The sequence below is a fragment of the Paenibacillus mellifer genome, assembly GCF_023195895.1.
Taxonomy (GTDB): Bacteria; Bacillota; Bacilli; order Paenibacillales; family Paenibacillaceae; genus Fontibacillus; species Fontibacillus mellifer.
Window position 1 is genome coordinate 1 of sequence record NZ_JALPRK010000018.1, and the last position, 57,671, is coordinate 57,671.

Consider the following 57,671-nt stretch of genomic DNA (forward strand, 5'->3'; position numbering starts at 1 on the left):
ACGTCTTATCGGCGACAACTTTTATAGTATATCAGGTTATTCGCTCGAAAGCAAGAACTTTTTTTCAGTATCAAGTTCGATCTTCTTCGCAAATCCCTCATCGCTGCGAGCGACTTTTATAATATACCAAACCTCAAGAGCAAACACAAATGCAATACTTGGAAATCATCATATGGTCCGAGAATCTACTATATATAAAAAGAAGCCCGCAGTCCCCGAAGGGAATACAGGCTAGAGAGGCCTTTGTTGAATACTTATCCTTGGCTGCCAAGGAAGATGTAACGAAGAATAATGAGGACGAACAATACCCACATCAACCAGTGGATGCTGTATTTCTTTTTGCCAAGCAGATTGGCTGCGCAAGCCAGTACCACATAAAACACGATCCCGAACGAAATCCCGTTCGCAATATTATAAGTGAAAGGCATCATCGTTACGGTCAAGAAAGCCGGAATCGCGACGACCATATCGGTAAAGTCGATTTCCTTGATCGATTGAACCATCAGAACCCCAACGATAATCAGTGCGGCCGCCGTAGCGGAGCCTGGAATCAAAGCCGCGATCGGAGCTAGGAACAGTGCAGCCAAGAAGCAAACCCCCGTCGTAACGGCGGTAAGGCCGGTACGCCCGCCTTCAGCTACCCCCGCTGCGCTTTCGACGTAAGCCGTCGTTGTCGAAGTCCCCAGCAAAGCACCGCCGGTAACGGCTGCCGCGTCAACCAGCATGGCTTTACCGACGCGTTTTTTGCCTTCTTCCGGATTCTTCATGATTCCTGCACGGGAAGCCGTGCCTACCAAAGTACCGAAGGTATCAAACAATTCCACGAAAGTAAATGTCGCAATGGCGGAAATAATACCGGTATGCAGAATGCCGTCCCAGTCAAACCGTGCAAAGTTGATTTGCGTGAAGTCCGGAACCCAAGGCGTTTGCGGATCGGACAAGGTACCGAAATCCACCACGCCCATCAGCAAAGCGACGACCGTAGTTCCCAGGATCCCCAGCAAAATCGCGCCGCGGACCTGCAGCACCATCAAAATCCCGATCAGCAATAAGCCGAGCAAAGCGAGCTGTACGTCAGTATTTTCCAAGCTGCCCAAATGGATGACCGTTTCGAAGGAAAGCACGTCGGTGAACGTGTGAGCCGCAATATCGTTGCCGGCTTCTACGCCGATCGTCATCAGACCGCTGTTTTTCAGGCCGATGATCGTGATGAACAAGCCGATCCCGACCGTAATCGCATGTTTCAGCGAATCCGGAACCGCATCCAGCAGCATTTGGCGAACCTTGGTTAAGGTCAACAGAATGAAGATCAAACCGGAAATGAATACGGCGGTCAAGCCCATTTCCCAAGTAAACGGATGATCCGTTGTGGCCGACGAAAGAATAACGGAAGCAAAATATGCATTAAGACCCATGCCCGGCGCAAGCGCTACAGGAAAGTTGATGAACAAGCCCATGGCAATCGTGAAAATCCCGGCGGAAAGAGCCGTCGCCAAGAAAACCGAATACCACCCCATGTCGATCTGACCAAAAGCCGTTAGCGTGTTAGGGTTGACCGTAAGAATGTAGGCCATCGCCATAAACGTGGTCAGACCCGCCATAATTTCCGTACGTACCGTCGAACCGTTCTGTTTCAGTTTAAAAAACCGATCCATGATAAAATTACTCCCCCTTAAGAATATGACAATCAAGGTTCAAAAAGCCGGCGTGTTCAGCACCAGTTTGTTGAATTCCCTTCGGAAAACGACAAAAAGCCCGAGGTGACATCCCTCGGGTTACCGTACGTCCAGAAGAAACGCAATCGTTCTGAAAGCCTACGGGCTTCAGAGACGCAAGCCGGCAATCTAGTTTGGGTGTTCCCAAAACCTTGCCTAACCTGCCCCAATAATACGCTTCTTCTTTTCGTAGCCAGATCATTTACGGTGACCTCGTAGAGACTTCCGGGCCTATCCCCGGAATTATACGAAAAGGACTATGTTGTTTTGTCGATCTCCTGACAAGCCTTATCACGAAGGCTGATCACATCATTTATTCTAGGCTGAGGCCTTCAAATTGTCAACAGAAAAAACGAATATTCGATAAAGATCGAGCTTGTATTGTTCGCCATTTCGATATTCCGTAAAATCTTCCGTGATTTCCTACTAAACATTTACTTTCTCGGGCAGGATCCCCATTTCTCTCATCCAGATTAAAAAAGACTGCTTGTCTCTTAATAGAGCAAGCAGTCTTGATGATCTACCTATTCCCATTCAATCGTCGCCGGCGGCTTCGACGTAATGTCGTATACGACTCGGTTGACGTTATCGACCTCGTTTACGATACGCACAGAGATTTTCTCCAGCACGTCCCAAGGGATACGAGCCCAGTCAGCGGTCATGCCGTCGATCGACGTTACTGCGCGGATACCGACGGTGTAGGAGTAGGTTCGAGCATCACCCATAACCCCTACGCTGCGCATGTTCGGCAGCGCCGTAAAGTACTGCCAAATCTCGCGATCCAGTCCCGCTTTGGCGATTTCATCGCGCAGGATGTAATCGGAATCCCGAACAATCTGCAATTTCTCTTCGGTCACTTCGCCCAGAACGCGAATGGCGAGTCCCGGCCCCGGGAACGGTTGTCTCCACACGATTTCTCGAGGGAGTCCCAACTCTTCGCCAACCTTACGCACTTCGTCCTTGAACAGCGTATTCAACGGCTCGATCAGCTTAAACTTCATGTCTTCCGGTAACCCGCCCACATTGTGGTGGGATTTAATTGTTTGGGCCGTCGCGGTGCCACTCTCAACAATATCCGTATACAACGTCCCTTGAGCCAGGAATTTGAAGTCATCGAATTTAGCCGATTCTTCGTCAAAGACGTAAATGAATTCGTTACCGATGATTTTCCGCTTCCGCTCCGGATCATCAACACCGGCCAGCTTCGAAAGGAATCGCTCACGAGCGTCGATTTTAATAACCTTCATGTCGAACTTGCCGACGAAGGTCTCCATGACACTCTCCGCCTCGCCCTTGCGCAGCAGACCGTGGTCGATGAACATGCAAGTCAGCTGGTCTCCGATCGCTTTATGAATCAGCATGGCTACAACAGAGGAATCAACCCCGCCGCTCAGGGCGCACAGCACTTTACCGTCTCCAACTCGGTCGCGAATATCGCGCACGGCATCCTCGATAAACGTCTCCATGCTCCAATTGCCTTCACATCCGCAGATCTCATAAAGGAAGTTACGGATCATCTCGTTACCGTGCACAGAATGCCGAACCTCCGGGTGGAATTGAACGCCGTACATGCTGCGGTCCGGGTTGGCAAACCCGGCGATTGGTGCATGCTCCGTTGAAGCATCAACCACGAAGCCGTCCGGAAGCTGGGTCACGTGATCCCCGTGGCTCATCCATACCGTCTGCTTCGCATCAAGCCCTCGGGTCAAAGCCGAATGTTCGGCAAAATCAACGTCCGCTTTGCCGTATTCGCGTTTCTCTGCGCGTTCGACCTTGCCGCCAAGCTGGTGGGCCATTAACTGCATGCCATAACAGATGCCAAAGATCGGCACCCCAATGTCGTACACGGCAGGGTCGATGTGTGGCGCATCCTCCGCATAAACACTAGACGGTCCGCCCGAAAACACGATTCCTTTCGGTGCGATTTCCCGCAGGCGTTCCACCGGCGTGTTAAATGGCATCAGTTCGCTATACACACCCAAATCGCGAATCCTTCTTGCAATTAACTGATTGTATTGTCCTCCGAAATCAAGGACCACAATCATTTCATTTGGCTTATTCATGACCGAGCCTCCCTCAAATTATGACACCTATTATACGAAACGACAAAAGAGGTCGTCAAGGAAGCCCGAGCGCCAATTTCAACGGCGACGAAAGGCCAAAATCCGGCATAGTTCCAGGAACTTCACGCTTTCCTTCCGTTCCAGCCGCAAGCCCCCGTAATAGATCATCTCCCAATTCTTCACGAACTGCTCAGCCGACTCTGCTTGCGAAGCATCCTCGAGGAAGGCGGATTGGATGTATTCCCGAGCTGTCATAGAGGCAGGTTTTGGGCCGTAGACGAATGCCAGCTCGCGCCATACCCGATCCGCCGAAGCCAGCAGTTCGCGTCGTCCGGGGAAGGCGCTTCGCAACCGCAACCGCCCAAAGGCTAGCGGGAGCAAGTGTCTGCGTTGCTTCACTTCCCTCACCATCAGCAAGACGAATCCGGCACCCAGCGCCAGGACGGTCCAATCGAACAGGCGCAGCTGTGGATTCATCCCGACAAACGTTTTGGCCACCAGATCGCTAAGCCGCGGCTGCAGGAGCTTGGCCACCTCGGTTACTTTGGCTAACAGCGGAAAGGCGGCTTCAGCATCTGCGCCACCCACACCTTGGTCTGCCAAGGTATTGACGCTTAATGCCATGGATGCGCCAAACCCCGGCGTCGGATCAAAGGCAACCCAACCGGTCTCTGGAAAATACACCTCCACCCACGAATGCGCGTCGGCATAGGTCACGGTGTAACGATGCAGTTCAGCGGAACCGGTACCGCTAGCGTTAGAAACGGACGTAAGGTTGGCTTCCGTTTCAACACCAGTCGTTGCGGCTGAAGGCGCAGGGTCGCCCGGAGAGAAGCCCTTGACCCAACGGGCCGGGACCCCGCCGCTGCGAAGCAGGATGACCATCGCCGTCGAGAAATGATCGCAATAGCCAATCCGGTCGACAAACAGAAAGCGGTCAACGAAATCGGCCCCTTCCGGCGGCTGGTGGGAATCCAGGCTATAAGCGTAACGATGCTTCAAGTAGCTCTCGACGGCGGCAGCCGCATCGTAGCGACTGCTTTCTCCGGCGACAAGCTGCTCGCCAAGCTTCCGCACCCGCTCCGGCAGAGCTTCCGGCAGCTGCAGAAAGCGATTCCGGACCTCTACGGGGTCCGGCCCCTCCTCTTGTCTCAGCTCGACTGCGGTCCCCAACGGCACCGAAGACGTCAGCTCATAGCCGTAAATCTGCTCCGCCGAGGCGGCATAATCGACGATGAAGGCATCCGCCCAGGAGTCAAACCGGGGCTCCAGCTGTACCGGCTGATTCCGGTCTCCGGCGATGATCCGTTCTGCCTGAACCGGAAGCCCGCCCGACAGCAGGGCGACCCGTCCCGTCAACGGCGCTTCGAACGTCACCGTTTGCCGGATCAGCTCTCGGCCGTCGTCGACGCCGGCCGCGGCGGCACCGGCCGTATCGCCCGCGAGGTCGTCGGAGCGCTCCGTTCCGGCGATCGTGGGCGAGCCCTCACCGGCTGGCTGAATCCAGCCCCGGCCGGTATACACGCTTTTGCTTTCGCCGCGCCAGTACGTATTGTACGGCGACAACGCCGTGAAATACGGATCATGGCGAAGGCGCAGCGGTGCGCCCAGCTTGGAGTCGTCGCGACCGTAGCCGGATACGCTGACCGCCGAGGCCCCGCCCGGCTGGCCCGTTAGCTCGGCTCCGCTCCAGTCCGACAAGCTTCGGGCAACCTGCTCCCAAGAGATCGCCCGCACCGGCTGCAGCGGCAGCAACGAGCTCAGCAGCGCCGCTCCGGCCACGCAAACGAGCACGACGCCCCCGCCGGCCACGCCCCCGGTTCCCCGGCTCGCCCCGGACTCGCCGCGATGGAACGCCGCCGCTTGCAGTGCCAGACCCAGCGCCGCCGAACGAATGACGCCCAGATACAATTCCAGGCCGACGGCGGCTTCCAGCACCAGCAAATAAATCACCGTAGCTGATAAGAACAACAATATACTTTGACGCGAAAGCGCCAGCATCTGCACGGATACGACCAGAAGCGTCCAGCCGATCAAGAGCAGCAGTGCCCTAGTCTCCATGCTGATCGCGTAAAGCCTTCCCGAATCCAGGAACTCCTCCAGGTCGGCGGCGATCGTTTGCGCGTAACCGCCAAACCAGTTTACCCCTTCCCCCCGCCCGAAGAGATAGAGCATGGCGCCAGCGATCAGCAGCGGCGGCAGCGGCGCAAACAGGCCGGACGGCAGCCGCAGGCAGCCGAACAGCAGCAAAGCCCCTGTGAGGATGAAAAACAGCGGAATCAACTCCGTTTGCCTGTCCGGCATCATCGCATGCAAAGGATATAACCATTCTCCAAACAATCCGAACAGCAGCAGCGTGATCACGATCCGCAGGCCGGCCGAAGGCGCCGGATGCCCGCCTCGCCGGGACGGTACACTCGCAGCCAATTGGCCACTAGGCATGAACACCACATGGTTATGCGCTGACATGCTCACTCGCCTCCTTCCGCCGAGACTTCTTCCGATACAACGTGAGATCCGCCACCATGACGCCCCGCTCCCGCAGCCGGGCAGCTAGCTGCATCGGTTGCCCCAATCCGCTTAGCCCACCTGCGCACCAAACTTCTGCCGTCACTCCAAGCTCGGCCAAATGTAGGAGATCACCTGCCAATTCGGGAGTGAGCGTCCCGGTGATCACCGTAAGGCTCTGCCCTTGAGAGAGCACTTCAGACCAATCCCGCCGAAGCAATTCTTCCGCGGATAAGCCGTTTCCCAAGCGAAGGCCGGCGAGCTGCTCCAGCCCGTTCATCATACCTTCCCGGCCCGTGACTCGGCAGGCTCCGGCCAACGCTCCGTGGCTAAACCTGAGCTCGCCGGCGTCGGAATCACCGGCCTCACGCCGTAGCCACGTTGCCGCAGCCGAGACTGCGAGCTCAAAACTCGACGAAGCGGCGTATTCCCCTTGCCGTGTGCTCAGCAATAAATACCGTGGCATCACGCCTTGTTCCTCAGGAATGCGGGAGAGCAGCTCCCCTTTTTTCGCGGAGTATTTCCAATGAATTCGCCGCAGCGGATCCCCCGGCGCATAGGGCCTTAAGCGGCCGGAAGTTGGAGAGGACGCGATTAGCTGAGGCCGCCAAGCCCCGCCTCCCTCCTGCTCGCCTCGTTCCTCTGCTTCGGGCGGATTTGCCGCCAGCGGCAAGGGATGAATGACCATCACCTCGGTTGCAACGGCATGGCGGCTGCGTTTAAACCAACCAAACGAATCGCCCCAAAACAACTGTACAGTCATGTCCTTGTATACCCCCCGAGGTAAACCTTGGATCGTATAAGTTGCCCGATAATCCCGGCGGAATCCGGTGAACAGCAAACTACCGCCCCGGACTCCCGGGCGGTTCGTTCCTTGTCCTGCAGCGGCTCCAGCCAACTCATCCTCAACCTGCAGCCAGATGGGGGGCAGCCCTCCTTCGCAGCGGAGCTTCAAATTGACGGTGACCGGCTCACCGGCAACCGGGAACTCCGGCTGCCAAGTACGCTCGACCTTAAAGCGTTTGGGACCCAGCGCTTGTACCAGCACGCCCTGCAAAATGATAAAACCAACCAGCACCAGCAAAAACAAGGCCGAGACCCCGCCTCGCCAAGTGTACCATCCCCCAAAAGCTCCGGCGAACACGATCGCTACCGGCCATGCCCATCCCGCGTTCTTCATGACGAAGCCCCCGAAGCCCGCGCGAAAATCGGCACATCCACCTTGGCCAGAACATCAGCCAGCGCCTGCTCTCCTCCGATTCCGGCGAGCTTCGCTTCGGTACGGAGCACGATCCGATGTGTCAATACAGCAGGCGCGACGGCCTTCACATCGTCCGGCGTGACGAACGTACGCCCCTTGAAGTACGCCATCGCCTGCGCTGCACCCATCCAGGCAAGCGTTGCACGCGGACTTAAACCCAACGCAATTTGTGGATGACGCCGGGAAACGTCCGCAGCTCCAACCATATATCGTTTAATCACATCGTCCACCAAAACGCCGCGCACCATCCGCTGCATCACGGCCATTTCCTCCGGCAGCAGCACCGGCTTCATTTCCGCAGGATTGGGCGGATCCTGCATCCGACCTAGCATATCCACCTCCTGCTCCGGATTCGGATAACCCAAAGTCAGTCGCATCAAAAACCGATCCAACTGCGCTTCCGGCAGTCGGTAAGTTCCCTCATATTCGAGCGGATTTTGCGTAGCCAACAGCAAAAATGACTTCGGCAAAGCCCGCGTCACTCCGTCAATCGTCACTTTCCGTTCTTCCATCGCTTCCAATAACGCCGACTGCGTGCGCGGCGCCGCCCGATTGATCTCATCGGCCAGCACGACATTTGCAAACACCGGGCCGGACCGAAACTCAAACTGACCGCTTTGCGCATGGTACACCGTTACTCCGGTCACATCGGAAGGCAGCAGATCTGACGTAAACTGGATGCGGCCAAACGAACCGCCGATGCAGGCTGCCAGCGTGCGAACCAACATCGTTTTGCCCACTCCGGGCACATCCTCCAGCAGAATATGACCGCCGCTCAGCATCGCCACTACCGCGAGCTCGATCTCTTTCCTTTTCCCTACAATCACCCGATCCACCTTATGAACCAGCCGCTCCAACAGCGCCTGCGCTTGATCGTGATTCATCGTGACTTCCCCTCCATTTCTAACCCATGGCATAATCTATCAACCAGTTTCTCCAGAAACTAGCGAAAATAGACATGGAAGAGAGAAAGACAACGTTCTGCTGTTGCTATTGGGCCGTAACCCGTCGTTCAGTGGCGGTCGAGACCGCTTCGACGATCGGATGGTTCAACGCCTCTAGCAGCGGACGCAGTGGAATCCATAACGCTTGCGCCTTGCGCTCAAATTTCACTTCCCATTCGACGTCTGACCCGTCCTTGCGTTTGGCGGTCAGCACTCCGCGCTGCGTATCGGCAATGACAGAGGAGTCCCCCCATTCGATAAAGGCGCTTTGCGTCGCTTCGCTCCAATAGACATCGGCGCCGAGACGCTCCATTACCGTGCGGACCGGCGCGAGATATTGGCCGTCTTGCATCACGTATTCCCCGGCGGCCAAGCGCATTTGCACATTGCCTGCCTCCACCGTCAACGGTATTTCCGGTTCAAACAGAGCGGCATTCGGAACGACATTAGACGCGACCCATTCGGCTGACGGTATAGGACGGTTTTTCTTGCCGATCCCTGGATCCAGCGTGAATTGAACGGGCTTCTGCTCCGCGGACAATGTAGAAAACGCATAACCTAGCTTTTTATAGTAATGGATAATTTCCGGCAACGCCTTGACGGTTTCTTCATGCCCCCCTCCATCATGCATCAATACGATGACCTGGTCCTGGGGCTTCTCTTTCTTGACGTGGCTAACGATTTCGTTCGCCGGAACGCCTTTGCGTTTAGAATCACCGCTGTCCACATTCCAGTCGAAGACCTTATATCCACCCTGCTCCAGGAGGTTGAAATACGTCTTGTCAAAATGCCCATACGTCCCGCCAGGCGCGCGCACCAGCGGCGTACGAGTTCCCGTGATTTCTCGCAGCACCTCTTCCGTTGCCTTGACCTGCTTCCAGAAATGTCCGAAGCTGTCGTACAACGCGTCATAATCGTGATTGTACGTATGATTCCCAAGCGCATGGCCGCCGTCCACGATGCGCCGGATGACCTCCGGGTAACGTTTGGCCTGCTGACCAAGCACGAAGAAGGTGGCGGTGACCTCTTCTTGTTGCAAAATCTCGAGTACCTGATCCGTATGCGGGCTTGGTCCATCATCAAAGGTTAGGTACACGGTCTTGCCCGGCGCTTTCTTTTTCGTTACCTGAGACGCCTCAAGCTTCTTCTTCGGTTTAGCCGACGCCAAAGCCCCCGCCGTAGCGGCCGCGCCGTTGGTTGAATTATTTACGGTTTGCACCTTCTGGGGTGCAGCTAGATTCACTTTATGGGTCGCGGATCCCACCGCGGCTTGTTCCTTCATGGGATGGGCTTTCACCTCGGGCATCCCTTGCGGCTGGAAACCCAGCGGAGCGCCGACCGCAGCGATCAACACCAATGTAAGCAGCATCATACGAACGAGCATAAGTCCGAACTTTCTTTTTTGTTTCATCGACCTTCTACCTCCGCAGCTAGGATCAAATTCTTTTCTATGAATCCATTGGCTATCTGGTAGATTGTATGAAGGTAGAAACGTAAATAGACTTCGGGATTCGCTTGCATTGGCATAAAAAAATCACCCCCTCGTCATTTAGACAAGAAGGCGATTCCAGCGCGCACCTTCGAAACTATCGATTACTTAACTGTATCGGCCTCCCGAAGCGCCTCCAGCACTTGCTCGGCGTGCCCTTTCACTTTGACGCCGCGCCATTCTCGGAGCAGCTTGCCCTCCTCGTCGATGAGGAACGTGGAACGGACGATGCCTTCGAATTCGCGGCCGTACATTTTTTTCAGCTGCCATACGCCAAACTTCCGGCACACCTCGTGGGACTCGTCCGAGAGAAGCGGAAAATTCAGCCCCTGCTTCATGGCGAACCTCTCGTGGGATTTCACCGAATCCCCGCTGATGCCAAGCACCTCGGCCCCGTATTCGCCGTACGCCTGGGCGAGGTCGCGGAAATCGCAAGCCTCCTGAGTGCAGGCCGGGGTCGAATCTTTGGGATAGAAATAAAGAACGACCTTGCGGCCGCGAAATTGCGATAGCGAAATTTCCTCCCCGCTGTCCGCGGGTAACCGAAAGTCCGGAACGGGCTTGCCGATTTGCACTTGCTGCGGTTGTTCCGACATGTGAACTCCTCCTCGGGCCTCTCCAACCCTGAAATTGATTGTATTTACAAAAAAAATTATAATGTAAAGATATGTAGTATATCTATAATAGAAACCGAATTTATCGTACGATCTGAAAGGAACGAACCCAATGACGAAACGCACAAAACGGGCGATTCTCTGGTCGGTGATCGGAGTGGTGGTCGTCCTAGCCGCCTTAGCGGCATACTATTTTACCGCCATCTATAACCAAGTGGACAATTTTCAAAAAGAAGGAGAGCAGTCTCCTTTCTATAACGTGCAGCCAACCGAGACGAAAGTACCGGAGCCGCCCAAATGGGAAGGCACGGAACGCGTGAACATCCTGTTGATGGGCGTGGATGCGCGCGGTTTGAAGAAAGGGGAAATCCCCCGCTCGGATACCATGCTGGTCGCTTCCCTGGACCCCGTGAGCAAGAAGGGTTACCTCTTCTCGATCCTCCGCGACACGTACACGGAAATTCCGGAGCACGGCTCCGACCGGATCAACACGGCGATCACCCATGGTCCGAATACGGCGATGCAGGCGGTCTCCGACCTGCTGGGCATCCCGATCCAATATTATGTGTATACCGACTTCCAAGGATTCATCGAGCTGGTGGATGCGGTCGGCGGGGTTGATTTTTACGTGGAAAAAGATATGCACTACACCAGCAATGCGGATAACCATGAATACGACATCGATTTGAAAAAAGGACAGCAGCACCTCGACGGCAAAACCGCGCTGCAATACGTCCGCTTCCGGCACGACGCCTTGTCCGACTATACCCGGACCGAGCGGCAGCGCAACTTCCTGAAGGCCGTGGCGGATAAGCTGAAATCGACGACCTCGATCATGAAGCTGCCTTCGATTCTGGAGAAGATCAATCCTTACATCGACACGAACCTGTCGGTTCAGGATATGTGGAAGCTGGCCACCGTCGGGTATGACGCGCAAATGTCCGCCAGCGAGCAAATTCCGCCGATGGACCTGCTGGTCGAGAAAAGCGTTGGCGGTTCGTCCGTGCTGGGCGTTCGCAGCGAAGAAGAATTGAAGCAATACGTGCAGGACGTATTTACTAAAGTCACAGAAACCGAGACCGGCGACGGGGCTGAAAGCGGCAGTGAGCCCGGCGGAACGGGGAGCAACGATAGCAGCAATGCCGGTAACGGTGACGGCAGCAGCGGCTCTAGCCGGACGGGAGCGAACGCCGGCAGCGACGCGAATCTGGAGGCGGCCAGCCCTTGAGGCTGGTGCCTCTAAAGGCGCGCTAATCGCACCACCAATTGCAAGTCAACCAGAAAGGAAGTATAGAAATATGAACCGATCGCAATCGGAACGATTGTACGAAGAAGCGTTGCAACATATCGTAGGTGGCGTCAACAGCCCCTCCCGCTCGTTCAAGGCGGTTGGCGGCGGGGCGCCTGTTTTTATGAAAAAAGCCGAGGGCGCGTATTTTTGGGACGTAGACGGAAACAAATACGTCGATTATTTGGCGGCTTACGGGCCGATCATTACCGGACATGCCCATCCGCACGTCACGAAAGCGATCCAGGAAGCCGCGGCGAACGGCACGTTGTACGGGACGCCAACGGAGCTAGAAATCCGTTTGGCCGTCATGCTGAAGGAAGCGATCCCTTCGATGGACAAGGTGCGCTTTGTCAACTCCGGCACAGAAGCGGTCATGACCACGATCCGCGTTGCGCGCGCCTATACGAAGCGGAACAAGATCATCAAATTTGCCGGGTGCTACCACGGCCATTCCGATCTTGTGCTCGTGGCCGCCGGCTCCGGCCCGTCCACGCTGGGCATTCCCGACAGCGCCGGCATTCCGACCAGCATCGCGCACGAGGTGATCACCGTGCCGTTTAACGATGCGACGGCGCTGAAAGAAGCGCTCGACAAGTGGGGCGACGACGTCGCCGCGGTCATGGTCGAGCCAATCGTTGGGAACTTCGGCATGGTGATGCCGAAGCCCGGGTTCTTGGAAGAGCTCTGCCGGCTCGCGCGGCAGTACGGCGCCCTCGTCATCTACGACGAGGTCATTACGGCCTTCCGCTTCCACTATGGCTCGGCGCAAACGTACGCCGGCCTCTCGAATCACGAAGCGATCCAGCCGGACCTGACCGCTCTCGGCAAAATCATCGGCGGCGGTCTGCCGATCGGCGCGTACGGCGGCAGCAAGGAGATCATGGAGCAGGTGGCGCCGCTCGGTCCGGCCTATCAGGCCGGGACGATGGCGGGCAACCCTGCTTCCATCTCCGCCGGCATCGCCTGCCTCGAGGTGCTGCAGGGCGCCGGCGTCTACGACGAGATGGACCGCCTCGCCGTGAAATTGACCGACGGCCTGGCCGAGTCGGCCCGCCGCCATGGAGTGCCACTGACGATCAACCGGATCCGCGGCTCGTTCTCCACGCACTTCTGCGACCACCCGGTCACGAATTACGACGAGGCGCAAGACACGGACGGCGAAGCGTTCGCCGCCTTCTTCCGCGCAATGCTTAGTCGCGGCGTCAACCTCGCTCCGTCGAAATACGAAGCCTGGTTCTTGACGACAGCGCACACGGAAGCCGACATCGACTTCACCTTGGAAGCCGCCGAGGCTTCGTTCAAGGAAATTGCCCGATAAAATAATAGAGTCTGCCTGGTTCGTTCGGTTACGATCAGGCAGACTTTTTTTCGGTTAAGCGCTACCCCGGCTCCGTCCCATTTACGATTTTCCGCGAACGTTCTATACTACAAGAAGCTTATAAACCAAAGGATGTCGTGACCATGCTGCAAACGTTGAACCGACAACTGAACAAATTGATGCCTTTGATCACGCCTGCCAGCATCTTGATCGGCGTCCTTAGCGGGAGCCATTTGGCCGCATATACCTCCTGGTCTCCGTGGCTGTTTGCCTTCATGACCTTTGCCGGGAGCATCAGCCTCAGCTTCAAGGATTTCCTGAACGTGCTGAAAAAACCTCTTCCCCTGGTGCTCTGCCTGTTCATCCTCCACCTCGCCATGCCGCTGGTTGCGATGGGGATGGGGCATCTGGCATTCCCGGGGGAGTTCTATACGATTACCGGCTTCATTCTCGCCGCGGCGATTCCAACCGGGGTCAGCAGCTTTGTCTGGGTTGGCATTTACAAGGGCAACATCGCCTTAACCCTATCGATCATCCTGATCGATACGTTGCTGGCGCCGTTCGTCGTTCCCGGCATTCTGGCGCTGCTGGTCGGTGCAAGCGTGCAGCTCGACGCCGCTGCGATGATGACCAGCCTGTTCTGGATGATCGTCGTCCCGTCGCTGGTTGGCATGCTGCTAAACCAGTGGAGCAAAGGCAAGGTCATCGCCTCCTGGGGCCCTTGGCTGAACCCGTTCTCGAAGCTAGCGATGGCTTCTGTCGTGGCGATCAACGGTGCCGTTGTGGCTAATTACCTGACCGACTTCAGCCCGCGGCTGCTGGGTCTGGCCGCGATCATCGTTACGCTTGCGGCGATCGGCTACGCGCTTGGCTTCGGCCTGTCCCGGTTGATCGGCCTGAACGAAGCCGACAAAGTGGCGCTCGTCTTCAACGGCGGCATGCGCAACATCAGCGCTGGCGCGGTGTTGGCCGTCACCTACTTCCCTGCTCCGGTGGCTGTGCCGGTCGTGCTGGGCATGGTGTTCCAGCAGATGATGGCCTCCCTTGTGGGCCTGGTGCTGGGACGGCAAGCCCGCGCGCGCCAGCAGAAGGACAAAACGGCGGCAGCCGCGTGAACCATCGGGATCGGCGCACGATCTATCTGAACTCGTCATTCATCACTCGTCATTCATCACTCGTCATTCATTACTCGGCAACGTCCCCTCACCTTGGCCCCGTCCTCGGCACCGTCCCCCGCACTCGACACTCATCTCCCGCCGCCCAAGAGCCGCACTTTTCGCCTTCACCCTTTCTAACGGAACCAGATGACCTTATTCGTTCATTTCCCGGCCATTTCCCCGTCTAACGGAACCAGATGACGCTATTGGACCTAAACGAGTGTTGAATCAGGCCAAAAAGGGGAAATAACGTCTCTCCGTTCCGTTAGAATTCAAACTGGGCCGATTCTCCCAAAATAAGGTCTCTGAGTTCCGTTAGCGGCACTGGCGCTGGCATTAGCACGGCATCGGCGACGGCGACGGCATTGGCACGGCATTGGCCACGGCATCATCACGGCATCATCACGGCATCATCACGGCATCTGCGACGGCATCGGCGGCTGGCATTGGCACGGTATCGGTGACGGCACCCGAGTAACAGATCTACACTCCACATCCTCCCCGCCCCCTTCACCTTCATTGTTACTCCGACCTGCGCCCCCGTCACACTAGCACCAAACCGGCCCAACACATTGGCACCATACTAGCACACAGTTCCCACACTGCCGTCGCTACCCGACCTTCACCGCTCGCCACCTGACGCATCCAACGCAAAAAGAGCCTCCCCCGTCCAAATCGGACCGCAGGGGAGGCTCATTAGCTATTTATGCTTATTGCGGTTGAATTTTATCAAAGAAATTCTCCTGCACGTATTTGGCTGCGACATCCAGCTGTTTCTTGGAGTCGGTGCCCTTCTTCGAGAACGATTCCTGCACGACGTTCGACATCGTGGCGTAGTAGTCTTGCGTGCCGAACTGCGCCTCCGGCTTGCCTTCCAGCAGGCTGAAGAGCTGCGGATCGTATTTGTACACGTTGTCGTATTTATCGTAAATCGTTTTCACTTTGCCGGCGTATTCAGAATCATCGCTGAAATATTCCAGCGGCGTCGGCACGTAGTATTTGCCTTCAGCCTTGCGGGCATTAATCGTGTCCTCAACCGATTTCAAGGCATCATCGGTGAAGTAGTCAAACGTGATATAGCGGAACGCCATTTCCTGTTCGTCTTTCGTGGCATTCGGGTTGATGACGAGGTAATTGCCGCCCAGAACGCCATAATGTTTGCCGCCCTTCTCTGCAGCAGGCATCGGGTAAGCAATGACGTCCTCCGGCTTCATGCCGCCTTCGTTCAGCGCCGCCTGAATGACGTCAAACGCCCCGGCGATCACCATGGCCGTCCGGCCTTGTTGGAAGGAACTGACGGCATCGCCCCAGCCCAGCGCCCAGTCTTGCGGGATCGCATTGGCTTCCCATCTCAGCTTCTTGTAGAAATCCAGCGCCTTCACCCCGGCCTCGGAGTTAAAGACGGCGGTCACTTTGCCGTTTTCGTTCGTTTCGATGTCGCCGCCGGCTTCAAACAGGAAGTTGGTCCAGTTCCAGCCTGCTTCATTGCCTTTGCCCATCGGCGCGATCCCCGAAATGCCTTTCTTCGGATCCGCGACGCCTTTGGCGACATTGTACATGTCGTCCCAAGTCCAGTCGAACGCTGGAGCAGCGATGCCCTTATCGTCCAGCAGCTTCTTGTTGACTACGGTCGAAGTGACGTAACCGTTTTGGGTGATCCCGTACACCTTGCCGTCAACGATAAATTGGTTCTGCAGCACCGGGTTGATTTCGTCCTTGTACTCCCAGTTGTTCCACAGCTCCGTGATGTCGGCGACCCAGCCGCGCTCCACCAGGAATTGGGCTTCCGTGGCCCACGTATTGTAGAAGGTCGGCGCTTCGTTCGAAGCCATCTTCACGCCGATTTCGTTAACGCTGTACTGCCAGTCGTCTTTAACGATCGTCACGTTCGGGTACTTGGCCTGGAAGCGAGCGATTTTATCGTCCTCCTGCTGGCGGAGCGTCGTTTCATCCGGCAGCGGATAGTGGATTTTGATCGTAACCTTGCGCTGCGTGATGTCATCGGCTTCTCCCGCAGCCGGTTCGGCATTGCCTCCCCCATTGTTGCCCGTGGCCGCCGCATTCCCGCCGCCGTTACCGCCGTTATTTTGGGCTTCCTTGTTGTTCCCTCCGCCACAGGCCGCGAGCAGCGAGCCGAGCAGCATCAGGCACATCAACACCGCTGAAAACTTGCGCATTGAAACTCCCCTTTTCTAAAAGTTAGGTTATCTTGCATGTTCATCATAAAAGAGAACGATTTCGCAATCGATGTGTGATCTTATGACTTTCATGTGCAGGCCTACGATCGTTACAATGGAGGTTCAAAAAGTCAGGTTTTCAGGACCGAGAAGGTTGGATGAAGCTAGGGCCTGAGTAGCGGAGCGTAGGCAGACCTACGTGAGCAACGGAAGGCCCGGTTGAATTCAAGATTCGACGTCGAATCTGCTTCATGATCGGCTTCGTCATGGAAAGATTACTTTTTGAACTACCTATCCTTTGACCGCGGACAAGTTGACGCTGCGCATGATAAACTTCTGAAACCCGAGGAATACGAAAATCGGCGGAATCATGACCATGAACAAAATGCTGAACTTGAGGCTGCTGTCCATATTCCGCGCGTTGATCACATATTTATAGATCGCCGTCGCCAGCGTGTACTTGTCTTCCGTGTGCATGACCAGGGATGGCCAAAACCAGTCGTTCCACGCCGTGGAGAAAATAAAGATCGCCAGCGTAGCGAAGATCGGCACCGACAACGGAACCGCGATCCGCAAGTAACTGGTCCACTCCGAAGCCCCGTCGATCCGGGCCGCCTCGAAAATTTCCGGATGAATGCCGTCGAAGAAATTTTTCATCAGCAGAAAATAATACGCATTCGCCCCGGCGGGCAGCCAGAAGGCCCAATAGGAGTTCAACAGCCCCAACTCCTTCAGGTTTACGAAGTTCGGGATCATGTAGCTCGAGGCCGGAATAAACAACGTCAGCAGAATGAAGAAGTAAATCGCCCGGCTGTACGGCACGCGGATGCGCGAAATGCTGAACGAGGCGAGGCCCAGGACCAGGATGGTCATCAGCAGGTTGCCGCCGAAGATCAGCAGGGTATTTTTCAAAAACATCGGTAAATTGATATAATCCCAGGCTTTCGGGAAATTGTCCCAATGCCACTCCTGCGGGAAGAACCGCGGCGGGAATGAGTTTACCTCTTGATTGCTCTTGAGCCCGTTGAACATCGTCATCGCGATCGGATACAACATCGTAATAGCCATGACCGCGATGCACAGAACCATGAATCCGTAAACGACCTTATTAAGCGGCTTCTGCAGATCGGAGGGCGACAGGATGCCTCTTTCTTTCATATCAGTACTCCTCCTTGTTCAGCTTGTATTGCAGCACGCCAAGCACGCTCAGCACGAGGAACATCAGGACGCCAAGCGCGGTCCCCGCCCCATAGTCGAGCTGGGTAAACGCATATTTGACGGTCAAGAGCGCGTAGGTCAATGTCGCCTTGTTCGGCCCTCCGTCCAGCAAAGCCAATTGGGATTGGTACGCCTGGGAAGTGCCGATCAGTTGCAAAATCAACATCAGCACGATCAGGTTCCGCATCGACGGCAGCGTGATGTACTTGATCCGGGCCCAGACGCCGGCTCCATCGATTTCCGCCGCTTCATACCAGTCCCGCGGAATGCTCAGCACCCCGGCCAAATAAATCAACATCGCCGAACCGAACTGCTGCCATGTCTCCATAAAGACGATCGAGACCATCGACCACCTCCCGTCGGAGACGAACGATACCGGATCGGCGCCAAACCATCCGAGCAGTGCGTTGATCGGCCCAACCGGGTCGTACATCCAGCGCCACATCCCGTACAGGACGACGCCCGGCACGACGAACGGCAGGTAGGCCGCGATGCGCGCAAAACCCTGGAACCAGCGCAGCTCGGAAATGGCGATCGATGCGGCAATCGGCACCCAAAAGCCGATCACCAAGCAAAGGAGCATATAATACAAGGTGTTGCGAACCGACAGAAGCACGTCGGGGTTGTTGAACACCTTCACGTAATTGTCCAGTCCAACAAACGTGTTGCCTTTGACGAAATCGATATTATAGAAGCTGTAAACCATCCCTTTGATAATCGGGACCCATAAGAACACGATAAATATGGCGATCGCCGGAACCAGAAACAAATAACCCCACATGTACTTTTTCCAGTTTGATCCCCGCCGCGGCGACCGCATAGCGTTCGCCCTAGCCGTGTCCTGCTGCATGTTCCCCGGTGAAATCACGGGTTCCCCCATCTTTCTCCCTCTTTTCTACGTAGTGTCTCTATCCATTGTAAAAAAGAGGATCCCAGGCGAACATGTCTAAAACTATGTGAACTATAGTCGTTCTTACTTCATCGTTATTTCTTCAGCTCCGTGGGGCTGACGCCAAAGTACTTCTTGAATATCTTGCTAAAATGCTCGGGCGACTCGTAACCCACCCGTTCGGCGATCTCGTAGCGACGGAGGTCCGTATTCAGGATCAGCGCTTTGCTCTCCTCCATCCGCAGCTTGATCACGTATTCCCAGAGGTTATAGCCGGTATTTTTTTTGAATAGGTAACTCAAGTAATTGGGGCTGACATGGTTGCTGCGGGCCACCTCATGGATCGTTAAACCTTTTTGCCGGTAATTCTCCTCGATATATTTCTTGGCGCTTTCCACGATCCGATTGCTCTGTGTCGTTAACTCCTCGGTGGAAGGGTCCTGGGCATAGTTATGCCAGTTGAAGTCGCCGTAATAGAACACATGGTAGTCCCCGTGTCCCCCACCCCACAGCATCGCTTTGTCCGCCTGCCGGCTCAGTACATCCAAGAACCCCGCGCCCTTGAGAATTTGGCTGATCCCCACCGTGCACAGCAAGCCGAGATACTTGTGAATATGATGGTGCAGGCTGCGGCCGAGCATTTCGAGCTGGTTGATTTTGTTGAGATTCGGTTCGGCATACTCCGCTTCGTTCCACTGCAGGATGAGGGCCATCTCCAGGCTTTCCGTATAGAAAGACGCCGCCCGCCACTCCTGATGCAGCAGCTCGTTCACGATATTCAGCGCCGCATAGCGGAACAAGCGGGTATCCTCTTCCTGGTCTGGAGACGGCTCCTTCTCGGCCGGGATGGCCAGCTTGATCTTGATCACGGAAAAATACGGCCCGGCAAGCCCCAACTGCTCGGCTTCAATAAACCGCTGCTCTTCATCCCCTTCGGCGGGATTGTGCAGAAGACGGCTTAGACGTTCGCCGGAATCGGGGAGCGGCTCCACCATCCGGAACTGTTCTGCTCCTCTCGACAGCCACTCCTCGGCCTGCGGCACTGGCTTATCCATTTTCAGCAAGGCGTTGCGAACGGAGTCGAGGAACTGCTCGCTGTTTAGCGGCTTGATCAAATAATCCTTGGCCCCGAGTCGGATCGCCATTTGTGCGTATTGGAACGTCTCGTGCGCGGAGATGATGATTGTCTGCACCCAGGGCTTAATCAGCTTCGCCTGCTGCATCAGCTCGATCCCGTTCATTTCCCCCATTTGGATGTCGGTGACCAGCAAATCGATATCCTCCATCCGCACGTAATCCAGCGCCTCATGCCCGTTATACGCGGTATAGATCTGGCCGATATCCAGTCCCGAGGCGGTTAAAAGACCGGATAACCCTTTGCAAATCAACGGTTCATCGTCGACGACTAATATGTTATACATGTGCTTGTTCCCCCTGTTCGTCATTCGTTACGGTCGACCGCGATGGGCAAAGTAATCGTAACGGCAGTGCCGCCTTCAGGTCGGCCCGCATATTTCAAGCCGTACTCCTGCCCGAAATGCAGCCGGAGCCGCTGATGGATGTTGCGAATCCCATACCCGAAGGACGGGCTTGGCGTTTCATCGTTGAGCAACCTGTCAATGGCCTCAAAATCCACCGGCTTATACCCGTTGTCGGTGATCGTAATGCGAACCATCCCCTGCGCCTTGTCCGCTTCGGCGCGAATCGCAATTTCACCGTCTTCCCCCATATGCTTAACGCCATGAAAGATCGCATTCTCGATGAGCGGTTGCAGCGTGATTTTCGGAATGATGATCGTGTTCAGTTCGGCCGGAACGTCCCAGGTTACCCGGAAGCCGTACTCATAACGGTGTTCCTGCAGTTTGATGTAGGCGGAGGCATGCTCCATCTCTTCCTCCAGCGTGATCAGCTCCCGCCCGCGGCTAAGGCTGATCTTCATTAGCTTGGACAGCTCCTTGATCATTTCCGCGGAGGCATTGTTTCCCTCCATGGCGCTTTTCCAATAGATGCTCTCCAGCGTGTTGTACAGCAGATGCGGGTTGATTTGCTGATACAGGATTTGCAGTTGGGCTTCTTTCTGCTTGATGTCCATCTGGTATTTATAATGAATGAGCCCGTTAAGCCGGCGCGCCATCTCGTAAATCGTGGAGATCAACACGCTGACCTCGTCATTGCGATCACGGTGCGGCGTCTCCGGCACCACATTCCCCGGTTCGTAGCGGCGGACAAAATAAACGAGCTTCTGGATCGGGGTCATGAGCGACCGCCAGAAATACAAAATCAGCACCAGACCCACCGCAAAATAAGCGATAGAGATGAGCTGGATTATCCGCTTGATTTCATTTTGTTGCTGCAGCAGCGCCTTGACGGGCACTTTATAAACAAGCTTCTGCTGTAGGACGTAATTATAGTTAATGACATAAATAAAATCATCGGTGATGACGTCCTTCACTCCAATCAGGGAATCCCCTAGATCGGCCTCCGGCGGCAGATTCAGGATCGCCCCGGCCGGCGTCTCCGCTGGCGTCGAAGTCAGGATGCGGTTGCTCCAATCGGTAAAATATAGCTCCCCTTCCGGGATCGAGACCGTTTGCAACGATTCGCCGATGCGGCCATCGACGTTGGAGACGACAAGCACGCCAATCGTGCCATTCTTATAAATGCTGTTGATCGCCCGGACATACGCAAGCGTTTTTTGGTTTTGCTGCCCTTGCGTAGGCGGTGACAAATGATCGATCAAGCGTAAGTAACCGTTCCCCTTTTTCGCGACGGCTTCCTCAAACCACTCCGGCTTCTCCTGTTCAAGAAAGAAATAGACCCCCGCCTTCCGCGCGTCCGGATAATACGGGGCAAAAAAATACGCGTTGGACGGATCATACACGTAAAGGGAATAATACAGCGGCTCGCGCTGGTCGGTTTCCTGGGAGTAGTTGAACAGCAGGGTCTCCAGCTTTTCATAAGTTTTGACCCGTTCCAGGACCGTCTCCGTGCCTTCCCCGCTAGGGTTTAGCTGCTGGAGCAGCGGATGCTGGAATACCGTGGAAGACACCTTGTTGATCGCTTCGATATCCCGGGTGATCAGCCGGAAGTTCTGTTTGTTGAGCTCGATATAGGCGTTGGTGACATTCCGCTTCAAGATCTGATCGGCTTTGTAGTTGCCGTAGGCATTCAATATAAACAAGGGAATCACCATCACGACGAACAGAAGAATCATCTGCTGTTTGACGTTCATGTTGGCGAATGGGTTTCTAAGTCGGTTGCCTGGTTTCAATGGCTTTGCACCTCCGGCAATTCAAATATAGCAATAATCAAAACCGGCAAGGATGCGCGATCCTACGAAGATCGTGGCGGTTTCACCGATTCTCGCTCGCGTAGGGCTAGGTCAATGCCTTACCTCTTAGTGTAGGGGATTTTTGGAATCTTGCCAGTTAAAAAAATGAAGGTCCCCCGGTCAACGTCCGGGGGACCTTCTTCAGTTTGACGCAAGCCATCATTTTGCCGATTGCACCAGCTCATGCAGCCCGCTGACAACAAGATCAGCCGCTGCCAAAATGTGCGGACTGCCGATGCCGACGACGCGGCAACCGGCAGCTTTGCCCGCCTCAACGCCCGCCTCCGCGTCCTCAAACACGACGCAATCGGACGGCGATAACGCCAGCGCCGCGCTGGCGGCGAGGAACACCTCGGGGTCCGGCTTCGCCTTGGACACCTTGGTGCCGTCGATCACCGCGTCGAACAACTCCGCGATGCCGAGCTGGGCCAAGATGAACGCGGCGTTCTTGCTCGCCGAACCGAGGGCAATCCTCACGCCGCGCTCGCGCAGCTGCAGCAAGTACTCCTTCACCCCCGGTAAAATTTGCGCTGGCTCCAGCTTGGAAATAAACTCGACGTATTCCCGATTCTTATCTGCGGCCATCTGCTCGCGTTCTTCTTCCGTGGCATCCACGCCGCCTACCTCCAGCAAAATACGCAGCGACTCCATGCGGCTGACCCCTTTGAGCTGCTCGTTATGAGCTTCGGTAAATTCGAAGCCCAGCCGGTGCGCCAGCGACCTCCAAGCGAGATAGTGGTATTTGGCCGTATCGACGATCACGCCGTCGAGGTCGAAGATCGCGCCTTTCATCGTTTCCAGCATGTTTGAATTCTCCTTTGATGAATGTATTCGATTTATCGAATACAATTCGCTACTAACGACAATATTGGCGAATTCTATTCGATATTTCATACAGATTCTCGGCTTCCATCACCCTAAGGCCCAATTAAGTATGAAATTTCATATACATTCTACCGAAATCATCGGAAACAGCGATTTCTATTCGATTTTTCGTATATAACTCGCCTGAGCTAGCGTACATAGGGGACGCAAACGTCATGCCCTGGCGCGACCGACAGCTCCAGATCCCCCACGACAAGCCGCATCGGTTCCGGATTTCCGGCCTGAGCGAAAATTGCGACCTCTTCCCGGCTGACGCGAATCCGGTAGGAACCGCCGCGAAGGCGGACCGGGAACTCCATCGCTTGCCAGGCGGAAGGCAAAGCGGGCCGGAGCACTGCTTTATTGCCATCGTATCGCAAGCCGGCAAATCCCAGTATTGCCGCCATCCATGCCCCTCCATTCGCCGCAGGATGCGTGCCGCCGATATAGAGGTCTCCGACGTATTGCTTGGATTCCCCGGTGAGGTCGATCGTCGCCGTTCGCATGAAGTAAGGGTAACCCCAATCCGGCGATCCTGTATCCGCCGCCACCATCGCATAAATGCAGGCACTGAGGCTGGATCCATGCTCGGTACGCGGCTCGTAATAAGCCCAGTTCGCCTGTTTGACGGACCGGTCATAATCGCCTTTAAACAGGTGCAGCATCAGAACTACGTCGGCCTGCTTTAGAATTTGCGTCGTTGTCGCCGGGCCGTTCCCTCCTCCGAGATACTCGTGCGGATGAAGCATCCGAGCTTTCAGGTCAGGGAGCGAAACATCCTCTAGCGCGTAATAGCGATCGAACTGCTCGATCAAGCCAGACTCCGCGTCCGGCTGCGGAACATACAGCCGATCATGCATGTCGCGGATCTGATCCGGGCTGACGGTGCTCTCCGCCAACAGTGCCTCGTACCGACGGAGATCGCGGTCTCGCAGAATTTCCATGGCATCCATGGCAACGCGCAGGCACGCCTTGACCATCCGGTTGGTAAACGCGTTGTTGTTCACCCGCTCGTGATATTCGTCCGGCCCGGTGACATCCAGAATTTCGTACCGCCGCTTCCTAGGATTGAAGTACCCATACGAATAAAAGAACTTGGCACACTCCCACGCCACCTCGGCCCCGCCGTCCAGCAGCAGACTCACATCACCGGTGAACGCGTAATACTGCCAGATCCCGTAAGCCACATCCGCGCTGATATGCACCTGCTTATCGCGAAAGTAAGTACGCATCGGACGACCGGTAAACACGTCGTTAACATTAAACAACGTGCAAGCATCGTCGCCCGTCTCCTGGCTTTCCCAGGCATAGAACGCCCCGTCATAGCCATATTCCGCAGCTTTGCGTTTCGCGCCGTCTAGTGTATGAACCCGGTACATCATCAGATTCCGGGCCACCTCAGGCTCCGTGTGCAGAAAAAAAGACAACATAAACATCTCCGTATCCCAGAACACCGCGCCTTTATAGACCTGACCGGATAGGCCCCGGGCAGGAATGGACACGCGTTCCGAACGGTCCGGCGCGATGATGTGCAGCTGGTACATGCTGTAACGCAGCGCCAGCTGGGCTTCTTCGTCGCCTTCAATCGTCATGTCGGAGGCGTCCCACTTGCGCTCCCAGCGATCAGCGTGTTCACGCAGCAGCCGGTCGTAACCAAGCTGACGCGCTACTGCAGCGGACTTCACCGCCGCCGTCCGAACATCGCCAACAGGCGCCCCGTCCTGCCCCGAGAATATGGCAACGTATTTGACAAGCTCGACCGGTTCGCCGGCCCGGGAGTTGATGTGGAACCTGCGACAGATCGAGGTTTCCTCGCGTACAAGCTCCCCCCTCCCCTCACCAACAATGTCCGCCGCTTCTGCCACTGTTAATGGCAAGCCAAGCTCCTGCGTCCACGCGGTCAGCGATACGGCCTCACCGGTCGCGTCCGACTCGCTCTCCATCCGTTCCAGATGCGGGCCATTGATATCCCAGACGTCCCCGTCAATCCCGGTGACGATCGTCAGTTCGCCATCTCGGCTGCTCTCTATGGAGAGGCGGCATACGATCAGCTCCGAGCGGGCCGCGCTGCAGAAGCGCTCCGACGTCATCGTAACCTCCGCGCCGTCCGCCATGCGGAATACCGACCGCCGTTGGTGTAAGGCGCGACGCAGATCCAGCGACTGCTCGTGAGCCACCAGCTCCGGGCCTCCGCCGCCTCCACCAGCCCCGACGCGGGGTCCGGCTTCCAGCACGCTAAGCGGCGTCCCTTCCCAGTAAACTGTCGTCGCCAGTCCGTTCGGGGCGTTCACAGGCTCACGCCATTGTTCCCCAACCTTGTCGTACAGACCGGCGACGATGGTGGCGGTTAGCTCGCTTTTGCCAAACTCCTCCAACGTCCCCCGATAACCCAGAACTCCATTCCCGACCATAAACTTGTTGCCGTGGTGTGCGATTTGTTCCGGGTCGAACCCGCTTTCCCTGACGATCCAGCTCATTGGACGACCGCCTTTCGCAGCGGCACCCGAATACCCGCTTCGCCGATGGTGACCAGGTTCCCGTACACCGAGATTTCCACCTCGCCGCCGGACATCCCGCGAATGGTAGCCTCGCTCTGATCCACTTCCACGAGCAGCTTCACACCTTGGTACGTGACCATGAACCGGTAGCTCTTCCAACGTTCAGGGATACTCGGATTCAATATAAGTCGTTCTCCATCCGATCGCATTCCCCCAAATCCGTATACGATGTTCATCCAGGCCGCGGCGATCGAAGTTGTATGCAAGCCTTCCCGCGTATTCCGGTTATAGTTGTCGAGATCCAGACGGGTTGCAAACTCGAAGAACTTATAAGCCTCCTCCGCGCGCCCAATTTCCGCGGCTAAAATCGAGTGGATCGACGGCGACAGTGAAGATTCGTGGATGCAGCGCGGTTCGTAGTAATCATAGTTGGCGCGTTTCTCCTCCAGCGAATATTCACTGCTGTACAGGAACATGAACATCAACACGTCCGGCTGCTTGATCATGTCATACCGATATAGCCGGTCATACGACCAATGCGAATAAAGCGGGAATTCCGTCACCGGAATGGCGTGAATATCCAGGTGCGGAAGATCGAAAAATCCGTCATGCTCTTCGAAAATCCCCGACCGCTCATCCTTTGGAATTTTCATATGCTGCGCTTTATTTCGCCAATCCTTCTGCTCCTCCTCTGTTAAGCCAAGCCGCTCCACCATCTCGCCATAAGCTTCGGACGCTTCATCGCGCATCGTTCCCAGCACCTCAAGCGTGTATTCGAACAGCTTTTTGGCCATCAGGTTGAGGTAACAGTTGTTGTTAACCATCAGTTGAAACTCATCGGGCCCCATTACGCCGAAATAACCGTATTTCCCTGACTGCTGCCCCCATTGCCCCCGAGTCGCGTAAAAACGGCTGATCTGGACCAGCATTTCCGCGCCTTTTTCATAGAGAAACACCTTATCGCCCGTAATATTCACATAATGACGCAGCCCGTAGGCTACGGCCGTACCGACATGCAGTTGTAGATTAGAGTGTTGCCACAGGTCGCAGCTCTCTGTCCCATCAATCGTGGCAATCGGGTAAAACGCCCCTTCGCAATCCAACTCCTTGGCCCGCTTTAATGCTTCTGGGAGCGATTGATAACGGAATTCGAGCAGGCTGCGCGCTGCCTTCGGATTGTTAAAAATATAGAACGGCAAGCAATACGATTCCGTATCCCAGAAAGCCAGCCCCCGATACGCTTCGCCGGTCAGCCCCTTTGCGCCGATGTTAAAGCCTGGGTTATCCCCATGGTAAGTCTGGTACAGCTGAAAAATGCAAAAGCGGATCCCCTGCTGATTCTCCGGATCGCCGTCGATAGCTATGTCCGATTCCGCCCACACTTGGGCCCAGTACGCGCGCTGGTCTGCCGCTGCCGCATCGTATCCCGCCTTCGTATGTTGCTCCGCCAATTCAATCCCCCGCTGCCAGAGGTCTTCGTTTCGGGTCGCGGGGTCTTTCTCCGCCACATTGATGACCAGTTTGTCTAGCCTGCTGCGCTTCTCCTGTTGCAACTCCAAGGTCAGATCCCGGCCGATGAAGTTATCCTCCTGTACCAGCCCAATGTTCACGGCGTTCTGTGCTTCCACACGGAACCCGGAGAACAGCCGATTGCCCGTGTTCACCGTTTCCCCCAGAATCCCCGCGATACCGGTCCCATCAGCCGTAGTTGCCTCACCCTGCTTCCGCTGTTTCCAGTAACAACGCTGCTGATCCTCATGCATCACCGCCAGATTCAATCCGGTCCGCACCTGGACCGTACCAGAGAAGTTCAACGGCATAAATGTGATCCGTTGTGCTCCGAGATACGACACCTTCATGCTAATGAGACGCTCAAATGTGAGCTGCACGTCTTTCCCGCTGGCCGTATGCCATACGAACTCCCGGGTGTAAATCCCGGTACGGAAATCCAACTCCCGCCGAAATCCACTGAATTGGCTCTTAGCCAAATCCAGCGTCTCGCCGTCCAGCGTGATCCGCGTATGCAACCAATCCACCGCATTTACCATGAACCGCAGCGATTGGATGATGCCTTTGTAATGAGCCGTCACCGGACTTTCTTCGTACAGTCCATTGAAGTAACTGCCCAGCAGCGTATCCCCGCCATACCCCTCTTCAACGTAACCTCTGACCCCCATATATTCATTCCCCAGCGAAAAAATCGACTCGCTTACCCGGTTGCGCCCTGCATCAAAACCTTCCTCCACGACCTTCCAGGGGTCGACCTGCAAATATTTATCCGCGATTTTCGGCATGCTCCGCCCTCTCCTTCTATGTTTATCCATGGCGATAAGTCCGCTCATCATTCAGATTAGCGGAACGTCTGCCGCTTCCAAAGGTCCAGGACTAAGGAGCTTATGTGCGATATTACGGAGTTCGATCAGACGGGATAATCAAGCAAAAGAAAAGAGCGGTAAAGCACCTAGTGCTCTACCGCCCTCCCTAACGACAATATTAGATTTCGTTGATAAAGACCGTCTTCATTTTTCCGCTGTATTGTACATCGAGCCCAAGCCCCTGTACGAGCAAAGCCAGCGGCACATAAGTTTTGTTCTCCTTGCCAACCTTTTGAAGGAAGGCCGGAGTTGCAGTGGCGGCCGGCGCGCCGTCCACCTCGATTTGCTTGGAACCCACCGGAATGACAACCGTCCGGCTACCATAGGTGATTGTGGCGGTGGAACTACGGGTATCCCATTTGCTTATCGCTCCAACCGCATCGGTGATGTCCTTGATCGCCACGAACGTTTGCCCATTCTTCAGGATCGGCGGATATGGCGTGTTCAGCTCATTCCCTTTGACCACAACGGATATCGGCGCACCCCCGGTTTTAGCGGTTGTAGTGCGGAAGCTTCCCCAAACCGTTTCGGCGAAGATCTTGGCGATCACTTCATATCCGGCTTGATTCGGATGGATATCGGTATCGGAAAAAATATGCGTCAGCGATATTTCGCGTCCCGTAAAAGCTGCTGCCACATGAGCTGCCTTCACCAGCTTTGCTTGGTTCGCATGATCGGCAACAATGCCATCCACGATCGCAGTAAACTTGCCAGCCAGTTGCTGTAGTTCATCGTAAATAGATTCGCCAGCCAGCTTTGGCACCGGCTGATATTGGTCGGCAATCAAAATTTGCGCCGAAGGATTAAGCTCCGTCAGGATCCGGACAACCTCGCGGAGGTTGTTGCCATATGCCTTCAATACCTCTTCACTTTGAGCACGGAGCTGCTCCAGCGAGATGTTTTTCACATCCGGCAGCAGTCGAAGCAAGTCGTTCCCGCCGATCGTGATCGTGATCAAATCGGCTTTCTGAAGGTTGGCCTTCGCTTGCGTGATACCGGAAGCAAATGAAGCCATCCGCGGATCCGGCACATTCGCTTGAATATCGGTAGCAGTAACCGGCGAACCTGCTTGAATCGCCGTTATGTAGTTCTTCAAGCCTTCGCTGGTCAACCCGAGGATGCCGTAGTTGACCGCCGATGTCCGACCATGGAACAGTCCTTGTTCTTTCAGGCGATCAACGAAGCCGTAAGGAACGCTCGTTTCCGTCATCCCCGGCTCATACCCGGCGGTAATGGAATCGCCAAGCGACACGATAAGGTAGTCGTCGGCTTGAACCGCCTCAGCGGCTTTAACAGGTGCGGCAGCGGTGCCGCTGAATAGAATAAGGATAAGAGCAAGCGCTCCCGCCAATCCGGAAGCCAGGTTTAAACGAACATTCTTCAAGCCTTTCAACTCCTTTGAATAGTAGTAAGAAGCCGTTATTCCGGCTTCTTCTCTACGCGTCCCGTTCTCTTTAAATAGTCATCATAACGGCCATCGATTTCCTTGGCCATTTTCCGGTAATTCAACGTCTCTTCCACGATTGGATCCAACGTCGTTTGAATGCGGATCTCGTATTTCGGTGACAACTTCCTGCGCTCTTCCTCGCGGCGTTCTTCCTCGCTGCCGTATCCCCCTTCGGTCAGCATCTCGCTGAGCTCGCGTTCCAAATCCTTGCTATCGCTCATCCTGGACACTCCTTCCGGTATTCTGAGATCAAGCGTACCTGCTGAGAAAACTGGCTTTACAGCCCTGTCGCATCCGCGGCCCGGACCACGCCAAGCAGTTCTTCATGGATTTTGCCATTGCTAGCAATCAAATGGCGTACGCCGATGTGATAAGGGTTGCCTGTGGTATCGGTCACTATTCCTCCCGATTCCTTCACAATCAGTGCACCCGCGGCAACGTCCCAGGCGTTTAACCCCACCTCGTAATAGCCGCTCAGACGGCCAGCAGCCACATAAGCCAGATGCAGGGCCGCCGATCCGGCGGCACGCAGGCTGCGTACTTCGCCGGACAACGCATTCAGGCCACGCATATTCACCGGCAATGCAAACTCACGATCCGGATTAAAACCAACGGCAACAATACTGCCGGATAACGCAGCATCGGAGGACACCTTCGACGGTTGTCCGTGGATATACGCGCCTTTGCCTTTCTCCGCCACGAACATCTCATCCCGCATCGGGTCATAAATAACGCCGATGATCACTTCACCTTTATATGCCAGCGCAATCGATACGCAAAAAAACGGAAACCCATGCACAAAATTGGTTGTTCCGTCCACCGGGTCGACGATCCACAAATACTCCGATTCGCTAGCCTGTTTCAGCGCTGCAGCTGATGCCGCCGCTCCCGGTGCCACCCCTTCCTCGCCAAGGATCGCATGATCGGGAAAATGCGTTAAAATCAGCTTGCGGATCATGGCCTCCGCACCTTTATCCACGTCCGTCACCAAGTCCTGCGGGGATTGCTTCGTATTTAAGTCATGGTAGCCCCCAAGCCGGCTCTTGATCCATTCCCCCGCCTTTGCGGCGCAATTGATCGCTACGGCCATCGGGCTTTTACTACCTACCACATATGGAACTTTCGGATTCGATTCCAATCGATTCACTCTACTTTCATCGTAAACTGATAATCTACTCCTTAAAAACTATACGTCTATGATATTGCAAAGTTGCGTCCTTTCGCCTGTCCTGACGCAGAATAAAGTGAAAGCCGCACTTCCCTATATGCAAAAAGTCCGTGTCCAAAAGCGGGGTTTCGCCCCGCTGGAAACGAACTTTCAGCTGACTGACCGCATGCGGTCTTTACATTATGCGCCTACGATATTGTACCCGCCGTCCACGAAAATAACCTCACCGGTAATCCCGCGGGACAGATGGCTGATCAGGAACATCGCCGTATCGCCGACTTCTGCCGTTTCTGTCGTTCTGCGCAGCGGTGCTTTCTCTTCAACCTGCTTCAGGATCGAGTTGAAGTCGCTGATGCCCTTGGCAGCCAAGGTACGGATCGGCCCGGCAGATACCGCATTGACGCGAATATTCTTTGGTCCCAAATCGTTTGCCAAATAACGTACCGAAGCTTCCAGCCCGGCTTTGGCCACACCCATGACGTTATAGTTGCGCATTACGCGTTCCGATCCCATGTACGTCATCGTCATAATGCTGCCGCCTTCCGTCATAAGCGGAGCCAGTCGCTTCGATACAGCCACTAACGAATAAACGCTGATGTCGTTGGCCAACGCAAAACCTTCGCGAGACGTATCCGCAAATTCACCCGCCAAATCCTCGCCTTTCGCAAACGCAATGCTGTGCACGAGACCGTGCAGGACGCCAAATTCGCCGCGCAGCGTATCGGCCAGCTTGTCAATCTCCTCATCCACCGTCACGTCGCACGGCAGGATCAGCGAACCTGGAATCGTCTCGGCCAGCTTACGTACCCGGCCTTCTACGCGTTCGCTCTCATATGTAAAAGCCAAACGGGCGCCTTGCTCCGCCAAACTTTGCGCGATCGCCCAAGCGATACTGCGATCATTGGCAACCCCCATCACGATCACATTTTTCCCCGCTAATAAATCACCCATGAATATCCTCCTCTTAAATGCACCTTCATTTTGTACAACTTACCTTATTTCCCTTCATTTTTCAAGAGAGACGGGAGACAAGCGTGCTTGTCCGGTGATTACGGTTGGATGTGCACGCTGGCTCCGTCCAAAATCTCAACGCCATCCTCTTGATATCGTGCCAGGTCCTCCATCAACGCGAATAACGCCCCGTCTTTCAGCTTTGCCTCCAGCATCACGTCGACCCGATCGGTGATCGGAGCGATGCTGCGCAGAAATTCCAGCAGCGGCAGGACGATGACATGATCCGCATGTCCACGTGGATCGCTGGCGCTTTTGGGGCTGGACGCGTGGATTTTCGGCGGAAGCGGATCGTCCGACGGCGAGTCGGCCTGTGCGTACGGGGTTTGCCACGTCGCCAGGATGCGCCGCCACAGCTCGGCCGGACTTTCGCCTTCATTGTTCACCCATTGATGGTGAATGTCGAGCACCATTGGAATGCCTAATGCTTCGCATAGCTCCAGGGTCTCGGTCGCATTAAATGTCTTATCGTCGTTTTCGAACGTTAACCGCTGCTTGATGCGCTCCGGAAGAGCCGTTACGTTCTCGCGGAAACGGGCTCCCGCAGAGGGCTTGTCCCCGTAGGCGCCGCCGACATGGATATTGTTCTTCGCCCGGCCGTCCAAACCCATGGCGTCAAACATGGCGACATGATGATTCAGGTCGCGGATGGAAGACTTCAATACTTCAGGCCGCGGCGTACTTAGTACCGTAAAATGGTCCGGGTGAAACGACACCCGAAGGCCATGCTCCTTGACATATTTCCCCACGGCGGTAAATGGCTCTCGCAGCGCTTCGAAAGGATTCCAGTCTGAAAGCGACTCGTGGGTCGCAAGCGGAATCAGCTTCGAAGAGAAGCGATAGACCTGAATATCGTTGCCGACGTTATGTCGAAGCAGGCGAAGCGTGTTATGCAGATTGTCCCCGGCAATCGTCTCTAGTTTACGGATCGCCGCCTCACGGTCGGCAATTCCGTTAAACGTCTTCAGCGTCATTGTCTTCGACGGCGACGCGTTATCGATCACGGTGGACATCGCTACATAACCAAATCTCACGATCATTTTCGGTCCGGATCTCCGAAGAACATTTCATACGCCAGAGCGGTCTGCACCGCGGTCTCCTCTTCCGTCAGCGGACGGACCAGCTCCAGCTCAACCGAGGTAACTTCCTCTCCATTGAAGTTAATTTCGGCAACACAGGCGGTGATCTTCACAATGGCCACCGCTTTATTATCAGGCGAATAAGCGATCACCTTTTGACCTGTCGGAAATACGCGCAGCCCTTCTTTGAGCATTTTGCCGCGTCCGTATTCCAGAAGTTCATAAAGCTCTTGCTCTTTCTTGAATTTACAGACCGAGTTGAATTCAGTTTGAAATCCCATCGTCATCCCTTCCTTTCCTAAGCCGGTCGTTCGGGCGGCAATGATCTCCGCCGTCTAAACGCCACTTTCGAATTCCAGTGCCTGCCGGGCTGCATAACGCTCCAGCGCCAGTTCGATCAGGCGATCCAGCAGCACCTCATAGGCCACCCCAGTTTCGCGCCACAGAAGTGGATACATGCTGAAGGGGGTGAAGCCCGGCATCGTATTCACTTCGTTAATCCAAATCTTGTGATCCGACTTCCGCACAAAGAAATCGGCCCGGCACAACCCGCTGCCAGCGATGGCTTTAAACGCTCTGACCGCCAGCTCCCGAATTCGCTCAGCAAGTTCAGTATCGATGGACGCAGGAATCAGCATCTGCGATTTCCCGTCCAGGTATTTGGCCTGGTAATCATAGTATTCTCCGGAAGAGACGATTTCTCCCGGCACGGAGGCTAGCGGTTCGTCGTTGCCGAGAACCCCAACTTCCACTTCACGGGCGTCCACGAACTCCTCGACGATTACCTTGACGTCGTAGCGGAACGCCTGCGCCACGGATGCCAGCAATTCCTCACGTGTTCTCGCCTTAGAGATGCCGACACTAGAACCTAAGTTCGCCGGTTTGACAAAACACGGATAACCAAGCTTCTCTTCAATTCCTTGTACCAGCGCATGACTCGACCGTTCCCATTCGGTAGCGGTGAAGTAGCAGTAAGCGCATTGTTCGAGACCTGCTTCAGCAAACAGCTTCTTCATGATCACTTTATCCATCCCGGCCGCAGAAGCCAGTACCCCCGCTCCGACGTAAGGCAAGTCGGCCATTTCGAACAGCCCCTGGATGGTACCGTCTTCGCCGTTTGTTCCATGCAGAAGTGGGAATACAACGTCAATGTTGGATTGGCCCGACGAAAGCTTGCTGAACAACAGCCCCATCGCAGCTGATGTATCTCCTGCGCTCTCCCCAAGCTTCAATTCCTCCAGGGCCGCAAACGGCGCGTTCAATCTGTCGCCGACTTTCCACTTGCCCTGCTTGTCGATATAAAAAGGAAGCAGTTCGTATTTGTCGTAATTAAACGCCTTAGATACGGCAAAAGCCGTCTGCAGCGAAACTTCATGTTCTCCCGATTTGCCCCCGTAGATAAGACCTACAGTGATTCTGTCCTGTCCCATAGCTAACCTCTTTCCTAAATAGGTAGTTCAAAAAATTATCTTTGGATCACGAGGTATTTCAAGAAGATCGAACGACATCGAATCTTGAATTCAGCCTACTTTAAAACCGGTCCGCGATATGAAAAAAACGATACACCGTATTGTCGGTCCAGGCGTAGGAATCCCGGTAGTCCCAATAGCGGTGTTTGCTTGGCGTCGTATGGGCGTTGACCAGCGGCATTCCGCCGGCGTCAAACGCAGTTACGATGGTGCTATGCTGAAACGTGCCGTTTCCGTCCCAGTCGTAGGCGATAACGTCCCCGAGTTGGAGTTGTTCCGGACGTTCGATCAGCTCGGCGCGAAGCCCGTTTCGGCTCTGACCGAGATGGCGTTCCAGCGCATTGGCGACAGACCAGCTGTAGCTCCACAACTCCCGCCCGCCGACATGGCCTTTGTACCACCAGCCCGATTCTCTTTTTCCAGTATAATTTATTGGGGCCCCGCCTGCAAAGAGACATTGGGAGATATAGTTCGTGCAGTCGACCTCGAAGGCGGCAAACTCCGGATTAAAGCTGTCCCACCACCGGTCGGCGTATAACACCGCTTCCTCACGCCGGTAAGCGATGCTTCGAGCACCGCCGCCCCCAAGGACGTCGCGATTCAAAAATGGCCTCGGCACAGCCCCTTTATGGCCTGTCGCTTCGCCCTCATCATGAGGAGGGAGCACCAACGCCGGGTGTCGTTCAGGAACCGGCTGCTCCACCTTAATGACGATCCAGCCGGAGCCGTCGCGAGCCAGTGTCAGACGCTGCTTCTCGATCCGTTCCTCCTGGTGGCGGGCGCCTCCCTTTTCGTAATATATTTTTCGCGACAGCTGCAGATCGACCTCGATCTCACCCTCGCGTTTTTCAATTTCGCGTACCAGCTTGGCCCGAGTCTCGCAGCGCAGCGGCGCAGCCCCCCGGACGCGATACCAACTCTCCAGCTTGCGCTTCCGCTCGCCCCGTTGCAGCAAATACTCCACATCGGTTACGACCGTGCCCCCGCTAGGCGTGCGATAATCCACTTCATCCTGGTTCTGTTCGTTTACGTAAACCGATAACGTCTTTTTCCATTCATCCGCCATTCGTCCACGCCTCCTTTTTTCACTATTAGTCATTATATGAGCGCCTCGGAGGGAGTATGTTTTACACCTGTCCCGCAAGGGTCTGAAAACCCATTCATCCGCACCGGAACAGCCCAAACAAGCTTAAACTTGGGAACAAAAAGTTCTTTACTCACCACGTGAGGGAAGGTATACTTAAATCAAAGAAAATTTGAAATTATGTTTCATCAGGTGAAACTTATTCAAGGAGGTTCATTCATGTCCGCGAACGATTTTTTCTCCTCTGCCCGTACGCTGGAAGTCGACGGCAAGAGCTACCGTTACTTCGACCTGCAGGCTCTCGAGCAACAAGGGCTCGGCAGCATTTCCAAGTTGCCGTTCTCGATTAAAGTGCTGCTTGAGGCCGCTGTACGTCAATACGATGGCAGAGCCATTACCCAAGAGCATGTGAAGCAAATCGCAGGTTGGAGCGAGGGCCGCGATGAGAATAAGGAAATTCCGTTTATCCCCGCTCGTATCGTATTGCAGGATTTCACCGGCGTGCCGGTTGTCGTTGACCTCGCCGCCATGCGCGATACCGTGAAGAAAGCCGGCGGAGATCCGAAACAGATCAACCCGCTCGTGCCTGTTGATCTTGTTATCGACCACTCCGTTATGGTTGACGCGTTTGGTTCCCCAGACGCGCTCGAATACAACATGAAGGTCGAGTTCGAACGCAACGAGGAACGCTACCGCTTCCTGCGTTGGGCGCAAACGGCTTTCAACAATTTCCGCGCCGTACCTCCGGCCACCGGGATCGTGCACCAGGTGAACCTGGAGTACCTGGCTTCTGTGGCGGCTACCAAGACGGTGAACGGCGAAACGGTCGTCTACCCCGATTCCCTCGTTGGTACTGACTCCCATACGACGATGATCAACGGCCTTGGCGTCGTAGGTTGGGGGGTTGGCGGGATTGAAGCCGAAGCCGGAATGCTGGGACAACCGCTTTATTTTGTCGCCCCGGAAGTCATTGGGTTTAAGCTGACCGGCAGTCTCGCCGAAGGCGCAACCGCGACCGACCTGGCGCTGACCGTAACGCAAATGCTCCGCAAGAAAGGCGTCGTTGGCAAATTCGTAGAATTCTACGGCCCGGGTCTGGCGAACATCGGCCTCGCCGATCGCGCGACCGTGGCAAACATGGCCCCGGAATACGGCGCAACGATCGGTTACTTCCCGGTAGATACCGAAACGCTCGCTTACCTGCGCAGCACCGGTCGCTCTGAAGAGCAAATCGCCCTTGTTGAAGCGTATTACAAAGCGCAAGGGATGTTCCGCACGAACGATACGCCAGATCCGGAATTCTCCGATTTGATCGAGCTGGATCTTAGTTCCGTTGTACCAAGCTTAGCTGGCCCTAAACGTCCACAGGACCGCATCGAGCTTACTGCGATGAAGGAAAGCTTCAACACCATCATCCGGACGCCGGTTGAAAAAGGCGGTTACGGTCTCAGCGAAGAGAAGATCGAACAATCCGTACCGGTAAAGCATCCGGATGGCTCGAACAGTGAGTTGAAAGCCGGAGCGGTTGTCATCGCGGCGATCACAAGCTGTACGAACACCTCGAACCCAAGCGTTATGGTCGGCGCCGGCTTGCTGGCGAAGAAAGCCGTAGAACGCGGCCTGACCAAGCCGGGTTACGTGAAGAGCAGCTTGACCCCGGGTTCCCTCGTGGTCACCGAGTATCTGCAAAAAGCTGGCCTGATCGAGCCGTTGGAAGCGCTCGGCTTCCACGTTGCCGGTTACGGCTGCGCAACCTGTATCGGGAACTCCGGTCCACTGCCGGACGAAGTCAGCACAGCGATCGCCGATAACGATCTGACTGTCGCGGCGGTTCTCTCAGGCAACCGGAACTTCGAAGGTCGCGTCCATGCTCAGGTGAAAGCCAACTATCTGGCTTCCCCTCCGCTTGTTGTCGCTTACGCGTTGGCCGGTACGGTCAACATCGATCTGCAAAACGATCCGATCGGCTACGATCTCGATAACCAGCCGGTTTACCTGAAGGACATCTGGCCTTCTTCCGCGGAAATCAAAGAAGCCATCGGCCAATCGGTGAGCCCGGAGATGTTCCGCAGCAAATACGAGCACGTCTTTACGCAAAACGAACGCTGGAACTCCATTCCGGTTCCGCAAGGCGAGCTGTATGAGTGGGATGAGAAGTCGACTTACATCCAGAACCCGCCATTCTTCGAAAAGATCGGCGAGGGGCTGTCCGATATCGCCGACATCCGCGGTGCTCGCGTACTGGCCCTGCTTGGCGATTCGGTCACAACCGACCATATCTCCCCTGCGGGTAATATTTCGCCAAACAGCCCTGGGGGCCAATATTTGACCGATCATGGCGTCGAACGGAAGGACTTCAACTCCTACGGTTCCCGCCGCGGTAACCACGAGGTCATGATGCGCGGCACATTCGCCAACATCCGCATCCGCAACCAAGTGGCACCGGGCACTGAAGGCGGCGTCACCAAATATCTGCCGACGGACGAAGTGATGTCCATCTACGACGCTTCGATGAAATATCAAGCAGGCGGTCAGAACCTCGTCGTCATCGCCGGCAAGGAATACGGCACCGGCAGCTCGCGCGACTGGGCGGCGAAAGGCACGTATCTGCTGGGCGTTAAAGCAGTTATCGCCGAGAGCTTCGAACGGATCCACCGCAGCAACCTGGTTGGCATGGGCGTTCTGCCGCTGCAATTCCAGGAAGGTGTGAGCTGGAAAACGCTGGCCATCGACGGTACCGAAACGTTCGATATCGACGGACTCAGCAATGACGTGAAGCCGGGTCAAGAATTGACCGTAACGGCAACTCGCGCGGACGGGACTACGTTCCAATTCCCGGTGATCGCCCGTCTCGACAGCATGGTTGACGTCGATTACTACCACAACGGCGGGATCCTGCAAACGGTATTGCGTCAAATGATTGCATCAAACTGATCATCCAACCTTTTCTATATAAAAGAGTTCCCTTCAACCTACGAAGGGAACTCTTTTCGTTTGCAGACATAGTAACTCGATTCCGACACCATAGCAAAGCCAGTCTTGCGGTATAATTCCAATGCGCTGCGGTTATCTGCGGCCACGCTCAAGCGAATCCTCGAACGCCCCTGTGCCAGAAGCAACCGCACGGTTTGGGCCAACATCTCTCTACCATATCCGCGCCCCTGATGGGACGGCAGCACGCAAAAATCGTGGATCACCGCCGTTTCGTTCCCCAGAAGATTGACGCGAATCAAACCGATCCGCTCTTCCCCGCAGCAGCCGATATAATTGTGGCGGCTGGGCTCCCGAGTATGGCCCAAATACTGAAGGGTCCACTCCTCGGTATCGCCAAACGCCTGTGACAGGCAACGTACCATAAAGCCAAAATCCTCAAGCGCCTCCGGACGGAGCGTCGTAGCGAAAGCATCGGACGCCAAACCTTCCGTCAAAGCGGCGAGTTCCATAGCGAACTGCGTGCTGTCATATTGGGCGCCCATATGCTCCACACAGCGCAAGCCGGGTTCGGAATCGACGGGAACCTTAAACCGGTAGGTTTGGATCCCCTGCTCGTCCATCTCCGTGGACGCAATTTTCACGAGCCGCCGGAATACACCTTGGCGGCGCCATTCCGGGTGAACCATGGCGATGAGATTCGCCTCCGCCCCATCCGCGGTATACCAACCTAAATATCCGCGCAGACTTCCTTCCACCTGGTAGAGATAGGCGTGATCGCCGCTTTCTTTGCTCAAGTTATCCAGACCGATGTTCAATTTTGACCCGTCCGCTTGACGGCAAATTTGCTCCAGCCTGCGAATCGGTTCCAGCGATTCCGGCGAAACTTCCGATAGCTTTACAACGAATTGGGATGACATCGATTCAACTCCCCCTATACGAGAAATAAGAGTCTTTACACCACATTAACCATCTGTTATATTATAAGTATAACAGTTAGAACAAGAGAAGGAGATGCCACATTGTGATTATACAGCTGGATTTACAATCGGACGTCCCGATTTATACGCAGCTGGTCCATCAGATAATCGAAGGGATTGCCAGCGGGCGGCTTCAATTGGGTGAACCCCTGCCATCGGTACGAAGTCTAGCGTCTGACATCGGTGTGAACCTGCATACGGTGAACAAAGCCTACACGTTGCTGAAACAGGAAGGATATATCCAGGTCCACCGCCAAAAGGGCGTCGTCATTGATCCGCTCGGCATGCCTCCGGTCACTCCCGAATTCCGTGAGAAACAACGGCGCGAGCTGCGTCCGATCGTAGCGGAGGCTATCTGCCGCGGGATAGAGAAGGACGAGTTGCTCTCCCTAGTGGAACAAATCCACCAAGAAATTACTCGAGAGGAGTAGTACCCTATGATGCTTCTATCTACGTTGTTATTGTTGCTTATGTTTCTCCCCCTGTTAGCTTCCCTGGCCTTCATGCCTTATTTGACCCGGGAAACAGTGAGCTTCGGCGTATCGGTCAGCGCGGAGCAATATTGGAGTGAACCGATCCGTCGGTTGCGTCAGCAATATGCCGTCGTGAGCGGGGGGATTTATTCCCTGCTGCTGTTTGCGTGCCTGCTTAGTGTATGGAACAAGGACGGAAACGCCCAAGGCGTCTGGTTTAGCGTTTATGTCGGATTAACGATCGTCGTCTCTACGGCCCTCTACCTTATTTATTATTATCGTATGAAAAAGATCCGTCCAACCTTGCCCGTCGCTTCGTCGGCTCCCACTCTACTGGCGGTGGACACCGGCTTTCGCCGGCAAAAGCTGGCGCTTTCCAACAAGTGGTTCTTGGTCCACGCGGTGTTTATTGCCGCCAGTGTAGCCTTGGTATTAAGCCAATACGCTACGATACCAGATCCCGTCGCGATGAAATTTGACTTCTCTGGAGAAGTGGTGCGCAGCGCCGCCAAATCTTACCGTATCGTGTTGTTTCCCAACGTGATGCAGGTGATTATGACCGTACTATTCGGGTTTGTCAACTGGTCGATTCAGCACAGCAAGCAGCAGCTCCAAGCCGCCGACCCGGAACGTTCAATCCGCCAAAACGCTGCGTTCCGCCGCAGATGGTCTATTTTTACACTGGCGTCCTCGCTGGCGTTAATCCTGATGTTCTCGTTCATGCAAGTGAACATGATTCGTCCGATGGATAAGAACGTTATCACGGCAGTTAGCATGGCGGTTCCCGTGTTCATCGTACTGTTTGCGCTGGTGTTATCCTTCACCACAGGACAAGGCGGAAGCCGGATCGGCCGCGGTGCCCCAGCAGCGACCGGCTCAAGCACGGCACCGGTTCCGGATGATCGCTACTGGAAGCTAGGTTCTATTTACTTCAATCCGCAAGACCCATCCTTATTTGTCGAGAAGCGAAGCGGCATCGGCTGGACGATGAATTTCGCCAATCCGCTATCCTGGATCACCTTGCTTGGTATTTTGGCTGTCATCAGTTGGTCTGCCTGGCTCGCAAAATAGAAGTTAATCAAGGAGGAAATGACAATGACGAAACGATCCCAATTGTTCAAAAATGCAGCCGCCGCAACGCTGGCGCTCAGCCTGGCCCTCCCGTCCGCTTCTGCCTTCGCGGCGAAGCAAAGCGGCACGGCACTCGCCCCGGTACGGGAAGCCGCCGAAGGTTTTGGCGCACAAGTCCACTGGGAGTCCGGTAGCGATACGATCCTTGTCACGAAAGACAGCCATAAGCTGGTGCTAACCATCGGTTCTGCGGAGGCCCTCTTAGACGGGAACCACGTTATTCTTGATGAGCCAGTACGCATTGCCGAGGGCCGCGCGCTAGTCGACGCCGATTTCCTTGCCGAGGCGTTTGAAGGAAAGAACACGAATCAGCCAGAAGTCGGGGCTAAAGATCACGCCGACTTGTTCTTGAATGCGCTGCTTGCCGGCGACGGAGTCGAAGCGGCGAAATACGTCAGCCCTTCTTCGTCCTATGCCCTTCCGGCCGTCATGTTGAACCAACTATGGGCTAACTACGAAATGGTATTTGGCAAAGCGGCGGGGGCCCCGTCCAAAAGCGAAACGGCCAACACGATTCATCGCAACGTAACGTACGCCTTCCAAACGGCAGCGATTCCGGTCAACCTGACGCTACGGCTTAACTCCGCCGGGGAGATCGACGATATGTACATCGTCGCCGCGACCAGCTCGGCATACCAAAAACCCGCCTACGACGACGCTGCCGCTTACACCGAGCGGGAAGTAACCGTTGGCGAAGGGGCCATGGCCCTTCCGGGCACATTGACGCTGCCAGCCGCGGGCAAGGGGCCTTTCCCGGCGGTGGTGCTCGTGCACGGCTCCGGTACGAACGACCGGAACGAGGCGATTGGCAGCTCTAAGCCCTTCCGCGACCTCGCGGTTGGCTTGGCTGCGCAAGGCATCGCCGTTCTGCGGTATGACAAGGTCTCGTACGAACATACGTTTAAAGTCGCAGCGGATCCGAAGTTCACGCTTAAAAAGGAGACTGTCGACGATGCTCTGAAGGCGGTCGCTTTATTGAAGCAAACGCCGGAAATCGATGCTTCACGCATCTTCGTCGCCGGTCACAGTCAGGGCGGCTACGCCATGCCGCTGATTACCGAAGGCGATGCTAGTGGCGACATCGCCGGAACGATTTTGCTGTCCGGACCAAGCGGTAAATTCGCCGACGTGTTGGCCGAGCAGCAAGCCGAACTCGTCGGCCGGGTGAAACAGCTTGGCCAAGATACGGCGCCTTACGAGCAACAAGCTGCTGTGTACACGTCGATCGCCGCGATGGTTAACGACCCGCAGTACAGCGTCGACCATATGCCGGAGCAGTTCCCGGCCCAGCCTGCTTATTGGTGGTTTGATCAGAAGAACTACGTGCCGGCCGAACTCGCCAAGCAGCAATCCGGTCCGATGCTGATCCTGCAAGGCGAGAACGACTGGCAGGTGACGATGAAGCAGTTCGAAGGCTGGAAAACAGCGCTGCAGGGCCGCAAAGACGTCACCTTCAAATCGTATCCGCAGGTCAATCATCTGCTGGCCAAGGTGGACGCTCTCTCCATCGGCGCCGAATACACCCAGCCGTCCAACGTGTCCAAGGAGATCGTCGACGATATCTCCGCTTGGGTTCGGGGGATCAAGTAAGCCGCGCTGCGCTTACTGCCCCATCGAAGCCAACAAAAGGGTTCGGCCCAAAAGGTAGTAGATCAGTTCGCGGAAATGTTGCATTTTGTGCAGGATTTGGGTGTGAAACGGGCCTGTGGAGGTGAAATGTTGCATTTCCTGCATCATTTCCACCCCCAAACTGTCCTGCGGGGCCGAAATGTTGCATTTTGTGCAGCATTTTGGGGAGTATGCGAAGGAATCGGCTGAAATTGTTGCACAAACTGCAACATTCTTGCCGGTATCCCATGTTAGGCCAGCAAAGAAAATAATCGGCTCGGTATAAAACCTGGCCGATTATTTTTTCAATCAAGGGTACTTCTTAATCCCTTGACGCGGGCTACATCATCAAGCCCATCTCCCGGGCCGCCTCCACCAGGATCGGCCCGTACTCCTCCAGCCGCTGCAACGTCAAGCGGCTGACCGGCCCCGACACAGACAGGGCAGCGGCGAGCTTCCCCGTCCGGTCGAAGATCGGCGCGGAGACGGCGGACGCCCCCGGCTCCCGCTCCTCGTAGCTGGTGGCATATCCGTGTCCACGGATCTCCTCCAGCTGCGCCACATAGGCCGCCCGGTCCACCGCCGGCGGCCAATCCGGGCTGTCCAGCACCGCCTGGAGCACCTCGTCGCCCGAGTAGGCGACGAGAACCTTGCTGGACGCGCCCACGTACAGCGGCAGTCGCGCACCGACCGGCGCGACCCGGCGGATCGCCTGGTTGCTCTGCACCGCCTGGATCCGCAGCCGCTCGATCCCGTCGCGCAAATACAGGCTAACCGTCTCCCCGAGCCGGTCACGAAGCCGCTCCATCTGCGGCAGCAGCAGCACAGCCGGATCGTCGCTATGGGACATATGCGTCGACAGCTCCCAGACCTTAAGACCAAGGCGGTATTTCTCCGTCGCCGGATCACGAACGACAAAACCTCGCTCCTCCAACGTGGTCAATAAGCGGTGCACTGTGCTTTTATGCAGGCCGATTTCGGCGGCAATTTCCGTCAATCCCAAGTCACTTGCTTTGGTGAAACAACCCAATATATCTAAAGCCCGCTCGACCGCGCGTACCGTCAGCTTTCGGTCTTCCATCCGGCATCTACTCTCCTTATGTTTCACTATATGAAACTCGGTTACATAAATTATATGAGAGAAGCGAATTTCCGTCAATGAAACACCTTCCATTGACATTAATAAGGGATCGACTTACGATTAAATTCAGGAGAATCGTGTTATTTCGACATTTTCTCCAGTTCACCTTCCAATAAAAGCGTTTTCTTAATGGTAAACAGTCCTGATTTACATCATATAATCTAGTAACTGGGAGGGGAGCACATGAGTCAAACTGGCCCAAATGACCTTCCCTTGCCTTCTTCGGCTTACGTTACCGGCGATGTTCCCGTGGCTGCCGCCCGGCGCATCAGCATAAAGAATATCCTCGTAGCCCTCTTGTTGTCCGTGCTGTTTTTCCTGATTTTTTGCTTCGTCTCGCTGCACGGCTACATCGCCTGGGTGTTGTCCAACCCAACGGTGGCACCGCTTTATTCTAATCCGAAGTTGTCCATCAACCTCGAATACGAGAACATCGCTTTTCCCGCGGCCGACGGGAGCCGAATCATGCAAGGGTGGTATATTCCTGCGGAAGATTCCGTCAAAACCATCGTATTTAGCCATGGGTATGGGGCCAATCGTGAGGAATCCTGGATTCCGATGTATGATCTGGCTAATTTCGCCCATCGACTGAACTTTAATGTCCTGATGTTTGATTACGGCTTTGCCGCGCAAAACAGTAAAGAGGTCGCCACCGGCGGTAAAAAGGAAGCCCAGCAACTGCTCGGAGCGATCCAGGTTGCCAAGCAACGGGGCGGCCAGGAAATCATCGTGTGGGGTTTCTCCATGGGAGCCGGGACCGCCTTACAAGCCGCTTTGAAAAGTCCGGACATCGACGGCATGATCCTCGACAGTACGTTCTTGCTTGAGCCGGATACGATGTACCATAACATCCGTCAGCATATCGGGCTACCCCGACATCCGTCGCTGGAGATCATCGGTATGCTGCTGCCGGTGCTGAACGGAACCAGCCTGCGACAAATTCCATACGCCCAGGTTAAATCGGAGGATTATCCTTTTCCAACTCTGTTCATTCACGGTACTAAGGATGAAAAAGCGCCCTACCCTATCGCGGAGAAACTTGCGGCGAACCAAACCAATCCCGATTCCGGCGTTTGGATCGTGGACGGCGCCCATCATGAATTAATTTTCCGGGAGCATCCGAAGGAGTATTTACGCAAAGTGTCGCTGTTCCTCGGCAAAATCAAGCTGGCATCCCAAAATACCAACGTACAAACCGGGTCCGTATCTGAATAGCATAAGCCAACCCTCCTCGCCAATAAGTTAGTAGTAATGTACTTCTTATTCTTGAGGAGGTAGGCCGAATGTTGTTCGTTTACGGGCCTTTTTTGCCTGTGCGTATTTTGGAGGAAATCCGTTTCTGGAAGCAGCAGGAAGCGGAGCATACGGAGGTGATCCAAGCCATTGTTCCCGGCCTGGAGGCCAATTACGTTCAGCTGCTTGAGGAATGGAAACCGATCTTTGCGGCGACGGAGGCCGCTGCCGACAAGCTGCTGCAATACGCTTTGACAACCCCCTCAGCGACCTCGAGTCCGGAGGTGATTCGTCAGACGGAACGGCTTCTCCAGGCGTCATTCAAGCAATCCCGAGAGTTTATCCGCAACCTCGAAGTCATGCTGCAGCACAGCGCTGCCGTTAAATCGGTGCCGCTGGCCCCAGTCGTACTGCTGCATATCATTCGTGAATCGGCGTATTTCCTCGAGGTCCTCGAGCGGTTGAACCGGCCAGGGGAAATTGCCGGTAACATGGCCGGGGCGACACCCTCCCCTTATCCTTATCCCCCTGCTGCGCCCCTCCCAGCATCGCTAAACAGAGAGGACACCTCCGATACCACCGTGGAGAACCTGGAAGGCGAAGCCGTGCAGGAAGAGGCAACGCTTCGTCAAGAACCGGCTGCTACGGACAACGCTGTGGAAGCCGAAGCACGTGTGCCGGAGCGTCCTGTCCCTATCGGCGGTCATACGCTTCCCCCTTTGCCCTACCCATATAACGCATTGGAGCCACACATCGACGAGCAGACGATGCGGATCCACCACGACAAGCACCATAAGACGTACGTCGATAATTTGAACAAAGCGGAGCTGAAGCTGCGGGATGCCCGCAAATCCGGCAATTTCGATTTAGTGAAACATTGGGAGCGAGAACTGGCCTTTAACGGCGCGGGGCATTATCTTCATACGATTTTCTGGGATGTCATGAATCCAAAGGGCGGAGGCAAACCAGAAGGTGAACTGCTAGAGCAGATCAAACGCGACTTCGGCAGCTACGACGCTTTCCATAAACAGTTCTCCGAAGCGGCCGCAAAGGTGGAAGGCGGCGGTTGGGCCATTCTCGTGTGGAGCCCACGCGCCCACCGGCTGGAGATCCTCACGGCGGAGAAACACCAGAATCTATCGCAATGGGACGTTGTCCCGCTGCTACCGCTTGACGTATGGGAGCACGCCTATTATCTGAAGCATCAGAACGTGCGCGCCGACTACATCAAAGCTTGGTGGAACGTTGTCTATTGGCCGGCCGTCGCCAAGCGGTTCGAGGACGCAAGAAAATTAAAATGGCAGCCGTTTTAACGGCTGCCATTTTGTTCACACTATTCACTTTCATTTACTCAATTTGAAGAGGATAAGAGTTAATAACAAAATAATAATAGTGTTATTTAATTGTTGGATAAGAAGTTTGCCCCCCAGACACAGAAATATCCGTCGATACATTTGATGGAGTGAATGACCAGGAAACTGCCCAAGGCAAACCTACAGTAATTGAATTTCCATTCGCATTATTGGTCGAGTCAGGCCCCCAATCCAAAATATTGTCCGAAGAGGGGTATTTTAAGCTATGATCTATGTCTATTGTTTCAAGAGACGTAACCGTACTATAAGAAGTTAATTCTACATTATTTCTCAGATAAAGATAATCATACTTGGGATCCTGATCTTCGATTGTGTTTCTTTTCAAAATGTAGTCAGCATTTAATGTAGCCCGTAGTATCGAGTTTCCATTTGCATCATCTCTATATAACGAACTATTGAGATTGTAACCACTAGTAATAATTGTATCTGTGCCATAGCTAAGTATAGATGCGATATCTTCAGCACTATCTTTTCCATATTGTGAAATCTCTTGAAGTACGACAACCTCATAAAGCGCCTTTTTCTTCCCCTCATATGTGTACGACTGAATATTACTAAAAAATTTAGGTTCACCATCTACATATCCGATTAAATTCCAATACTCTTCCTTATCATTAATTACTTCATTCATCTCTTCTTTTGATTCTTTCTCTCTTGCTTGATCTGTTATTCTACTTGGAGTAAATTTTGAGATTTTATTAGAATCCATATTCTCACCAAAAACAAAGACTTCCCGACCATTACTTATGATATTTTGTAGAATATTCATATTGCTTTCTGCTTTTTCCCATGAAATAACTATAGCGTCAAAATTATCTTGCGGAATCTCTTCATTGTAGCTTATTTCATAGTTATTATTAAAGTTATTCATTGCATTATGTTCCGAAACTTTATATTGTACTCTTTTTTCTACTTCATGTATCTGGTCTGTGATAACGATTATCTTTTCCTTGATATTCGTAATATTTGAACCAGCGTATGCACTTGAACTTGAGGTAACAAAAAATAATGCTAAGGAAAATGATACTATAGCTTTTTAGTTTCATTGACTAGGCCTCCTATAATATAATAGGTTCCGGCCAGATCACTTATTGTTATTATATACCAATTATGTTTTCACTATCGATATATTGTTTTTTTAGTCCCTTCCTCCCATTCTTAACCATATCGCTAAATAGGATAATGATACGCAAACCCATCTCAAAACTAAAAAACCTTCAGTTAACGAGGCATAATCCTCGAAACCAAAGGTCTTTTATAAAAACTAATTTTTGATGAGCGACAAAAACTCCGCCCGTGCAGCCGCATCCTTGCGGAAGCTTCCGCGTACGGCCGAGGTTACGGTCTTGCTGCCCGGCTTCTTGACGCCGCGGGCGCACATGCACAGATGCTCGCCTTCGACGACGACCATCACACCTTTCGGCTGCAACACCTCGTCCATGATGTCAGCAATCTGCGAGGTAATCCGCTCCTGCACTTGCAATCGGCGGGTCACCGCTTCAACCAGACGAGCCAGCTTGCTGAGCCCGGCGATCCGGCCGCTCGGAATATAGCCAATATGGGCTTTGCCGAAGAAAGGCGCCATATGATGCTCGCATTGACTATAGTAGACGATGTCTTTGACTATGACGAGTTCCTCGTGATTCTCCTCAAAGGTCACGCCCAGTACTTCACGGGGATCCACTTCATATCCGGCAAAGATCTCCTCATACATCCGGGTCACCCGGGCCGGGGTTTCCAGTAGTCCTTCACGTTCCACGTCTTCCCCGATCAATTTCAGGATTTCCCGAACATGATGTTCAATTTGCTCCCGATTGTCGCCTACTTGCTTATTTACGTAATCTTTCAATCCAGCCATCTTCAGCGCCTCCTCCCTTCACATGAAATATGTGAAACGTTTCTTTTATTTTTTCTTCTTTGTCGGACGGCCCGGTACCGGCGCTTGTCCGCCTTGATTTTTCATCATCTGCTGTGCGCGTTGCATCTGCTTGCTGTTCAGGTTGTACCCCATTTGCTTCGCCATCTTTTGCAGCATCTCCGGATCGCTCTGCATCTTCGTAAGTTGTCTGCGGAGGTAAAAGACCCCGATCGCGAAGCCGCCGACCAGCCCGACGATTAAAGTAATGATTGGAATAACGATATCCATGTTTCAGCCACCCCTGGAATATAATCGTGCAGCCCCTGCTGTAAAGGCCGGCGCACTCCAAATATCATAGCATTCAGCCTGTCGCGATTCAAGGATTCAGGCCAAAACCGCCTCGATAAACAACGTGGTTTCCGTCGCTAGGTCAACCTCGTTCACGTCCAGCTCGTCGCCGGTGCCCCGCACGATCCGAATGACGGGTCGGCCCGGCAATCCCCGGTGTTGTCTTACAACCACCCCGGTCTCTTTCGTTCCGAGACGGACCGAAGTCCCGTTCGGATAAACAGAGATGATGCGCGTAAATTCTACAAGCACCTCGTGATCCAGCTCTTGCTCCGAGCAGGCCATCATGTGCTCACAGGCCTCATGCGGCAACAACACCCGTCCGTCCTTACTTCCGCCGCTGATCAAATTGTCATACATGTTAGCGACTGCAACGATCCGCGGGAACAGATGGATTTCCTCTCCCGCGAGTCCTCGCGGTATACCGTTGCCATCCGGACGCTCATGATGCTGCAGCGCCGTGTGGGCGATCAACAGATTGAATTCACGTTTGTGGCGCAGCAACTCGTATCCCCGCCACGTATGATGATTTTTGGGATCCTCCGGATTGGCCCCCTCTGGAAGCTCCAGCGATTTACCGATATCGTGCAGCAACGCGCCGATGGCCAAATCCTTGAGCTGCGAATATCCCAACCCCAAGTTAAGCCCGATCATCGAAGCGATCAGGCTGACGTTAACCGCATGAAGGTAAGAGGCATTGTCCACCGTCCGGATGTCGGTGAGCTGCAGCAACACTTCCTTATTATTCAACACGTCGGTCAGCAGAGAATCGACGCTGGCGTTGATCTTGCGCGTGCTCCAATCCTTCCCGGAGCGGATCGCCTGCAAGGTTTCGGACATCTCCCGGAACACCGCCTGCTTGGTTGACTCGCTGAGCACATCCTCGATTTCGATATTCTCGTAATCCGGATCCTTAATATATAACATGGTCACGCCAATCCGCTTCAGCGTGTTGATCATGAACACCGTAAGCTGGACCCCTGCCGATAAAAGTACGGTCCCGTTAGCGGAATACACGGTTTTGCCCAAAAATTGCCCCGGTTCGATATCCTCGATACTGATGAAACGCATGATTGTTATCCTCCCTGCCGGATATCAGTCCCCGATAGAAGCCTGCAGCTTCTGCTCGGCGGCCCGAAGCCGAACCCGTACTTCTTCTTCCTGCTCGGCGTCAAGCGCCCGGCCGATCGCTTCTTCGGCCTCCATGCCCCCGATTTGGCTTAATGCCCAAGCTGCGGTTCCCCTTAACTCCGGTCGTGGATCATGAAGCAGTATATCTATTAATTTCGGCACGGAAGCTGAATCTTTGAAGTTACCTAGCGCAATAACCGCATTACGTTGGATTGGTTTCTTGCCTCTCCAGGCTGCGGCGCTGTCACCGAAACGTTCTTTGAATTCGCGATTACTTAAGTCTAGCAGCGGCAGCAGCAGCGGCTTCACCTTCTCAGGGTCCGGCGCCAGCTCCGGCCGATGGTTCCAGGACTTGCCTTTGTTCTTCGGGCAGACGACCTGGCATGTATCACAGCCGTACAGACGGTTACCGATTTTGACCATAAATTCTTCATCCACAAACCCTTTGGTTTGCGTCAAAAAAGAAATGCACCGCTGCGCGTTCAGCTCACCGGGGCCAACTAACGCTCCCGTCGGGCACGCGTCGATGCATTTGGTGCAGTCGCCGCAGTCCTCCGTTACCGGCGAGTCCGGAGGAAACGGCACGTTCGTGATCAGCTCGCCGAGGTAAATCCACGATCCCCACTTCGGAGATATGATCGCGCAGTTTTTGCCCTTGAAGCCGATCCCCGCCCGCTCCGCCACCGCCCGATCCACCAATGCGCCGGTGTCGACCATGCTTTCGATTCGCGCTTCGGGCACGCGCTCGCGGATGAAGCCCTCGAGCTTCTCCATCGCTTCGCGGAGCACCTGATGATAGTCCCGCCCCCAGGCGGAACGTGCCAAAATGCCCCGCCGCTCGCCAGGCGCCGACTTTGGAGGATCCTCCATCTTCGACGGATACGCCACCGCGATCGAGATCAACGAAGCCGGCTGCGCAAGCGACAATTCCGGGTGCACCCGCTTCTCGAGATCCGGCTCCTCGAAGCCGGATTCATAACCTTTGTCGCGCCGGTCCTGTAGAATCGCCTTTAGCGACACAAACGGATCTGCGCTGGCAAATCCGATATCGTCGATGCCGAGCTCCGCGGCCGCTTCCTGGATCTCCCGCTTCAGCCCAGCCCAGCGGCTTTCCCCAGCCGGTAAGCGGGCAAAGCCAGCTTCCGTCATTGGCATCTGTTCCCCCTCCTTGCTGCTCATGTTGCTGTGCTTTATTTTTATGAAGATAAACGTTTAATCGCTTCCCGAGCCAACAGGTCGCAATGATTGTTCAGCTCGTTGTCGCTATGCCCCTTCACTTTCACGTACTCCACCTTATGGATGCCCATGAGCCGCCAAAGCTCTTCCCAAAGGTCGCGATTCTCGACGGGCTGGTTTTTGCTGTTCTTCCATCCGTTCTTCAACCACCCGCGGATCCAATTCTGCTGAAAACAGTTGACCACGTAGGCGGAGTCGCTGTAGACCTTCACCTGGCAGGGCTCCTTCAGATGGCTAAGCGCCGAAATGACCGCCTGAATCTCCATGCGGTTGTTCGTCGTCATTTTCTCGCCGCCGGACAGGTCCTTCCGATGCTCGTTAAACAGCAGCACTGCGCCCCATCCCCCTGGGCCCGGATTCCCGGAACAAGCCCCGTCCGTATAAATCATAACTTCCTTCACGATTCATCCTCCCAAGCATACGGCTTATAAATCACGGATTTTGGCGATCGGCCAAAAGACAAATTCAGCGCGGCCAACGATCCATTTCTCCTTCACGCTGCCGAAATAACGGCTGTCTTTACTCCGTCCGGCATGACGGTTATCGCCCATCACAAAATAATCCCCCGCGCCGAGCTGAACCTCAGACATGTCACCGTCCTCAATCGCCGAGTCGGTGTACGGTTCGTTCTGGGACTCCCCATTTACAATCAGTTGACCGTCCCGTACCTCGACCGTATCACCGGGTACCGCCACGACTCGCTTAACCAGAAACGGTTTCCGGTCGGCATCGACACTGGGATCCTTCAACACGACGACTTCGCCGCGTTTTGGATGGCCAAACCGGTACACAATCTTGTCCACAAACAGCCGCTCCTGCTCCTCCAAGGTGGGTTGCATCGACTGCCCCTTCACCATCGATAAATTAAACACAAATACGTTTAACAGCATCATGATCACGAAGGCGATAACGACTGTCTTCAACATTTCCCATAACTCCGCAGCCCACCGACTCTGCGGTTTGCCGGCGGATCCCTCGAGGTCCGCTTGTGCCTTGCTATCCGAATCCATGACCGGTTCCATCCTGCACCTCATCAAATTTAAACAATCTATATAATAGAAAAGCATATCCTTCACCCATTTGCAATGGATGGAAGATATGCTTCAACATTTCCCAATTTTGATTTGGGAAGTTTTAATCAATTGGATCCCGTCAATGTCCGGGCTGCCGCGATGCCAAGCTTCTGGAATGCCTCCAAAAACTTGCTGGCTCCGTAGCCCATCGCTTCATACAACGGCATGATCGCTTTATTATGTTCGTCTCCGGCGACCATAATCCGACGGACATTCCGCTGCTGGAACCGTTGTTCCATCGCGGATACAAGGCTGCGGCCAACGCCGCGTCGGCGGTACTCAGGGTGTACGGCCATGCGATAAATGCATCCCGTATTCTGATCGATCGTGCCGATCAGCACTCCTTTGATCTCTTCCTCGACTTCCGCAACCATAATCAGTTCGGAATCCCAAGAAAGTTGTCTGGCAAACGCGCACTTGGTATCTTCGTAGCAATCTTCCGATAAGGCCACCTGCAATAGCTCCATCACTTGATTTACATCACTCAACTGAAAGGAACGAATACGCATGCTATGATCTCCCTTTTCTTCACGCAAGATAGGCCGATGTAAAAAGAACCCCCCTGTTTTACATCAACCGAATATTTGATTCCAGACAAAAAACGAGAAAAAAACTCTTTCCTTGTCCATTAAACCATAGATATCCCCCAAATACATCAATTTTCTTCTGAAAGCGCTTTATATTAAGCGTTTACAATTATGAACTTTCGCAAAACGTCCTTAAACGTCTCACAGTTATGCATATATTTTTATGCGTTACCAATAATAGGATTGTTATGCGGATGTTAAGAGAGTGAATGTTCCTGCTTACTTTTACACCCGAATGACGAAGCTTGATCCAAATTAAACGGGAGGTAAGATCGACCATGGCACATGAATTGCCTGCGTTGCCTTATCCGGCAAACGCGTTGGAACCTCATATTGATGAACAAACCATGAATATCCACCATGACCGGCACCATAATACCTATGTAACCAACCTGAACGCAGCCCTGGAAAGTGCGCCAGACCTTCAGAGCAAAAGCGTCGAGGAGCTCATCTCCAACCTGGATGCCGTTCCGGAAAATATCCGTATGGCCGTCCGCAACAACGGCGGCGGCCATGCCAACCATAGCTTGTTCTGGAAGGTCATCGGCCCCGGCGGCGGCGGAGCGCCAACCGGTGCAGTCGCAAGTGCGATCGACAGCGATCTGGGCGGCTTCGATAAGTTCAAAGAGGATTTCACCAAAGCGGCGACAACCCGGTTTGGCAGCGGCTGGGCCTGGCTTGTTGTTGGCAAAGACGGCAAGCTAGCCGTCACCAGCACGCCAAACCAGGACAACCCGCTCTCCGAAGGCTTGACGCCGATTCTCGGCCTCGACGTGTGGGAGCACGCGTATTACTTGAAATACCAAAACAAACGGCCGGATTACATCGCGGCGTTCTGGAACGTAATTAACTGGGACGAAGTGAACCGTCTTTACGAAGCTTCGAAGAAATAACGCCGAGTTCATTACTTACTAAGGAGGGTACATCTATGGCAAAGCAAAAGCGTAAATTGACGAATGACCCGGAGGAGCTCCTCGCCGCCAAACACGCTGAGGACGCGCATAAGCAGCAATTCACGAACTTCGCCCACAGCGTAACCGGCAGCGGGGCAACCCCCGACCTCGGTAAAGTCGAGGGCGAGGAGCACCGCGAGCCAGATACGCAAAACCATATGAAATCCGTGGAGAACCGGATGATGTAATTGGCATCTGCGCCGGGGCTCCAGGTACGGCAAAAAGGGAAGGCGTGGTAGACGCCTTCCCTTTTTGCTGTTGCGGGCGGATAGCGGGAATTAAGACCGCTATTGGGGTACATTACGTCCCAAATGGACTTTGATGCTGAACACAAGAACACCCTGACAAGTTGCTGTCCTTGGTTCCTTTATCGCTCCACCCAAACTTCTACAACTGCACTTCGCACCATTCCAGCACCGTGCTTCACACCTGCCAGCCGCCGACGGACTGCCCCTTACCTCTAATTAGTCACTCGCCCTTGTTACTCATTGAACCGGCTTCTGCTGTCGACTGAATAACGACAATAAGTACCGCTATCCGAGTCCGGGGATGCGCTTCATTGCAAATAGCGGTAAATGATGGCTCTATTGGGCCGAATTACAGCTCCAAGTGGCGCCGAGGCCCGAAATAAGGTTACAATTTACCGCTATTTGGCCAAGTCATGTCCCAAATGAGCTCCTGTGCTGAATATAAGAACACTTTATAATGCTAAGTGACCCAAAACTGGGATTTTGGGCCAAATAAGGTGATGTTATAACGTTATATTGCAACTGCACAAGCAAGCCACACAACCTCTAATTAGTCACTCGCCCTTATTACAAGTTGCTGTCTAGATCCATTTATCGCTTCCTGCCGACTTTACTCCTTTACGAGCCAAAATATCCGTTCAGAATGCGCAGGAACACATTTGGGAACGCCAGGTTGTCCATGTCCTCCCGAGTGATCCACCTGTACTCGGAGGTTGTGTCTTCGCCGCCCGCCGCGTCATACGCCGCGGCGGTCTCGGCCACAGCCGCGGGGCTGACGCCCCCGCCGGCCGGCGCCTGCATTGGAATCTCCGCGTCAAAGCGAAAGACGCGGAGATTCCAATGAATGTGGCTGAACGTGTGCTCCGCGTTCAGCAGCGCCCCGCCCGGCCGGGCGGGCACCCCGGCGGCGGCCAACGCCGTCGCCAGCCGGTCCATCGCCGGGCCGTCGGGCAAACCGGCGCCTTCGCCCGGCACGGCGTCGGCGGGGATATGGGGCAGCTCCCACATCCGTGCGAGCAGCCCCGTGTCCGGCCGCCGGCGCACGAGCACGCGGCCGGCCAATGCCCCGCCGCCTTCGACGAGGGCGGTGAGCCGGTACTCCGGCCGCGGCGGCTTCGCCTTGCTCTTGATCGGCAGGCGCTCTTCCGCGCCTTCGAGCCGGCCGGCACAGCGGGCCATCACCGGGCAAGTCAGGCATTGCGGCGACTTAGGCGTGCAGACGAGCGCGCCCAACTCCATCAAAGCCTGATTGAAATCGGAGGCCCGCCCTTCCGGGATCAGTTCCGCGGCCAGTTCCTCCATAAGGGTACGCGTCCCAACCTTTGCTACATCTTCCTCGATCAGGAAGTAGCGCGACAGCACCCGCATGACGTTCCCGTCCACCGCCGGCTCCGGGCGGTTAAACGCAATGCTCAGGATGGCCCCCGTTGTATACGGGCCAACCCCCTTCAAGGCGGACACCTCCGCCTTGGTGTTCGGCACGGTCCCGCCGTGCCGCTCCATGACCTGCTTAGCCGCCGCTTGCAAATTGCGGGCCCGCGAATAATAGCCAAGCCCTTCCCAGCATTTCAGCACGTCTTCCTCCGGCGCTGCCGCCAAATCGGCAATCGTCGGGAATCGCTCAATAAACCGATGAAAATACGGGATAACCGTATCCACACGCGTCTGCTGCAACATGATCTCCGATATCCAAATATTATAAGGATCGCGGTGCCTGCGCCAAGGCAGGTCCCGCTTCGACCGCTCGTACCAACCGAGCAGCTCCGTACTGAAAAATATCCGTGTCTCCCTGTTTCCCCGCATACTGCTCTCCTTCTATTCCACGCGTTCCACCACGGCAAAGGCCGAAGCCAACTGCCGCTCATGCGTAATGCTAAGATGTATGGCATATCCGCCGCCCTCAACACGTCCGGCTCCAGGCAGCGCCAACCGTTCCCAAGCTTCCGGCGTCAAAACCACCGATGGTTTCCCGTTCACATCGGGCAAAATCTCCATGTCGGTAAAGCTGAGCACATGACCGATGCCGCAGCCAAACGCCTTGCTGACCGCTTCCTTGGCCGCGAACCGCCCCGCCAGAAATTCCGCCGGACGAGCCGATTGACCCGGCAACTCCAGCTCCGCAGCGGTCAATATCCGCCGCCGAAACCGCTCGCCGATCGCCTTGTTCAACAAGCGCTCCATACGCTGAATTTCGACGATGTCATGTCCGATTCCGAAAATCAAAAGGCAGCCCTTCTTCCTTCTTACTTCTATCGTAGCATCTCGTCCGGGGACAAGCCCGTAAACGACCGCTCCCCCCATTGTATCAGGGAACCCGCAGCGGCGCGAGTCTTGCCAAGGGCCGATCCTATCCCTTTCTACCCAACCGCAAGAATGATCAAGAAGTGCATTCAGCATTCAGTTATACTATAGCCATAGACCGGTCTGGAGGCAGTTATGAACCAAATCCGCATCATTCAACAAAGCATCGAATATATCGAAGCACGGCTGGGCGAGGAGCTTACGTTAGCCGAGGTGGCCAAGGCGATGTTTTATTCCGAATACCATTTCCATCGCACGTTCCTCTATTTTGTCGGGGATACGATGACCTCTTACGTCCGGAAGCGCAGATTATCCCAAGCTGCCGAGCTCCTGACCCATTCTGACTTGAAGGTGCTCGAGATTGCGCTGCATTGCGGCTTCAGCTCCCATGAGGCTTTTACCCGGGCCTTCCGGAAAATGTACGGGATCTTGCCGACGGAATGCCGCCGCCGCGGTTGTCCGCCTTACGTTGTTCCCAGAGCCAACCCGCTTCGAGACTTCGTTGCCCAAATTTCTTACGATTGGGGAGATTATGTCATGCAATACCGTATCGAGCAAGTTCCGTCCATGCGTATCCTGGGATTTTCCCTGCAAACGTCCACCGTCGAAGGAGAGAATCACAAAGACATCCCGGTTTTCTGGCAAAAATACATGCGTGAGCAATGGGGCTCTCGCGTGCCTGGCAAGCTTCACCCTAACGTCGAGCTGGGCGTCTGCACCACCGTAGACGAAGACGGTACGTTCCGTTATATCATCGGCTTTGAAGTCGATGATACGGCTAAGGTTCAAGAAGGCCTAACCGAGTTTCGGATCCCGCCGGCCACCTATGCCATCTTCACCACTCCGCCAGCCGGCGAAGCTGACTTCACCTCATCTATCCAGCAAACCTGGGACGAGATCTTCACCAACTGGTTCCCGTCGTCCGGCTATGAGCAAGTGGCCGCACCCGACTTCGAATGGTACGACGAACGCTGCTGGCCGAAGGAAAACAAACAGATCGACATTTACATCCCGGTCCAGCCGTCCGGGGCGAAGGCCTAAACTGGCGGACCCAACAATCCCAACACCAAAGGCCCGCGTAAATAAACCAACCCGGTTCCTCCATATGGAGAACCGGGTTGTTGTTTTAAAATATTGATGATTACTCGTAACGCAGCGATTCGATCGGGTGCAGCTTCGACGCTTTGTTCGCCGGATACAACCCGAAGAAAATGCCCACCGCAGCCGAAAATCCGAAGGCCAGCAAAATTGCCCAAATCGAGACGACAAACGGCCAACCTGAAATCAAAGCAAACACCCAGGCCGCCAATAAACCCAGCAGCGCGCCAAGCGTCCCGCCAAAGAACGAGAGAATCACCGCTTCAATCATGAACTGTAGCATAATGGTCCCCGGCGTTGCGCCGATCGCTTTGCGGATCCCGATTTCCCGAGTCCGCTCCGTCACGGAGACCAGCATGATATTCATGACCCCGATTCCCCCGACCAGCAGGGAAATCCCGGCGATGGAGCCGATAATCGTCTGCAGAATGGAGAACGTGCTTTTGATCATCTGCTCGGCATCCTTCGCCGATTCCGAGACATAAGCGTCCTTGCTCACGTTCTTCCGATCCGCCAACCAGGATTTGATCGTCTCCACCGTCTCGTCCATTCTCTCCGGCGTAGTGGGCAGGACCTCGATCATACCCAATCGATCACTTGGCCCTTCCCCGTCCGTAGGCATGGCGGTAATAGGTGCGTAAGCGGTATAACGCTCTCCGCCCATCCCGCTCATGAGGCTCTCCTGTACCTTATATACCCCAACAATCCGGAACAGCCCCCCGGATAACTGGATTTTCCGGCCGATTGCCCCTTGTGCAGACCCAAACACTTTATCTGCATATTTAGCCTCGACCACAATGGTCTTTTGACGCGCCCGTTCCTCCTGAGAGTTAAAGAAGCGTCCAGCCACCATATCGATCTTTTGCAGCTTCGGCGATTCCGAGGTCGTCCCGGTCACGCTGAATTGCAAATCATCCTTCTTAAATTTGCTCGTCATGCCGTAGGTCGACGAAGCAGATACGTAACGCACTCCCGGAAGCTTACGGATTTCAGCCAAT

The 57,671-nt window shown here is 54.7% G+C and carries 47 protein-coding genes, 1 pseudogene and 1 riboswitch (1 of these 49 running past the window's edge); of the genes and pseudogenes, 12 read left to right on the top strand and 36 right to left on the bottom strand.

The features are described 5' to 3' along the window. Nucleotides 1–254: 254 nt before the first annotated feature. From M0651_RS17185 to bcp, 7 genes are all read right to left on the bottom strand, one after another. The gene (locus tag M0651_RS17185; protein WP_248552959.1) at nt 255–1,655 is read right to left on the bottom strand and encodes an NCS2 family permease; all 1,401 of its coding nucleotides are present in this window, start codon (nt 1,653–1,655) and stop codon (nt 255–257) included. A gap of 230 nt (nt 1,656–1,885) precedes the next feature. Beyond that, nucleotides 1,886–1,986, bottom strand: a riboswitch (purine riboswitch). Between the two features lie 253 nt (nt 1,987–2,239). Further along, entirely contained in the window at nt 2,240–3,778 is a 1,539-nt protein-coding gene (gene guaA / locus M0651_RS17190) for a glutamine-hydrolyzing GMP synthase (RefSeq protein WP_248552960.1), read from the bottom strand. 78 nt (nt 3,779–3,856) lie between these two features. Beyond that, nucleotides 3,857–6,247, bottom strand: a complete 2,391-nt coding sequence (locus M0651_RS17195; protein ID WP_248552961.1) for a transglutaminase-like domain-containing protein — start codon at nt 6,245–6,247, stop codon at nt 3,857–3,859. Beyond that, nucleotides 6,234–7,466 carry a DUF58 domain-containing protein gene (locus tag M0651_RS17200; RefSeq protein ID WP_248552962.1) on the bottom strand — a complete coding sequence of 411 codons (1,233 nt, stop codon included), beginning with the start codon at nt 7,464–7,466 and terminating at the stop codon, nt 6,234–6,236. Before M0651_RS17200 ends, M0651_RS17195 begins: the two co-directional genes overlap by 14 nt. Further along, the gene (locus tag M0651_RS17205; protein WP_248552963.1) at nt 7,463–8,431 is read right to left on the bottom strand and encodes an AAA family ATPase; all 969 of its coding nucleotides are present in this window, start codon (nt 8,429–8,431) and stop codon (nt 7,463–7,465) included. Before M0651_RS17205 ends, M0651_RS17200 begins: the two co-directional genes overlap by 4 nt. A 106-nt stretch (nt 8,432–8,537) precedes the next feature. Continuing rightward, nucleotides 8,538–9,902 (bottom strand): polysaccharide deacetylase family protein, encoded by a 1,365-nt coding sequence (locus M0651_RS17210; RefSeq protein WP_248552964.1) that lies wholly within the window; start codon nt 9,900–9,902, stop codon nt 8,538–8,540. Between the two features lie 182 nt (nt 9,903–10,084). Further along, entirely contained in the window at nt 10,085–10,576 is a 492-nt protein-coding gene (gene bcp, locus M0651_RS17215) for a thioredoxin-dependent thiol peroxidase (protein ID WP_248552965.1), read from the bottom strand. A 130-nt stretch (nt 10,577–10,706) separates the two neighbouring features. On the opposite strand from bcp, the gene M0651_RS17220 reads away from it, so the two are divergent. The 3 genes from M0651_RS17220 (at nt 10,707) to M0651_RS17230 (ending at nt 14,318) form a co-directional block, all read left to right on the top strand. After that, nucleotides 10,707–11,822, top strand: coding sequence for an LCP family protein (locus tag M0651_RS17220; RefSeq protein WP_248552966.1), 1,116 nt, complete (start codon nt 10,707–10,709; stop codon nt 11,820–11,822). Nucleotides 11,823–11,892: 70 nt separating this feature from the next. Then, nucleotides 11,893–13,203, top strand: coding sequence for a glutamate-1-semialdehyde 2,1-aminomutase (locus tag M0651_RS17225; protein WP_248552967.1), 1,311 nt, complete (start codon nt 11,893–11,895; stop codon nt 13,201–13,203). A gap of 143 nt (nt 13,204–13,346) precedes the next feature. Then, nucleotides 13,347–14,318, top strand: coding sequence for a bile acid:sodium symporter family protein (locus M0651_RS17230; protein WP_248552968.1), 972 nt, complete (start codon nt 13,347–13,349; stop codon nt 14,316–14,318). Nucleotides 14,319–15,070: 752 nt separating this feature from the next. On the opposite strand, the gene M0651_RS17235 is transcribed toward M0651_RS17230, so the two are convergent. From M0651_RS17235 to M0651_RS17310, 16 genes are all read right to left on the bottom strand, one after another. Beyond that, the gene (locus M0651_RS17235; protein WP_248552969.1) at nt 15,071–16,537 is read right to left on the bottom strand and encodes an ABC transporter substrate-binding protein; all 1,467 of its coding nucleotides are present in this window, start codon (nt 16,535–16,537) and stop codon (nt 15,071–15,073) included. 291 nt (nt 16,538–16,828) lie between these two features. Then, nucleotides 16,829–17,695 (bottom strand): carbohydrate ABC transporter permease, encoded by an 867-nt coding sequence (locus M0651_RS17240; RefSeq protein WP_248552970.1) that lies wholly within the window; start codon nt 17,693–17,695, stop codon nt 16,829–16,831. 1 nt (nt 17,696) lies between these two features. Continuing rightward, a complete protein-coding gene (locus tag M0651_RS17245) occupies nt 17,697–18,605 on the bottom strand; it encodes a carbohydrate ABC transporter permease (protein WP_248553042.1) in 909 nt (302 codons plus the stop codon). A 134-nt stretch (nt 18,606–18,739) separates the two neighbouring features. Then, a complete protein-coding gene (locus M0651_RS17250; protein ID WP_248552971.1) occupies nt 18,740–20,065 on the bottom strand; it encodes a response regulator in 1,326 nt (441 codons plus the stop codon). Nucleotides 20,066–20,085: 20 nt separating this feature from the next. Beyond that, on the bottom strand, nt 20,086–21,876 hold the full coding sequence (locus M0651_RS17255; RefSeq protein WP_248553043.1) for a sensor histidine kinase: 1,791 nt from the start codon (nt 21,874–21,876) through the stop codon (nt 20,086–20,088). Between the two features lie 258 nt (nt 21,877–22,134). Beyond that, nucleotides 22,135–22,779 (bottom strand): beta-phosphoglucomutase, encoded by a 645-nt coding sequence (pgmB, locus tag M0651_RS17260; RefSeq protein WP_248552972.1) that lies wholly within the window; start codon nt 22,777–22,779, stop codon nt 22,135–22,137. A 209-nt stretch (nt 22,780–22,988) separates the two neighbouring features. Next, entirely contained in the window at nt 22,989–25,316 is a 2,328-nt protein-coding gene (locus M0651_RS17265; protein WP_248552973.1) for a glycoside hydrolase family 65 protein, read from the bottom strand. Further along, a complete protein-coding gene (locus tag M0651_RS17270; RefSeq protein WP_248552974.1) occupies nt 25,313–27,631 on the bottom strand; it encodes a glycoside hydrolase family 65 protein in 2,319 nt (772 codons plus the stop codon). The genes M0651_RS17265 and M0651_RS17270 overlap by 4 nt, the downstream gene beginning before the upstream one ends. Nucleotides 27,632–27,830: 199 nt before the next feature. Continuing rightward, nucleotides 27,831–29,096 (bottom strand): stalk domain-containing protein, encoded by a 1,266-nt coding sequence (locus tag M0651_RS17275; protein ID WP_248552975.1) that lies wholly within the window; start codon nt 29,094–29,096, stop codon nt 27,831–27,833. Nucleotides 29,097–29,131: 35 nt separating this feature from the next. Beyond that, a complete protein-coding gene (locus tag M0651_RS17280) occupies nt 29,132–29,389 on the bottom strand; it encodes a hypothetical protein (RefSeq protein ID WP_372490987.1) in 258 nt (85 codons plus the stop codon). Between the two features lie 47 nt (nt 29,390–29,436). Then, on the bottom strand, nt 29,437–30,249 hold the full coding sequence (locus M0651_RS17285) for an inositol monophosphatase family protein (protein WP_248552977.1): 813 nt from the start codon (nt 30,247–30,249) through the stop codon (nt 29,437–29,439). A 258-nt stretch (nt 30,250–30,507) separates the two neighbouring features. Beyond that, the gene (fabI, locus tag M0651_RS17290) at nt 30,508–31,278 is read right to left on the bottom strand and encodes an enoyl-ACP reductase FabI (protein ID WP_248552978.1); all 771 of its coding nucleotides are present in this window, start codon (nt 31,276–31,278) and stop codon (nt 30,508–30,510) included. Between the two features lie 98 nt (nt 31,279–31,376). Continuing rightward, entirely contained in the window at nt 31,377–32,378 is a 1,002-nt protein-coding gene (uvsE, locus tag M0651_RS17295) for a UV DNA damage repair endonuclease UvsE (protein WP_248552979.1), read from the bottom strand. Next, nucleotides 32,375–32,698 (bottom strand): hypothetical protein, encoded by a 324-nt coding sequence (locus M0651_RS17300; protein WP_248552980.1) that lies wholly within the window; start codon nt 32,696–32,698, stop codon nt 32,375–32,377. The genes uvsE and M0651_RS17300 overlap by 4 nt, the downstream gene beginning before the upstream one ends. 54 nt (nt 32,699–32,752) lie before the next feature. Continuing rightward, nucleotides 32,753–33,847, bottom strand: coding sequence for a D-alanine--D-alanine ligase (locus M0651_RS17305; RefSeq protein ID WP_248552981.1), 1,095 nt, complete (start codon nt 33,845–33,847; stop codon nt 32,753–32,755). 100 nt (nt 33,848–33,947) lie between these two features. Beyond that, nucleotides 33,948–34,952 (bottom strand): amidase domain-containing protein, encoded by a 1,005-nt coding sequence (locus M0651_RS17310; protein WP_248552982.1) that lies wholly within the window; start codon nt 34,950–34,952, stop codon nt 33,948–33,950. Between the two features lie 237 nt (nt 34,953–35,189). Between M0651_RS17310 and acnA the strand changes: the two genes are divergently transcribed. Continuing rightward, nucleotides 35,190–37,904, top strand: a complete 2,715-nt coding sequence (gene acnA, locus M0651_RS17315; RefSeq protein ID WP_248552983.1) for an aconitate hydratase AcnA — start codon at nt 35,190–35,192, stop codon at nt 37,902–37,904. A 38-nt stretch (nt 37,905–37,942) separates the two neighbouring features. Here the strand turns inward: acnA and M0651_RS17320 are convergent, their stop codons facing one another. Continuing rightward, nucleotides 37,943–38,821 carry a GNAT family N-acetyltransferase gene (locus M0651_RS17320; protein ID WP_248552984.1) on the bottom strand — a complete coding sequence of 293 codons (879 nt, stop codon included), beginning with the start codon at nt 38,819–38,821 and terminating at the stop codon, nt 37,943–37,945. A gap of 104 nt (nt 38,822–38,925) precedes the next feature. Between M0651_RS17320 and M0651_RS17325 the strand changes: the two genes are divergently transcribed. The 3 genes from M0651_RS17325 to M0651_RS17335 are packed head-to-tail and all read left to right on the top strand — an operon-like array spanning nt 38,926 to nt 42,075. Further along, complete coding sequence (locus M0651_RS17325) at nt 38,926–39,312, top strand: GntR family transcriptional regulator (protein WP_248552985.1); 387 nt, start codon at nt 38,926–38,928, stop codon at nt 39,310–39,312. Nucleotides 39,313–39,318: 6 nt separating this feature from the next. Further along, nucleotides 39,319–40,425 carry a DUF1648 domain-containing protein gene (locus tag M0651_RS17330; RefSeq protein WP_248552986.1) on the top strand — a complete coding sequence of 369 codons (1,107 nt, stop codon included), beginning with the start codon at nt 39,319–39,321 and terminating at the stop codon, nt 40,423–40,425. Nucleotides 40,426–40,449: 24 nt separating this feature from the next. Then, a complete protein-coding gene (locus M0651_RS17335; protein WP_248552987.1) occupies nt 40,450–42,075 on the top strand; it encodes an alpha/beta hydrolase family protein in 1,626 nt (541 codons plus the stop codon). A 358-nt stretch (nt 42,076–42,433) separates the two neighbouring features. Here the strand turns inward: M0651_RS17335 and M0651_RS17340 are convergent, their stop codons facing one another. Continuing rightward, nucleotides 42,434–43,174 carry an IclR family transcriptional regulator gene (locus M0651_RS17340; protein ID WP_248552988.1) on the bottom strand — a complete coding sequence of 247 codons (741 nt, stop codon included), beginning with the start codon at nt 43,172–43,174 and terminating at the stop codon, nt 42,434–42,436. Between the two features lie 243 nt (nt 43,175–43,417). Between M0651_RS17340 and M0651_RS17345 the strand changes: the two genes are divergently transcribed. Both M0651_RS17345 and M0651_RS17350 read left to right on the top strand, forming a co-directional pair. Further along, the gene (locus tag M0651_RS17345; RefSeq protein ID WP_248552989.1) at nt 43,418–44,449 is read left to right on the top strand and encodes an alpha/beta hydrolase; all 1,032 of its coding nucleotides are present in this window, start codon (nt 43,418–43,420) and stop codon (nt 44,447–44,449) included. A 68-nt stretch (nt 44,450–44,517) separates the two neighbouring features. After that, the gene (locus M0651_RS17350; RefSeq protein ID WP_248552990.1) at nt 44,518–45,780 is read left to right on the top strand and encodes a Fe-Mn family superoxide dismutase; all 1,263 of its coding nucleotides are present in this window, start codon (nt 44,518–44,520) and stop codon (nt 45,778–45,780) included. Nucleotides 45,781–45,862: 82 nt separating this feature from the next. Here the strand turns inward: M0651_RS17350 and M0651_RS17355 are convergent, their stop codons facing one another. From M0651_RS17355 to M0651_RS17390, 8 genes and pseudogenes are all read right to left on the bottom strand, one after another. Further along, entirely contained in the window at nt 45,863–46,711 is an 849-nt protein-coding gene (locus M0651_RS17355; RefSeq protein ID WP_248552991.1) for a hypothetical protein, read from the bottom strand. A 393-nt stretch (nt 46,712–47,104) separates the two neighbouring features. Beyond that, a complete protein-coding gene (gene folE, locus M0651_RS17360) occupies nt 47,105–47,698 on the bottom strand; it encodes a GTP cyclohydrolase I FolE (protein ID WP_248552992.1) in 594 nt (197 codons plus the stop codon). A gap of 45 nt (nt 47,699–47,743) precedes the next feature. After that, nucleotides 47,744–47,986 (bottom strand): YneF family protein, encoded by a 243-nt coding sequence (locus tag M0651_RS17365; RefSeq protein WP_155607230.1) that lies wholly within the window; start codon nt 47,984–47,986, stop codon nt 47,744–47,746. Nucleotides 47,987–48,082: 96 nt separating this feature from the next. Further along, a complete protein-coding gene (locus M0651_RS17370; protein WP_248552993.1) occupies nt 48,083–49,117 on the bottom strand; it encodes an HD-GYP domain-containing protein in 1,035 nt (344 codons plus the stop codon). A gap of 42 nt (nt 49,118–49,159) precedes the next feature. Then, nucleotides 49,160–50,326 (bottom strand): annotated as a pseudogene (gene queG, locus M0651_RS17375) (tRNA epoxyqueuosine(34) reductase QueG); the annotation flags it as partial. 47 nt (nt 50,327–50,373) lie between these two features. Beyond that, complete coding sequence (gene rnhA, locus M0651_RS17380) at nt 50,374–50,814, bottom strand: ribonuclease HI (protein ID WP_248552994.1); 441 nt, start codon at nt 50,812–50,814, stop codon at nt 50,374–50,376. A 24-nt stretch (nt 50,815–50,838) separates the two neighbouring features. After that, nucleotides 50,839–51,435 carry a signal peptidase I gene (lepB, locus tag M0651_RS17385; RefSeq protein ID WP_372490989.1) on the bottom strand — a complete coding sequence of 199 codons (597 nt, stop codon included), beginning with the start codon at nt 51,433–51,435 and terminating at the stop codon, nt 50,839–50,841. 116 nt (nt 51,436–51,551) lie between these two features. After that, nucleotides 51,552–51,995, bottom strand: coding sequence for a GNAT family N-acetyltransferase (locus tag M0651_RS17390; protein ID WP_155607234.1), 444 nt, complete (start codon nt 51,993–51,995; stop codon nt 51,552–51,554). Between the two features lie 356 nt (nt 51,996–52,351). On the opposite strand from M0651_RS17390, the gene M0651_RS17395 reads away from it, so the two are divergent. Together M0651_RS17395 and M0651_RS17400 are read left to right on the top strand one after the other, a co-directional pair. Then, nucleotides 52,352–52,966, top strand: a complete 615-nt coding sequence (locus M0651_RS17395) for a superoxide dismutase (protein WP_248552996.1) — start codon at nt 52,352–52,354, stop codon at nt 52,964–52,966. 35 nt (nt 52,967–53,001) lie between these two features. Continuing rightward, nucleotides 53,002–53,214, top strand: coding sequence for a hypothetical protein (locus M0651_RS17400; RefSeq protein ID WP_248552997.1), 213 nt, complete (start codon nt 53,002–53,004; stop codon nt 53,212–53,214). Between the two features lie 678 nt (nt 53,215–53,892). On the opposite strand, the gene mutY is transcribed toward M0651_RS17400, so the two are convergent. After that, nucleotides 53,893–55,077 carry an A/G-specific adenine glycosylase gene (mutY, locus tag M0651_RS17405; RefSeq protein WP_248552998.1) on the bottom strand — a complete coding sequence of 395 codons (1,185 nt, stop codon included), beginning with the start codon at nt 55,075–55,077 and terminating at the stop codon, nt 53,893–53,895. 12 nt (nt 55,078–55,089) lie between these two features. Further along, on the bottom strand, nt 55,090–55,497 hold the full coding sequence (gene acpS / locus M0651_RS17410; RefSeq protein ID WP_248552999.1) for a holo-ACP synthase: 408 nt from the start codon (nt 55,495–55,497) through the stop codon (nt 55,090–55,092). Nucleotides 55,498–55,710: 213 nt separating this feature from the next. On the opposite strand from acpS, the gene M0651_RS17415 reads away from it, so the two are divergent. Further along, complete coding sequence (locus M0651_RS17415) at nt 55,711–56,616, top strand: AraC family transcriptional regulator (protein ID WP_248553000.1); 906 nt, start codon at nt 55,711–55,713, stop codon at nt 56,614–56,616. Nucleotides 56,617–56,716: 100 nt separating this feature from the next. Here M0651_RS17415 and M0651_RS17420 read toward each other — a convergent pair whose 3' ends face one another. Next, nucleotides 56,717–57,671 carry the 3' portion of an ABC transporter permease gene (locus tag M0651_RS17420; RefSeq protein WP_248553001.1) on the bottom strand. The gene runs 245 nt beyond the window's last position, so only the last 955 of its 1,200 coding nucleotides appear in the window; its start codon lies beyond the right edge, outside the window; its stop codon occupies nt 56,717–56,719.

Bases quoted from the DNA above. Each gene is read 5' to 3' on its own strand.
- M0651_RS17185 (WP_248552959.1), bottom strand. From the start codon at position 1,655: ATGGATCGGTTTTTTAAACTGAAACAGAACGGTTCGACGGTACGTACG.
- guaA (WP_248552960.1), bottom strand. From the start codon at position 3,778: ATGAATAAGCCAAATGAAATGATTGTGGTCCTTGATTTCGGAGGACAA.
- M0651_RS17195 (WP_248552961.1), bottom strand. From the start codon at position 6,247: ATGTCAGCGCATAACCATGTGGTGTTCATGCCTAGTGGCCAATTGGCT.
- M0651_RS17200 (WP_248552962.1), bottom strand. From the start codon at position 7,466: ATGAAGAACGCGGGATGGGCATGGCCGGTAGCGATCGTGTTCGCCGGA.
- M0651_RS17205 (WP_248552963.1), bottom strand. From the start codon at position 8,431: ATGAATCACGATCAAGCGCAGGCGCTGTTGGAGCGGCTGGTTCATAAG.
- M0651_RS17210 (WP_248552964.1), bottom strand. From the start codon at position 9,902: ATGAAACAAAAAAGAAAGTTCGGACTTATGCTCGTTCGTATGATGCTG.
- bcp (WP_248552965.1), bottom strand. From the start codon at position 10,576: ATGTCGGAACAACCGCAGCAAGTGCAAATCGGCAAGCCCGTTCCGGAC.
- M0651_RS17220 (WP_248552966.1), top strand. From the start codon at position 10,707: ATGACGAAACGCACAAAACGGGCGATTCTCTGGTCGGTGATCGGAGTG.
- M0651_RS17225 (WP_248552967.1), top strand. From the start codon at position 11,893: ATGAACCGATCGCAATCGGAACGATTGTACGAAGAAGCGTTGCAACAT.
- M0651_RS17230 (WP_248552968.1), top strand. From the start codon at position 13,347: ATGCTGCAAACGTTGAACCGACAACTGAACAAATTGATGCCTTTGATC.
- M0651_RS17235 (WP_248552969.1), bottom strand. From the start codon at position 16,537: ATGCGCAAGTTTTCAGCGGTGTTGATGTGCCTGATGCTGCTCGGCTCG.
- M0651_RS17240 (WP_248552970.1), bottom strand. From the start codon at position 17,695: ATGAAAGAAAGAGGCATCCTGTCGCCCTCCGATCTGCAGAAGCCGCTT.
- M0651_RS17245 (WP_248553042.1), bottom strand. From the start codon at position 18,605: ATGCAGCAGGACACGGCTAGGGCGAACGCTATGCGGTCGCCGCGGCGG.
- M0651_RS17250 (WP_248552971.1), bottom strand. From the start codon at position 20,065: ATGTATAACATATTAGTCGTCGACGATGAACCGTTGATTTGCAAAGGG.
- M0651_RS17255 (WP_248553043.1), bottom strand. From the start codon at position 21,876: ATGAACGTCAAACAGCAGATGATTCTTCTGTTCGTCGTGATGGTGATT.
- pgmB (WP_248552972.1), bottom strand. From the start codon at position 22,779: ATGCTGGAAACGATGAAAGGCGCGATCTTCGACCTCGACGGCGTGATC.
- M0651_RS17265 (WP_248552973.1), bottom strand. From the start codon at position 25,316: ATGAGCTGGATCGTCAGGGAAAGCGGGTTCGACCCGGAACAAATCGCA.
- M0651_RS17270 (WP_248552974.1), bottom strand. From the start codon at position 27,631: ATGCCGAAAATCGCGGATAAATATTTGCAGGTCGACCCCTGGAAGGTC.
- M0651_RS17285 (WP_248552977.1), bottom strand. From the start codon at position 30,249: ATGGCCGTAGCGATCAATTGCGCCGCAAAGGCGGGGGAATGGATCAAG.
- fabI (WP_248552978.1), bottom strand. From the start codon at position 31,278: ATGGGTGATTTATTAGCGGGGAAAAATGTGATCGTGATGGGGGTTGCC.
- uvsE (WP_248552979.1), bottom strand. From the start codon at position 32,378: ATGATCGTGAGATTTGGTTATGTAGCGATGTCCACCGTGATCGATAAC.
- M0651_RS17300 (WP_248552980.1), bottom strand. From the start codon at position 32,698: ATGGGATTTCAAACTGAATTCAACTCGGTCTGTAAATTCAAGAAAGAG.
- M0651_RS17305 (WP_248552981.1), bottom strand. From the start codon at position 33,847: ATGGGACAGGACAGAATCACTGTAGGTCTTATCTACGGGGGCAAATCG.
- M0651_RS17310 (WP_248552982.1), bottom strand. From the start codon at position 34,952: ATGGCGGATGAATGGAAAAAGACGTTATCGGTTTACGTAAACGAACAG.
- acnA (WP_248552983.1), top strand. From the start codon at position 35,190: ATGTCCGCGAACGATTTTTTCTCCTCTGCCCGTACGCTGGAAGTCGAC.
- M0651_RS17320 (WP_248552984.1), bottom strand. From the start codon at position 38,821: ATGTCATCCCAATTCGTTGTAAAGCTATCGGAAGTTTCGCCGGAATCG.
- M0651_RS17330 (WP_248552986.1), top strand. From the start codon at position 39,319: ATGATGCTTCTATCTACGTTGTTATTGTTGCTTATGTTTCTCCCCCTG.
- M0651_RS17335 (WP_248552987.1), top strand. From the start codon at position 40,450: ATGACGAAACGATCCCAATTGTTCAAAAATGCAGCCGCCGCAACGCTG.
- M0651_RS17340 (WP_248552988.1), bottom strand. From the start codon at position 43,174: ATGGAAGACCGAAAGCTGACGGTACGCGCGGTCGAGCGGGCTTTAGAT.
- M0651_RS17345 (WP_248552989.1), top strand. From the start codon at position 43,418: ATGAGTCAAACTGGCCCAAATGACCTTCCCTTGCCTTCTTCGGCTTAC.
- M0651_RS17350 (WP_248552990.1), top strand. From the start codon at position 44,518: ATGTTGTTCGTTTACGGGCCTTTTTTGCCTGTGCGTATTTTGGAGGAA.
- M0651_RS17355 (WP_248552991.1), bottom strand. From the start codon at position 46,711: ATGAATAACTTTAATAATAACTATGAAATAAGCTACAATGAAGAGATT.
- folE (WP_248552992.1), bottom strand. From the start codon at position 47,698: ATGGCTGGATTGAAAGATTACGTAAATAAGCAAGTAGGCGACAATCGG.
- M0651_RS17365 (WP_155607230.1), bottom strand. From the start codon at position 47,986: ATGGATATCGTTATTCCAATCATTACTTTAATCGTCGGGCTGGTCGGC.
- M0651_RS17370 (WP_248552993.1), bottom strand. From the start codon at position 49,117: ATGCGTTTCATCAGTATCGAGGATATCGAACCGGGGCAATTTTTGGGC.
- lepB (WP_372490989.1), bottom strand. From the start codon at position 51,435: ATGGAACCGGTCATGGATTCGGATAGCAAGGCACAAGCGGACCTCGAG.
- M0651_RS17390 (WP_155607234.1), bottom strand. From the start codon at position 51,995: ATGCGTATTCGTTCCTTTCAGTTGAGTGATGTAAATCAAGTGATGGAG.
- M0651_RS17395 (WP_248552996.1), top strand. From the start codon at position 52,352: ATGGCACATGAATTGCCTGCGTTGCCTTATCCGGCAAACGCGTTGGAA.
- M0651_RS17400 (WP_248552997.1), top strand. From the start codon at position 53,002: ATGGCAAAGCAAAAGCGTAAATTGACGAATGACCCGGAGGAGCTCCTC.
- mutY (WP_248552998.1), bottom strand. From the start codon at position 55,077: ATGCGGGGAAACAGGGAGACACGGATATTTTTCAGTACGGAGCTGCTC.
- M0651_RS17415 (WP_248553000.1), top strand. From the start codon at position 55,711: ATGAACCAAATCCGCATCATTCAACAAAGCATCGAATATATCGAAGCA.